The 42,596-nt window shown below is 67.8% G+C and carries 33 protein-coding genes (1 of these 33 only partly in view); 9 read left to right on the top strand and 24 right to left on the bottom strand.

What is annotated here, in order from left to right; translation table 11 throughout:
• Positions 1–212: 212 nt before the first annotated feature.
• Both DB354_RS03625 and DB354_RS03620 read left to right on the top strand, forming a co-directional pair.
• A complete protein-coding gene (locus DB354_RS03625; protein WP_158277349.1) occupies positions 213–1,319 on the top strand; it encodes a sensor histidine kinase in 1,107 nt (368 codons plus the stop codon).
• Positions 1,316–1,969 carry a response regulator transcription factor gene (locus DB354_RS03620; protein WP_107834053.1) on the top strand — a complete coding sequence of 218 codons (654 nt, stop codon included), beginning with the start codon at positions 1,316–1,318 and terminating at the stop codon, positions 1,967–1,969. The genes DB354_RS03625 and DB354_RS03620 overlap by 4 nt, the downstream gene beginning before the upstream one ends.
• A gap of 285 nt (positions 1,970–2,254) precedes the next feature.
• Here DB354_RS03620 and DB354_RS03615 read toward each other — a convergent pair whose 3' ends face one another.
• The 3 genes from DB354_RS03615 to DB354_RS03605 form a co-directional block, all read right to left on the bottom strand.
• On the bottom strand, positions 2,255–2,857 hold the full coding sequence (locus DB354_RS03615; protein WP_107834052.1) for a non-canonical purine NTP pyrophosphatase: 603 nt from the start codon (positions 2,855–2,857) through the stop codon (positions 2,255–2,257).
• A 200-nt stretch (positions 2,858–3,057) separates the two neighbouring features.
• Positions 3,058–4,221, bottom strand: a complete 1,164-nt coding sequence (gene ribD / locus DB354_RS03610) for a bifunctional diaminohydroxyphosphoribosylaminopyrimidine deaminase/5-amino-6-(5-phosphoribosylamino)uracil reductase RibD (protein ID WP_107834051.1) — start codon at positions 4,219–4,221, stop codon at positions 3,058–3,060.
• Positions 4,222–4,330: 109 nt separating this feature from the next.
• Positions 4,331–4,966 carry an MBL fold metallo-hydrolase gene (locus tag DB354_RS03605; protein ID WP_107834079.1) on the bottom strand — a complete coding sequence of 212 codons (636 nt, stop codon included), beginning with the start codon at positions 4,964–4,966 and terminating at the stop codon, positions 4,331–4,333.
• Positions 4,967–5,277: 311 nt separating this feature from the next.
• Here DB354_RS03605 and leuB point away from each other — a divergent pair, with 311 nt between their 5' ends.
• Positions 5,278–6,378: a 3-isopropylmalate dehydrogenase gene (leuB, locus tag DB354_RS03600; protein ID WP_107834050.1), complete on the top strand. Its 1,101-nt coding sequence runs from the start codon at positions 5,278–5,280 to the stop codon at positions 6,376–6,378.
• A gap of 779 nt (positions 6,379–7,157) precedes the next feature.
• On the opposite strand, the gene DB354_RS03595 is transcribed toward leuB, so the two are convergent.
• A complete protein-coding gene (locus tag DB354_RS03595; protein WP_107834049.1) occupies positions 7,158–8,204 on the bottom strand; it encodes an ROK family protein in 1,047 nt (348 codons plus the stop codon).
• A 129-nt stretch (positions 8,205–8,333) separates the two neighbouring features.
• Positions 8,334–9,584 carry a serine hydrolase domain-containing protein gene (locus DB354_RS03590; protein ID WP_107834048.1) on the bottom strand — a complete coding sequence of 417 codons (1,251 nt, stop codon included), beginning with the start codon at positions 9,582–9,584 and terminating at the stop codon, positions 8,334–8,336.
• Positions 9,585–9,994: 410 nt separating this feature from the next.
• Between DB354_RS03590 and DB354_RS03585 the strand changes: the two genes are divergently transcribed.
• Complete coding sequence (locus DB354_RS03585; RefSeq protein ID WP_107834047.1) at positions 9,995–11,629, top strand: S8 family serine peptidase; 1,635 nt, start codon at positions 9,995–9,997, stop codon at positions 11,627–11,629.
• A gap of 24 nt (positions 11,630–11,653) precedes the next feature.
• On the opposite strand, the gene thiE is transcribed toward DB354_RS03585, so the two are convergent.
• The 11 genes from thiE to DB354_RS22190 form a co-directional block, all read right to left on the bottom strand.
• Positions 11,654–12,277: a thiamine phosphate synthase gene (gene thiE / locus DB354_RS03580; RefSeq protein ID WP_107834046.1), complete on the bottom strand. Its 624-nt coding sequence runs from the start codon at positions 12,275–12,277 to the stop codon at positions 11,654–11,656.
• Positions 12,274–13,068, bottom strand: a complete 795-nt coding sequence (gene thiM, locus DB354_RS03575; protein WP_107834045.1) for a hydroxyethylthiazole kinase — start codon at positions 13,066–13,068, stop codon at positions 12,274–12,276. Before thiM ends, thiE begins: the two co-directional genes overlap by 4 nt.
• 87 nt (positions 13,069–13,155) lie before the next feature.
• A complete protein-coding gene (locus DB354_RS03570; RefSeq protein WP_158277348.1) occupies positions 13,156–13,881 on the bottom strand; it encodes a response regulator in 726 nt (241 codons plus the stop codon).
• Between the two features lie 119 nt (positions 13,882–14,000).
• On the bottom strand, positions 14,001–15,080 hold the full coding sequence (locus DB354_RS03565) for a chemotaxis response regulator protein-glutamate methylesterase (RefSeq protein ID WP_107834043.1): 1,080 nt from the start codon (positions 15,078–15,080) through the stop codon (positions 14,001–14,003).
• A 53-nt stretch (positions 15,081–15,133) separates the two neighbouring features.
• Complete coding sequence (locus DB354_RS03560; RefSeq protein ID WP_107834042.1) at positions 15,134–16,000, bottom strand: CheR family methyltransferase; 867 nt, start codon at positions 15,998–16,000, stop codon at positions 15,134–15,136.
• A gap of 11 nt (positions 16,001–16,011) precedes the next feature.
• Positions 16,012–16,485: a chemotaxis protein CheW gene (locus DB354_RS03555; protein ID WP_107834041.1), complete on the bottom strand. Its 474-nt coding sequence runs from the start codon at positions 16,483–16,485 to the stop codon at positions 16,012–16,014.
• Positions 16,486–16,590: 105 nt separating this feature from the next.
• Positions 16,591–18,312 carry a methyl-accepting chemotaxis protein gene (locus tag DB354_RS03550; RefSeq protein ID WP_107834040.1) on the bottom strand — a complete coding sequence of 574 codons (1,722 nt, stop codon included), beginning with the start codon at positions 18,310–18,312 and terminating at the stop codon, positions 16,591–16,593.
• A 44-nt stretch (positions 18,313–18,356) separates the two neighbouring features.
• Positions 18,357–20,384 carry a chemotaxis protein CheA gene (locus DB354_RS03545; RefSeq protein WP_107834039.1) on the bottom strand — a complete coding sequence of 676 codons (2,028 nt, stop codon included), beginning with the start codon at positions 20,382–20,384 and terminating at the stop codon, positions 18,357–18,359.
• A 5-nt stretch (positions 20,385–20,389) separates the two neighbouring features.
• Complete coding sequence (locus tag DB354_RS03540; protein ID WP_107834038.1) at positions 20,390–20,755, bottom strand: response regulator; 366 nt, start codon at positions 20,753–20,755, stop codon at positions 20,390–20,392.
• Positions 20,752–21,081, bottom strand: a complete 330-nt coding sequence (locus DB354_RS22195; RefSeq protein WP_158277347.1) for an STAS domain-containing protein — start codon at positions 21,079–21,081, stop codon at positions 20,752–20,754. Before DB354_RS22195 ends, DB354_RS03540 begins: the two co-directional genes overlap by 4 nt.
• A gap of 4 nt (positions 21,082–21,085) precedes the next feature.
• A complete protein-coding gene (locus tag DB354_RS22190) occupies positions 21,086–23,146 on the bottom strand; it encodes a hypothetical protein (protein WP_158277346.1) in 2,061 nt (686 codons plus the stop codon).
• Between the two features lie 318 nt (positions 23,147–23,464).
• On the opposite strand from DB354_RS22190, the gene DB354_RS21900 reads away from it, so the two are divergent.
• The 5 genes from DB354_RS21900 to DB354_RS03515 all read left to right on the top strand — a co-directional run bounded on the left by DB354_RS21900 (position 23,465) and on the right by DB354_RS03515 (position 29,553).
• Positions 23,465–23,656 carry a hypothetical protein gene (locus DB354_RS21900; RefSeq protein WP_146180093.1) on the top strand — a complete coding sequence of 64 codons (192 nt, stop codon included), beginning with the start codon at positions 23,465–23,467 and terminating at the stop codon, positions 23,654–23,656.
• 9 nt (positions 23,657–23,665) lie between these two features.
• A complete protein-coding gene (locus DB354_RS03530) occupies positions 23,666–24,445 on the top strand; it encodes a sugar phosphate isomerase/epimerase family protein (RefSeq protein WP_233256544.1) in 780 nt (259 codons plus the stop codon).
• A 122-nt stretch (positions 24,446–24,567) separates the two neighbouring features.
• Positions 24,568–26,562 carry a malto-oligosyltrehalose trehalohydrolase gene (treZ, locus tag DB354_RS03525; RefSeq protein WP_107834077.1) on the top strand — a complete coding sequence of 665 codons (1,995 nt, stop codon included), beginning with the start codon at positions 24,568–24,570 and terminating at the stop codon, positions 26,560–26,562.
• 10 nt (positions 26,563–26,572) lie between these two features.
• Entirely contained in the window at positions 26,573–28,591 is a 2,019-nt protein-coding gene (locus DB354_RS03520) for an amylo-alpha-1,6-glucosidase (protein WP_199226787.1), read from the top strand.
• Positions 28,588–29,553 (top strand): NAD(P)/FAD-dependent oxidoreductase, encoded by a 966-nt coding sequence (locus DB354_RS03515; RefSeq protein ID WP_158277345.1) that lies wholly within the window; start codon positions 28,588–28,590, stop codon positions 29,551–29,553. Before DB354_RS03520 ends, DB354_RS03515 begins: the two co-directional genes overlap by 4 nt.
• A 222-nt stretch (positions 29,554–29,775) precedes the next feature.
• Here DB354_RS03515 and DB354_RS03510 read toward each other — a convergent pair whose 3' ends face one another.
• The 8 genes from DB354_RS03510 to DB354_RS03475 all read right to left on the bottom strand — a co-directional run.
• On the bottom strand, positions 29,776–31,584 hold the full coding sequence (locus DB354_RS03510; RefSeq protein WP_199226784.1) for a glycoside hydrolase family 15 protein: 1,809 nt from the start codon (positions 31,582–31,584) through the stop codon (positions 29,776–29,778).
• A gap of 115 nt (positions 31,585–31,699) precedes the next feature.
• On the bottom strand, positions 31,700–33,595 hold the full coding sequence (gene treZ, locus DB354_RS03505) for a malto-oligosyltrehalose trehalohydrolase (protein ID WP_107834034.1): 1,896 nt from the start codon (positions 33,593–33,595) through the stop codon (positions 31,700–31,702).
• Positions 33,596–33,752: 157 nt separating this feature from the next.
• Positions 33,753–35,936 carry a glycogen debranching protein GlgX gene (gene glgX / locus DB354_RS03500; protein WP_343205544.1) on the bottom strand — a complete coding sequence of 728 codons (2,184 nt, stop codon included), beginning with the start codon at positions 35,934–35,936 and terminating at the stop codon, positions 33,753–33,755.
• Between the two features lie 699 nt (positions 35,937–36,635).
• Entirely contained in the window at positions 36,636–37,622 is a 987-nt protein-coding gene (locus tag DB354_RS03495; RefSeq protein WP_107834032.1) for a transposase, read from the bottom strand.
• Between the two features lie 487 nt (positions 37,623–38,109).
• Positions 38,110–39,321: a bile acid:sodium symporter family protein gene (locus tag DB354_RS03490; RefSeq protein ID WP_343205543.1), complete on the bottom strand. Its 1,212-nt coding sequence runs from the start codon at positions 39,319–39,321 to the stop codon at positions 38,110–38,112.
• A 207-nt stretch (positions 39,322–39,528) separates the two neighbouring features.
• Positions 39,529–40,191: an aspartate/glutamate racemase family protein gene (locus DB354_RS03485; RefSeq protein WP_107834031.1), complete on the bottom strand. Its 663-nt coding sequence runs from the start codon at positions 40,189–40,191 to the stop codon at positions 39,529–39,531.
• A gap of 67 nt (positions 40,192–40,258) precedes the next feature.
• Positions 40,259–41,566, bottom strand: coding sequence for a four-carbon acid sugar kinase family protein (locus tag DB354_RS03480; protein ID WP_107834030.1), 1,308 nt, complete (start codon positions 41,564–41,566; stop codon positions 40,259–40,261).
• A 26-nt stretch (positions 41,567–41,592) separates the two neighbouring features.
• On the bottom strand, positions 41,593–42,596 hold the 3' portion of the coding sequence (locus DB354_RS03475; RefSeq protein ID WP_107834029.1) for a ribulose-bisphosphate carboxylase large subunit family protein. 265 nt of this gene lie beyond the right edge of the window; only the last 1,004 of its 1,269 coding nucleotides appear in the window; its start codon lies off the right edge, out of view; the stop codon is at positions 41,593–41,595.

Below are 42,596 nucleotides of genomic sequence, written 5' to 3'. Positions count from 1 at the left end.
CAATGCAGTAGAAGACCGACCCCAATTTGCCACCTAAACGAAGTTCCTACTGCATGGCTCCGGGTAAGAGAAAGAGTCGCCGCACCCCTTCGGCCCGCCCGGCCCCGCCCCGTGGCTATTCCACTCTCACTTTCACTCTCACTCTCACTCTCACTTTCACTTTCACCTCCGCCGTTGCGACGGCGGAGGTGAAGCCCCACGCTCGCCACCCGATGAACCCGCTGCCGCGATTCCTTGGCCTGGCCCTCTTTGTGGTCCTCGCCATCCTCGCCGCCCTTCTCGCCGCGCCGCTCTGGCAGCGTAACGCCCCCGATGCCCCTCCGGCGTCCGCTTCGGCCAGCGTCAGCGCCGCCGTCGCCGACGCCCCGTCGACCGACGCACCGGCCACTGCCGCTCCCGCGCTCCCGGTCTCGCCCCGTTCCACGCCCCGCGTGGTCCATTTTTCCCAACGGCTCCCGCTCGTCTTCGCCCTCATCGGGCTCGTCCTCGCCCTCGCCCTGGTTGTCAGTCTCTCCCTGCGCGCCGGCAGCGCCGCCGACACCCGAGCCCCCTTCGCCGCCACGCGCCAGGAGATCGGCACCCTCACCCGGCTCGCCCAGGACTCCGCCGCCCGCGGCGAAGAACTCTCGCGCGAACGCGACGTCCGGCGCCGCGCCGAAGAGGACGCTCAGCTCAAGCAGGCCCTGCTCGCCCAGTCCGTGGAGGAAAAGATCCGTCTCGGACGCGACCTGCACGACGGCATCATCCAAGCCCTGTACGCCGCCGGCCTGACGCTGGAGTCGATGCGTCCGCTCCTCCGCGCCGATCCCGCCCAGGCCGAACGCCGGCTCGACGAGGTCCGCGCCAGCCTCAACGCCGCGATCCGCGACGTACGCGCCTACATCACGGGACTCGCGCCCGAGAACCTCCGCCGCGCCAGCTTCAGCCGCGGGGTCACCGCCTTGTTCGAACAACTCCGCGCCGGCCGGCCCACCGGCATCGAGATCAAGGCCGACGACGAGGCCGCCGCTGAACTCTCGCTCGAGCAGAACCTCGAAGCGCTCCAGATCGCCCGTGAAGCCATCAGCAACGCCCTGCGCCACGGCGCCGCCACCCAAATCACCGTGCGCCTCCACCGGGGCGACGGCGAAGTCTGCCTGCTGGTGCAGGACAATGGCCGCGGCTTCGACGTCGCCCAGGAACGCGCCGGCGGCTTCGGTCTCGCCAACATGCGCGCGCGCGCCGAACGTCTGGGCGCAACCTTGCGCCTCACCAGCCGTCCAGGCGAGGGCACGCGCGTCGTCGCCAACTTCCCAATACCGCAGCCTCCGGTCGTATGAGCTCTCCCGCCCCGATCCGCGTTCTCATCGTCGACGACAGCGAAGTGGTCCGCGTCGGCCTGCGCGCGCTCCTCGCCACGGAAGCCGACCTCCAGATCGTCGGCGAGGCCGCCACGGTGGGCGCGGCCGTCACCGCCTGCGTCCAGCTCCTGCCCCAGGTCGTGCTGCTCGACATCCGCCTGCCCGACGGCTCCGGGCTCGATGCCTGCCGGCAGATCCTCCGGCGGGCGCCCGACACCCGCGTGCTGATTCTTACGTCCGTGATCGACGACCGGCTCGTGGAGGACGCGATTCGCGCCGGCGCGCACGGTTACCTGCTCAAGGAAATCGACGCCCGCCGCCTGGTTCTCGCGATCCGTGATGTCGCGCTCGGCAAGTCCATCCTCGACCCCGCCGTCACCGCGCGTGTCATGGAACTCGCCCGCACCGGCGGCGCCAGCCCGCGCGAGCGGCTCGCCGATTTATCGCCCCAGGAGAAGCGGGTCCTCGCGCTCCTCGCCGAAGGCAACACCAACAAGGAGATCGGCGTGAAGCTCGGGCTCAGTGACAAGACGGTGAAGAACTACCTGAGCACCGTGTTCGAAAAACTGCAGGTTTCCCGCCGCGCCGAAGCCGCCGCGCTGTATGCGGGCCAGAAGCCAGAGGCCTGAGGCCGGAGGTCGGAAGCCGGAAGCCAGAAGCCGGAGGCCGGAGGGCGGAAATCAGACGTCAGAAGTCGGATGTCAGAGGTCAGTGTCGACAAACGGAGGCCAGAAGCCGGAGGCCGGAAATCAGAGGTCAGACATCAGATGTCAGAGGCCGGAATGGATGCCTGAGGCCTGAAGTCGGAAGCCGGAGGGCGGTGCCGCGGCGAGCCGCTGGCAGAAGATCCGATCGATCGGTCGGATCAGACTGATCAGTCGGACCTCCCCGATGTGCCCGATCGCCCCGATCGTTCACGTCGCCCAGGGGCGGGCGGCCACAAACTTCGCCCAGGCGCGGGCGCGATGGCTGATCACGTTCTTCACGGTTTCGCCGAGCTCTGCGAAGCTCTGCTCGTGGCCGTCGGGGACGAAAAGCGGGTCATAGCCAAACCCCTGCCCTCCGCGCGGCGCGACCAGCAGCCGACCTTCGCAGCGGCCTTCGCACATCAACTCGCGACCGTCCGGCCCGGCGAGCAGGAGCACGCACGTGAAATGCGCCCGGCGCCGCTCGGGCGGCACGTCGCGCATCACCGTCACCAGCTTCGCCAGATTCGCCGCGCTGTCGCCCTGTGGCCCCGCGTAATACGCCGACTCCACGCCCGGCCCGCCGTCGAGCGCATCGACGCACAGCCCGCTGTCGTCCGCAAGCGTCCACGCGTCCGCCGGCAGCTTGGCCCGCAGCGCCAGCGCCTTCTTGCGCGCGTTGCCGACAAACGTCCCGGCATCCTCCACCACGGGCGGCATGCCGCCGACGTCCCGCGCCGACACGATCCGCACCGGCGCGTGCGCCGCGTCCGCGAGCAATTGCAGCTCCGCAACCTTGTGGGCGTTACCGGAGGCGAAGTGGATCAGCATGATGGAGGGAATGAGGGATTGAGGGAGTAAGGGAGTAAGGGGTTGAGGGCGGTCTCCGGTTTTCGTAGCCGCCCCGTCGCTCGTTCTCGTTCTCGTCGCTTGTTCCCGTTCTCGCGCCGCGCGCCGGCGGCGCTTTCGAGAGAAAGAGGAAGAGTACGAGTAAGAGAAAGATCCAAACCGGCCCCCACTCTCACCCTCACTTAGCGGATGCTAAAGACTGTCTCGTCGATGATGAGCTTCTCGGGGTACTGCACTCGCCCGCGCATCAGCAGGTCGCCGTCGAAGTGTTCGTGCTGCACGTCGACCATCCGCACCGCGTGCTCGGGCTTCTCGGGCCGCAGGCCGCTGAAGATGCTCTTCGCCTTGTCGTCCGCGAACAGCATCGGCGCGTGATACACGAACAGGTAGTCGAGCTGCCGGGCGCGCACGAGTTCGCTGATCAGCTGCCCGCCACCTTCGAAGAGCACGCCGGGGATGCGCTCCTCGGCACACTTCTTCCGGAAGTCGGCGAACGGCACGCGCTGCGTCGGCGAATCAAACGTCCACACCGTGATCCCCATGTCGCGCAGCTTGCGCACGTAGCCGAGGCCGCCGTGCGGTGTCGTGACGACGATCGTGTTGGCGTGGAACTCGTCGGTGAAGGCGGTCGGCAGGTTCTTGTCGAGGACCGTGCGCAGCAGCCCGTCGAACACGAAGCGCTTCGGACACCACTCTGGCTCACCGGGCCGCCGGGCGGTCAGCCGCGGATCATCCTTGAGGAGCGTCATGGCGCCGACGGCGATGCCTGGGAACAACCGGCGCCAGCGGTGGACGTCGGCGCGCGAAGCCTCGTTGGTGATCCACTTTGATTCGCCGGTGCGGCAGGCAATCTTGCCGTCGAGCGTGGTCCCGGCCTTGGCGGCGAGAAGCGGCCCGTCCTGGGTGATCCAGTGGTTGAAGATCAGGTTGAGGTCGGTGCACTCGCGCTCGAGCACGCCCGTGATGACCTCAATGCCCGCCGCGCGCAGCACGTCGAACCCGCGGCCGGCGTGCGCCGGATTGGGATCCTTGGCGCCGACCACCACCTGCTTGATGCCCGAGGCGATGATCGCATCGGTGCAGGCGCCGGTCCGGCCGTGCGTGCTGCACGGCTCGAGCGTCACGTACATCGTGGCCCCGGGCCGCGGCTGCTTGCCGCGGGCGAGCAACGCGAGGCGCTCGGCATGCGGCCCGCCGTCGGGGGCGGTGGCGCCTTCGGCGACGACCTGACCGTCCTCGACGATCACGGCGCCCACCATCGGGTTGGGATGCGTGTTGCCCCAGACACTGCGCGCCATCGCCAGGGCCCGGCGCATGAATCCCTCGTGTTGTTCAGGTGTGGTCATGCCAAACGTTGGAGACGGCTCTTCTTGAAACAGTGAACGCCCGCGAGGGCGAAACGAAAGTGGTGGGCGGCGCCGCCGCCTCGAGCGCGACGGCGAACGCACCGCGCGCTCAGCCGCGCACGTAAGGGTTGTGCTGCTTCTCGTCGCCGACCGTCGTCTTCGGCCCGTGGCCGGGGAAGACGACGGTGTTGTCGGGCAGCGTGTAGATCTGCTCGCGGATCGATTTCTCGAGCTGCTCGAAACTCCCGCCCGGCAGGTCGCTACGGCCGACGCTGCCGTTGAAGAGCGCATCGCCGACGATCGCGCAGCCGAGCGCGGGGAAATGGAAAAGCACGTTGCCGGGACAATGACCGGGCACGTGGCGGACCTCGACCTGGTGGCCGAGGGCATCGAAGCGATCGCCCTGCTTCACCCACAGGTCGACGTGCATGGGCTCCAGATTCAGCGTCTCGCCCATGAACCGTTCCATGACCGAAGGATCCTCGATCATGATCTGATCATCGCGGTGCGCGCGGACCTTCGCGCCCGTCTGCCGCACCACCTCGGCGCCGCCCTGCGTGTGATCCCAATGTCCATGCGTGAGCCAGAGCTCGACCAGCCGGCACTTTTTCTCCTGCAGCAAGGGCTCGATCTCGGCCCAAATGTCTCCCGGCGCGTCGACGAGAACCGCCTCACCGCGCTCCGGCGCCATGAGAAGGTAGGCATTGGTTTGAATGGGCCCCGCGGGCAGGACGTGAAGATTCACGCCGCCCAATCCACCGCTTTTGCGGCCTCGCGCAACTCGGGAAATGGGACGGAGTGAAAGTGAGAGCGAAAGTGAGGGTGTGAGGGGGCAGGCCGCTGCCCCGGTCTTTCTCTTACTCTTCCTCTTTCTCTTTCTCTTCCTCTCGCCCGGTCGGCGCGGCCGGGCAGCCGACTCTGAGAGAAAGAGGAAGAGTAAGAGGAAGAGAAAGATTTGGTGGCCGCCCCGCGAGGAGGCGGCCGGAGAACCTCTGTCATGCCCCCCACTTCGCGCTTTCCCTCGGCGCGGACGGCCGCTACCTCCTCTTTCCCTCTATGCCGACACTCAAGTTCGCCGTCCTTGCGGGAGATTACATCGGGCCGGAAGTCATGAACGAGGCGCTGCGCGTCCTCGAACACGTTGCCCGCCAGGAGAACCTCACCCTCGCCTACACCAAGGCCGATGTGGGCGGCGCCGGCATCGACAACCACGGCAAGGCGCTGCCGGACTCCACGCTCAAGGTCTGCAGCGAGTCCGACGCCATCCTCTTCGGCTCCGTCGGCGGTCCCAAGTGGGAGAAGCTCCCGCCCAAGGAGCAGCCCGAGCGCGCCGCGCTCCTGCCGCTGCGCAAGCACTTCACGCTTTTCGCCAACATCCGCCCGGGCCTGTTGTACCGCGAACTCACCGACGCCTCGCCGCTCAAGACCGAGCGCATTCCCGACGGCATCGACATCGTCTGCATCCGCGAGCTCACCGGCGGCCTCTACTTCGGCCAGCCGAAGCAGACCACGACGCTGCCCGACGGTGACGTGCAGGCGGTCGACACGATGATCTATCGCAAGAGCGAGATCGAACGCATCGTCGCCACCGCCATCACCACCGCGCGTTCGCGCAAGCGGAAGCTCTGCTCGATCGACAAGGCCAACGTGCTCGAAACCTCCGTGCTCTGGCGCAAAACCGTGACCGAGTACGTCGCGAAACACGCGCCCGATCTCGAACTCAGCCACATGTACGTGGACAACGCGGCCATGCAGCTCGCGCGCAACCCGAACCAATTCGACGTGTTCGTCACCGAAAACATGTTCGGCGACATTCTCTCCGACGAAATGGCCGTGATCTGCGGTTCGCTCGGCATGCTTTCTTCCGCGTCGCTCGGCGCCGGCCGCAATTCCCTCGGTCTGCCGTTCGGGCTCTACGAACCCGCGGGCGGCACTGCTCCTGATATTGCGGGCAAGGGCATCGCAAATCCGTGCGCGCAGATTCTGTCGGTCGCGTTGATGCTGCGCTTCAGTTTCGGCCTTGAAAAGGTCGCGACGCGCATCGAGACCGCCGTCAAATCCGCTGTCACCTCCGGCACGCGGACCGGTGACATCGCGTTCGGAAAGCCGTCGGTCTCCACACGCGAAATGACGGACGCCATCATCGCGCGGCTGTAAGATCCCTTCACGCTCGGCCGCGATTTCTTTCTGAATCTCAATCAGCGGCCGCGCAAAATTCCGTCAGAAGTATCCGGACATTATGCGCGAGTATCCGGACATTATTCCGGAGTATCTGGACATTATTCGCTAAGCGCTTGCCAATTAACGAATAATAATTGCAGCCATCGTCCCCTCGTATCGCCGGTTTTCGTGGTCACGAAAACCGAAAGCATCGGACCACTGAACAAGAAAGGGGGCGCGAAGTGCGCGAGTTCGCGGCACGGTCGGGGCACAACGAGGGCGCAATCGGGGCGGATTCGGGGCGCGAATCAGGGCGCCACGTGCCCACCCGCGCAAGGGAAGGCCAAAGATCGGGCGTAAATCCGCATCGGATTCTTTTGCGCCTTTTGCGCATATTTGCGGCCCAAACCAAATCCGTCTCTGTCACCTGCACAGTCTGTTGTTTGACCTCAGATGACTCGGATCAATGCGGGGTATTACAAAGATCCGGAGGGTCAAACTCCTGATCGAATCCTCTGCGCCCTCCGCGCCCTCCTGTTCACCGCTGCCTTGTTTTGGTGCCTCTTCGCGCCTCCTCGTGGCCAACCCTGGCTTGTTCGAACTCTGTCCTATCCTGTCTCCATCCGAGTTATCTGAGTCCAAAAACCTCCGTCTCCCATGCGGCCGGCCTCAAAATCCGCGGCTCCTTTTGCGCCTCTTGCGCCGTTTGCGGCCCAAGTCCCAACCTCCACCTCCGTTAGGCGGCGCGTTTCTCCGCGCCGCCTTCGCGGAATCGCTCAGCGATTCTGCGCCGAATAAAGCGCCACAAGCGCGGCCCCGATCGCCTGGGAAAGATCGCCCAACGTCGCGGGCACAATCTGCAGGCGTTCGCGCTGCACCTTGAAGAGATACGGCTCGGCCGCCGCGCGCACCGCCGCAAGGAAACGCGTGCGGAACTCTTCCGTCGTCGCGCCCGGATCCATCAACCCGCCGCCGATCACCACGATCTCCGCGTCGAGCGCGATCGTAAGGTTGGCGATGTGCAGGCCGAGGGCCCGCGCCTGGAAATTGAAGATGTCGACCGCCAGCGGATCACCTTTCTGCGCCCGCGTGCGCAACGACAACACCTTCTCCTTGATCGGCGCTTTCGAGGTCGCGACCTCGTGGCCGGGATACTTCGGCAGGAACTCCGCGAGCAACTGCGGCAAGCCCGAGATCGTGGTGTACGCCTCGACGCAGCCCCAGTCGCGGCCGCAGCCGCACGAGAACGGACGAATCCCGCCGAGCAGGTGCAACGGCGCCGGCATGTGCCCCGCCTCCATGCCCGCCAGTGTGTCGCCTTCAAGCGGCAGGCCATCCGGCCCGATGTACGCCGCGCCCAGGCCCGAGCCCGGCGCCAGCATCAGCACGGTCGCCTTGCGATTGCCGCGCACGCGTGCCGCCTCGCCCACGCCGCCGTAGTTGCCGTCGTTGCCCACCACGAGCGGGATCGGACGCCCCGCCTTGGCCGAGAGCGCCGCGCCATAGTCGGCGGCGAAGTCCCAACCGGCGAACGACGCCGGCAGGTTCGCCGTGCGATCGAGCACGCCATAACGCAGGTACGGCCCGGGAATCGCGAGGCCCACGCCCTGCACCTGCGCCCAGGTCAGTTTATTGTCGGACAGGAATCCTTCCACGCCCTCCACCCAGCCGGCCACGACGGCCGTCGTGCCGAGCTGCGAGTTGGTGGAACTCTGGCGCAGCTGCAGCGAGATCGGGGTGCCATCGGACCAGACACCGCCGGTCTTCGAGGTCGTAGCGCCGGAGTCAGTACCGATGTAAACGTTGGGGGGCGTCGTGCTCATTTGGGTGGTTCAGTCGGGGCGAAAATCCACGCGCCGGCAAGTCCTGTTCCGGCCGGCGCGTGTAACAGCGTAACAGCCGCGCTGCGTCCGTGACGGACGGCGCGAACGCGGCTGCCGGGAGACCGGGAGCTATTTCAACAGTGCCTGGTAGGTCAGGGCCTTCACCTGCTGGTTCAGCCGCGAGCCACCGGTCGGACGGAGCTGGGTCATCATGAACGCGACCATCCGCTCCTTCGGGTCGACGACGTACTGCGGAAAGTACGCGCTGCCCCACCCGTACGAGCCGACCGTGCCGACTTCGCCGTAGTAGCCGACGTCCTTCATCACCCAGAACCCGAGTCCGAAGGCGCCGGTGTCGTTGGGATACTTCGTGCCGGTGTGGTTCTCGGACATCAGCGCGACCGTCTTGGGACTGAGGATACGCACGCCGTCGAGGGTGCCGCCGTTGAGGAGCATCTGGAGCAGCCGGCCGTAGTCCGTCGCCGTCGAGACCAGGCCCGCACCACCCGAAAAGAGCTTCCGCGGCCCACGGACGAAGTGGCCCCCGTCGGTGAGCACCAGCTTGCCGTCCTCGACGCCGTACACCTTGGCCAGCCGGCTTTCCTTCTCCACCGGCAGGTAAAAACAGGTGTCCACCATCTTCAGCGGGGCGAAAACGCGCTCCGCGAAAAACCGGTCCAGCGGCATGCCGGACGCCACCTCGACCAGCCGGCCGAGGACGTCCGTCGAATACCCGTACTGCCACGCCTCGCCGGGTTGGGCGTGCAACGGCAGCGTCGCCAGCCGGTCGACCGCCTCACCAATCGTCTCGTCGTGATCGATCAGGTACCAGCCGTGCAACCGCGCCGCCTTGTAGTCATCGACCGCGAGCCCGTCGCCGTAGGTCAGCCCGGCGGTGTGCGTCAGCAGGTCGCGGATCTGGATCGGCCGCTTCGCCGGCACGGTCGTGTACTTCGTGCCCGCTGGCGAACCCGCGGGCGCCGGCACCGCCACGCGGGACTCCTTGAACGCCGGCAGGTACTTCGAGACCGGGTCGCTCAGCAGGAATTTACCCTCCTCGTAGAGGATCATCACCGCGACCGAGGTCACCGCCTTGCTCATGGACGCGATGCGGAAAATCGTGTCGGTCGTCATCGGCTGCTTCGCCTCGATGTCGCGCATGCCGAACGCCTTCAGCTCCACGGTTTGGCCGTCCCGCGCGATGTACATCACGCCGCCCGCGAGTTTCTGCTGGTCGACGTTTTCCTGGATCACCGCGTCCAGCCGCTGGAGTCGGCCCGGATCGAAGCCCAATTCGGCCGGCGTGGCCGCGCGCAGGGCCGCCGCGGCGGCCAGCGTGAATGCACCAAGGGTAACGCGAAGCAGCGAGGGTGAACTCATGCCGGAGAACAATCACGCCGTCCCGCCCGGGTCACGCGCGAAGTTTGCCCCGTTTCCCCCCAGTCTTTCTCTTACTCTTCCTCTTTCTCTTACTCTCGAAGAACTCAGGGATTGAGGGATTGAGGGATTGAGGGATTGAGGGATTGAGGGATTGAGGGATTGAGGGATTGAGGGATTGAGGCCTGCCCGATCCGCGGCTCCCCCTTTTCACTCTCACTCTCACTCTCACTTTCACTCCGTAGGGCGTTCTCGGGCCGGTCGCCGGCGGCGCCCGGCCTCGCCGCGAGAGTAAGAGAAAGAGGAAGAGTAAGAGAAAGACCCAGGAGGGGCCACCCGCCCCCTAGACTTTCCATGCAACCCCGGCCACATTTCCGGCACTTTCGCCCCCCGGCCGCGTCCTTCCCGTGCTCATGAAAAAGACCACCACCGCCGCCCTCGCCGCCTGCGGGCTGCTGTGCGTCCTGCTGACGGGGTGGTTCTGGCGCCGCCAGGCGGTCGCGCCCCACCCGGCCCGACTCTCCAGTCCGGCCCCTGCCGCCGCGACCGCGGCCTCCACTGCCGTGCCGACCGTGACGTCGCGAACCGACCCCGCGGTGCGCGACCTGCTCGCCCGGCTTCAGCGGCTGCTCGGTCGCCGCGACATCCGCCACAACGAGGCGGTGCTCACCTTCAAGGACGACGCGGCTTATGCCCGCTTTCTCGCCCGCGCCGCCCAGGCTGGCCTGACCATCGTTGGGCGGCTCGACGCCCTCCGCTCGGTACGCGTGCGCTACACCGATCTCGCCGCCCTGCAGCTGGACGCCGCCCAGCACCCGTCCGATTACGCCGACCTTTCCGGCAACTACCTCTTTGGCGTGCCGCCCATCCCCGCCAAGGAGGCGCGCGACGCCGTGAATCAGGTGCCCTTCCGCAACTCCGCCCTCGCCTTCCTCGGCGCCACGGGCGACCGCTCCCAATGGGGCCGCGGTGTCACCATCGCCGTCCTCGACACCGGCGTCGCCCTCGCCGACGCCACCTTCGGCACCGGGCGCGTGCAGACGCTCGACGTCGGGCTCGGCGTGTTCCCCGGCACCGCCAGCGATGACGGTCACGGCACTTCGGTCGCCTCGCTCGCCGCCGGGCTCGCCGCCGATGCGCCGGGCGTCGCGCCCGCCGCCCGCGTGCTCAGCATCCGCGTCACGGATACTTCCGGCACGAGCGACATCTACACGCTCTCACAGGCGATCGTCGCCGCGACCGACGCCGGGGCGCGCGTCATCAACATCAGCCTGGGCGGCTACGCCACCAATGCCCTGCTCGATGCCGCCATCACCTACGCCGCCAACAACGGCGCCGTCATCGTCGCCGCCGCCGGCAACGACCAGGCCGCCCAACTTGCCTGGCCTGCCGCCGACCCGCGCGTGATCTCGGTCGCAGCCGTCGACCTCGCCGAACAGCAGGTGACGTTCTCCAACTCGGGCGCGCAGCTCCAGTTGAGCGCGCCCGGTTATGCCGTCCAGACCGCCTGGCTCGACAACAGCCGCGTGTACGTTTCCGGCACCTCCGCCAGCGCCCCGCTCGTCGCCGGCGCGATCGCCGCGGTCATGTCGCAGAACTCGGCGCTCACCGCGGCGCAGGCCGCCCAGATTCTCACCCAGACGGCCAACGACGTCGGCGCCCCGGGAACCGATCCGAACTACGGCCACGGCATCCTGAACCTGGCGTGGGCGATGAACGCGACCAACCGCGCCTACACCGACACCGCGGTCTCGAGCCACTACTACGATGCCGCCACCGGGCAGATGGATTTCGTGCTGCAGAACCGCGGCGGCGCCCCGGTCTCCAGCTTGTCCCTCGCGGTGACGAGCGGCGCGTACACAACGTACTACGACGTCACGAGTCTCGACGCGGGTGAGACCAAGCTCGTCACCGTCCCGGTCGACGCCGCCGCGCTCAAGGCGTCGGGCCAGATCCGCTTTTCCACCACGCTCATCAACCCGATCGGCACCGTCGACCAGGTGCCGACAAACAACACCCGGGCAAGCGTGCTGACCGCGACGAAGTAGCCGCGGTCAACCGACCGAAACGGATTAGCGCGCCGCGCCCTTCGCCGCGCGCAACGCGCGGGCCACCGCCGCGGGATCCGCCGCCTGGGAGAAAGCCGACACCACCGCGACACCCGCGGCGCCGGCGGCGAACACGGCGGCGGCATTGGCAAGATTGATCCCGCCGATCGCCACGACCGGCAGCCGGGCCTGCGCCTTCACTGCGCGCAGCCCGTCGAGCCCCAGCGGCGGCGCGGCGTCGGGCTTGGTCGGCGTCGCGTACACCGGGCCCACGCCGAGATAATCCACCTCGGCGCCCACGACCTGAAGTTGCGCAAGCTCCGTGATCGAGAGCCCAAGTAGCCGCCCGGGCCCAAGCAGCCGGCGCACGACGTCCGTCGGCATATCCGACTGCCCCACGTGCACCCCCTCGGCGTTCACCGCCAGCGCGAGGTCGACGGCGTCGTTGATGACCAATGGCACCCCGCGCACTCGGAGCATTTCATGCAGCGCGCGAGCGGCCTCGAACTGCTCCCGACGCGTGCCGCCCGTCGCGCGGTACTGCACCACCGAGACGCCGCCCGCGAGCGCCGTCTCGACACCGGCAAGCAGCCCGGCCGGGTAACGCTCCGGCGCGTCGGTGACGAGATAGACGCCGTAATCGATCATGAAAGCCGCGCCTCCCGGCGAATGATGGTGCCATCGATCTCATCGAGCGCATCCAGCAGCGCCACCGCGAACGACCCTGGGCGCGCGGCCACGCGCTGCGCGCGCTCGCCGGCGATGCCCATGATCACGGCCGAGGTCATCGCCGCCGCGAGGGGCGACTCCGCCACCGCCGCGCAGGCCGCGGCGACCGCGCCCTGTGCGCACCCGACGCCAGTCACGCGGGTAAGGAGCACGTGGCCATTGTGACATGCGACGCGCGTGCGGCCGTCGGTGCCATAATCCACCGGGCCGGTCGCGAGCACCGCCCCGCCAGTCCGGCGCGCCAGGTCCTCGGCGGCGGCCAGCGCCGCCTCGGTCGAGTCACCGCTGTCAACGCCGCGCCCCTTGCCGGCGCTGCCGGAGAGCGCGATCACCTCCGAGGCGTTGCCGCGAATGAGGGTCGGACGATGCGCGAGCAACTCGCGGGCGAAGGCGGTGCGCACGGCCAGCGGCCCGACCGCCACGGGATCGAGGACCCAAGGGCGCTTGCCCGCGACCGCCGCGGCGACCGCCGCGCGCATCGCGCGCATCTGCGGCTCGTCGAGCGTGCCGACGTTCACCAGGAGCGCATCGGCCATCACGGCAAACTGCGCCGCCTCCTCCGCGTGCTCCACCATCGCGGGCGCCGCGCCCAGCGCGAGCAGCACGTTGGCGGTGAAATTTTTCACGACGCCGTTCGTGAGGCAGTGCACCAGCGGCCGGCGGCGCCGCAGTTGGTCGAGGGTGGTGACGACGGTATCGATCGGGTTCATGGGAAAAGGAGTTGGACGCTAGGCTGCCTCATCCGCCCATCTCAACCCAAACCACGGTCCTACGGCCGCACCGGCCCTCCAGCCCGCTCAGGCGGTCCGGCGATCACTTTCCTCGCCGTCCTCAGCGTCGACCAGCGACTCGAGCCGCCGGCGCAGGTCCGAGAGTTCCTTCGATTTGAAGTCGCGCTTGGTGCGTTCCAACACCGTCACCGCCTCGCGCACCGCCTGCTCCAGCTCGTGCGTGCGCATCCCGGCCGCGCCGCCCGGCGAACGCGCCAGCACTTCCGCCACCTCGCGCACATCCGCAAAGGCCATGGCGAGCCGGCCAAGCGAGACCTCCAGGTAGTTCGCGACGATGCCGGATTGGCTCGCATCGTGTGCCTGCCGGATCTGCTCGTCGACCCGCGCGAGGTCCGTGGTCCAGCTCCGCAGATGTTCCAGGCTGCGCGCTACGACCCGTCGCGTCTCGTAAAGGCCGATATTGCGCTGCACCGCGTCGAGGAGCTGGTCGGCGCGCACCGGTTTGCGCAGGTATGCCGCCACGCCGGCATTGACCGACTGGATGGCGCTTTCCGCCGAGGCAAAGCCCGTCAGGAGGATCACCGGCAGGCCGGGATGCCGGGTATGGAGCTCCCGGACCAGTTCCAGGTCCTCATTGCCCGGCATGTTGATGTCCGAAATCACCAGCGACACGTGCTCGGTCGCCAGCCGGGCCAGCGCGGCCGCCCCGTCCGCCACGACCACCGCCTCGAAACCCGCGCTGCGCAGGAGCGCCGCGGTGCTGAGGCGAAACACCTCCTCGTCGTCGGCCACGAGCACACGCAAGGCGGAAGCGGGGGTGGCGGAAGCGGAGGACGTTGAATTCACAAGCAGGCGGATGGAGCGGCGCGTACGAGAGGGAGCGTTGGAAACTGTGAATCCCGTGCTCATTTTCAACGCCGAATGCCCGCGCATGCCCGAAGCACCCGCGGGGCAATTGCTTCCAGCGCGACCACGTCGTCCACGCCGCCCAGCTTGATTGCCTCATTCGGCATGCCAAAGACCACGCAACTTTGCTCGTCCTGGGCGATGTTGAAGGCGCCGGCCTGCTTCATCTCGAGCATGCCCTTGGCGCCATCATCCCCCATCCCGGTCATGAGCACGCCGACCGCATTCGCGCCTGCATAGCGGGCTACGGACCGAAAGAGCACATCGACCGACGGCCGGTGGCGGGAAACCAGCGGCCCGTCGCGCACCTCCACGTAATAGCGCGCACCGCTACGTTTCAGCAGCAGGTGATGATTGCCGGGAGCAATGAGAACCTCTCCCGGGAGCACCGCGGCGCCGTTGACCGCCTCGGCGACCGAAACCTTGCACAAGCCGTCGAGCCGGGCGGCGAAGCTGGCCGTGAACTTCTCCGGCATGTGCTGCACGATCACGACGCCGGGGGCGTTCGCCGGCAGCGCCTCGAGGAACACGCGCAAGGCTTCCGTCCCGCCGGTGGAAGCGCCGACGGCAATGATTTTTTCGGTCGTCTCGAGCATCGCGCCAGCTCCGGCGGGGCTGAGCACGGCGTCGGCCGTGAGCTTCGGCGTCGCCCGCAGCGCCGGACCGGCGAAACGGCGCACGCCGGCGCGTGCCGCCGAGCGGACGACATCGCAGATCCGGATCGAGGACTCCTCGAGGAACTGCTTCGTCCCGAGCTTCGGCTTCGAGATGATATCGACCGCGCCGCGCTCCAGCGCCGCCAGCGCCGTGCGCGAGCCGTCGTCGGTGAGGCTGGAGCAGATCACGACGGGGATCGGGTGCTGCCGCATGATCTGCTCGAGGAAGGTGATGCCGTCCATCCGGGGCATCTCCACGTCGAGCGTCATGACATCCGGCACCTGCTCGGCGATCCGCTGGACCGCGACGAACGGATCCGACGCGGTGGCGATGACCTCAATGCCGGGGTCGGACTCCAGGATCGCCTTGAGCGTCTGGCGGACCGACGCGGAGTCGTCGACGACCAGGACACGAATCTTGCGCGGCATGTTATGGGGGAACAAAGGGTTCTCGGGCGGAAGCGCAGGCCCGCGGGCGCACGCTAGCGTTTGCGGTACACGGCCGAGCCGACGGTGCGCAACGGCACATCCAGGCTGACGACCGACTCGGAGTGCCCGACGAAGAAGTAGCCGCCGGGCCGCAGGTACTCGCAGAGGAGGTTCACCACGCGCTCCTGCGTGGGCTTGTCGAAATAGATCATCACGTTCCGGAAGAAGATCGCGTCGAAGACCTCCCGGACCGCATAGCGCGCCGCCATGAAGTTGAGCGGTTCGAACCGCACCCGGGTCCGAAGCTCGGGCACGATCCGCACCTGCCGCTGGCCGGGATCGCGGCTGCGCAGGAGGTACTTGTTGCGCAGTTCCAGCGGCACCGACTCGACGTCGGCGGCGTCGTAGATCGCCGCGCGCGCCGTCTCGAGCACGCGCCGGCAGACGTCGGTCCCGAGCACCTCGAAATCGAAGCCATGCCCACGATGGGCGCCAATCTCGCCCAGCACCATCGCCAGCGTGTACGCCTCCATGCCCGTCGATGCCCCGGCCGACCACACCTTGCAGGTCCACGGCCGGCCCGCGTCCGGATCGAGCGCGGGCAGCGCCACGGTGCGCAGGAAGTCGAAGTGCTGCGGCTCGCGAAAGAAGTCGGTCTTGTTCGTGGTGACGGCGTCGATGAACTCCAGCCGCTCGACGTGCGCCTCGCCGGCCGTGAGCACGAGGTGGAGGTAATCCTCGAGCGAGGCGCAGCCCGCCAGACGGACCCGCCGCTGCAACCGGCTCTGCAGGAGCGGAATCTTGGCATCCGACATGCGGATACCCAGTTCGCGGGTGATGAACTCGGACACCCGCCGAAAACGCTCCGGCGAGATCGCAAGATCGGTGCCCCGTTCCCCGGTGACGGTCGCGGACGTCATGCGGTCGGTGGTTAGGTGGCGGCGGCAACGGCGGTCAGCTCGTCCGCCGAGAACACCGCATCGATGTCGAGGATGATGATGAACTGCTCGCCGCGCCGGCCCATCCCCCGGATGAACTCGCTGCGCCAGCGCATCGCGATGGTCGGCGGCGGGGTGGTCTGGCTCGGATCGAGCTCGATCACCTCGTGGACGCTGTCGGCGATGCCGCCGATCACACACGACTCACCGTCGAGCGTGAGTTCGAGGACGATGATGCGGGTGTGCAGGGTGTCGACCGCGGGTGGCAGGCCGAATTTCGTGCGGAGGTCCACGACGGGGATGGCGTTGCCGCGGACGTTGACGACGCCGCGCATGTAGGCCGGCGCCGTCGGGACCTTGGTGATGGGGGCGAGTTCGAGGACCTCACGTACCTGGGCGACGCCGACGGCGAACATCTCGTCGCCAAGGCGATAGGTCAGAAATTGGGCGGGTTGAGTCGTGCTCATGAAGGATTGAGATTGGGGCGGAGGCGGCGGCGGGACGGAGGGTGGTCCCGCCGCACGGGTTTGGGGAGGGAGACACCGGGCGGAGACGAGGGCCGGAATCGGAGCTCAGTAGCGCTGGAATTCACGGTCGCGGCTGTCGCCCTTGGCGGGCTTCTCCGAGAGGGAGATCACCGCGCCTTGCTCGGAGGCGTGGCCGTTGCCGTTCTCGCCCTGGCCGTTGCTGCCCGAGCTGCGCGCCGCGGGCGGCGTGCCGCGTTTGGCGGGCGCCGATGCCGGGGTGCGCTTCACCCCGCCGGGGGTCGCGGCGCGACGATCGGCCGGACCACCCGTGTGGTTCACCTTGAAGAACGCGATCGTGGTCTGGAGCTGCTGCGCCTGCGTCGAAAGCTCCTCGGCGGTGGCGGCCATCTCCTCGGACGCGGACGAGTTCTGCTGGATGACCTGGTCGAGCTGCTGGATCGCCTTGTTCACCTGCGCGGCGCCGGTGTTCTGCTCGGCGCTGGCGGCGGCGATCTCCTGGACGAGTTCGGCGGTCTTGCGAATGTCGGGCACGAGCTTGGTCAGCATGTCACCGGCCTGTTCGGCGACCTGCACGCCCGACGCGGTGATGCGGCTGATCTCGGCCGCGGCGGTCTGGCTGCGCTCGGCCAGCTTGCGCACCTCGCTCGCCACGACGGCGAACCCCTTGCCGTGCTCACCAGCGCGGGCGGCCTCCACCGCCGCGTTGAGCGCGAGGAGGTCGGTCTTGCGGGCGATCTCCTCGATGATGCTGATCTTGTCAGCCACCTCGCGCATGGCGTTGACCGTGCGGGTGACGGACTCGCCGCCGGTCTTGGCGTCCTCGGCGGCCTTGCTCGCGATCTTGTCGGTCTGCCGCGCGTTGTCGGCGTTGCGCTCGATGCTCGCGGCCATCTCCTCCATCGACGAAGTGCTCTCCTCGGCCGAGGCGGCCTGCTCGGACGCGCCCTGGGACAGTTGCTGGGCGGTGGCGCTCATCTGCTCGCTGCCCGCGGCAACGTTGCCGGTTGCCGTGGTCACGTCACCGATGATCTCCCGCAGGCTTTCGATCATCCGATTCATCGCGGCGCAGATCTGCCCGATTTCGTCGCGCGAGGTGACATCGATCGTGGCCGTCAAGTCTCCGCCGGCGACCCGTTCCACGGCGCTCACCGCGACCGCGATCGGCCGGGTGATGCTGCGCGTGATCACGAGCGCGATACCGATGCCGACTCCCAGGGCCACGATCAGCCCGACGATCAGTCCTACCTTCGCGGCAGCGATGGCCGACTCGATATCCGCACCCGCCTCGTCGCTCCGGGTCTTGTTGAAGGCAAGTGCGTCCTCCACGGCGGCGGTGTACTTCAGGTATACCGGCTGAAGCTTGTTGCGGCAGGCGGCAAACGCTTCGTCGTTCTTGCGGGCCCGGCTAAACGCCAGCACCTCCTCGACGATGGGCCGATAGGCCGCCCGCGCTCGGTTGATCTCGTCAATCTTGCGGCGGTTCTCCTCGGTGACGATCGTCTTGTCGTAGTCGGCGAGGATCTTGGTATTCCTCTCCGACTGGCCGCGCAGCTCGGTTTCGACCGCGTCTATCTCGGCCTCCGTGGCGGCGATGATGTGCCGGTAGATAGTCGCCTGCTGTTCGCGTAGGTTCTCCGAGACCATACTGATGGTGTACAACCCGGGCATGGCCCGGCGCACCACGGCGTCGGAACGCTCCGCGATCTGCTGGAGCCGGATGACACAGAACGCGGCGAGGAGCGCCGTTATGACGATCACCGCGCTGAATCCCGCGATGATGCGTTTGCCGATGGATAGGTTCTTCATGAGTGAGGTGGTTTGAGGGGTTGTCTGGGGAGGTGGGAAAGGGGTCAGGGCGCGGCGTAGATCGGCCGGCTGACCTCGGCGCCGTTGCGCTGCTGCGCGCACGCGACCAGCCCGGCCAAGTCGAGGATGAGCGCGACGCGCCCGTCGCCCATGATCGTGCCGCCGGAGACGACCGAGATCTTGCGGAACATCCTACCGAGCGACTGGATGACCGTCTGGTGGCTGCCGAGCACACGATCGACCACGAGGCCGACGCGGTCGCGGCCAAAGCGGACGATCACGATCTTCTCGATCGCTGGCTCCTCGCCGGGGAGGCCGAACAGTTCACGAAGGTGCAGGTACGGGATCAGTTCGCCGCGGACGGAGACCAGGTTGCGGCCGTTGTTGCGCGCGCGGTCCTCGCGGCGCAGCTCCACGTTTTCGCTGACGACCGACATCGGGATGATGAACGGATCGTCGGCCACCGTGACCAGCAGCCCCTCGATGATCGCAAGCGTCAGCGGCAACGAGAGCGCAATGGTCGTCCCCTCGCCTTTCGTGCTGGAGAGTTGGATCCCGCCGCGGAGGGCGTCGATCTGCTTGCGCACCACGTCCATGCCCACGCCGCGTCCGGAAACGGCCGTAACCTTGTTCGCGGTCGAGAAGCCCGGCAGGAAGATGAGGTTAAAGATTTCCGCCTCGGAGAGGTTTGCATCGGCGCCGATCAGACCTTTTTCGACGGCCTTGGCGCGGATCAGCGCGGGATCGAGGCCCCGGCCATCGTCCTGCACCGTCACCACCACGTGCGAGCCCTCATGCCGGGCGGTCAGCCGGACGGTGCCGCGCCGCGGACGCCCCAGCGCCTCACGCTCGCCCGGCGTGCCGATGCCGTGGTCGATGCTGTTCCGAATCAGGTGGACCAGCGGGTCTGCGAGCTGATCGAGCACGGTCTTGTCCAGCTCGGTCTCGGCGCCCTCGGTCACCAGGTCGACCTCTTTGCCGAGGTCATGCGAAAGATCATACACCAGTCGCTTGAACCGGCTGAAGGTGGAGCCGATCGGCATCATGCGGATACCCAGCACGGCATCACGCATCTCCGCGATCAGCCGCTCCATCGCCTCCACCGGGCCGGCCAGGTCTGCCTGGTTGAGCCGCGAAGCCACCTGGGAGAGCCGGGACTCGTTCATGACGAGTTCGCCGACGAGGCTGACCAGGTGATCGAGTTTCGCCGACGGCACGCGGACGACGGCGTCGCGGGCGGCCCTGGCGGCGCTGCCCCGCGAATCGTCGGGTGTCACTCCATTGGCGGTCGCAGACGCAGCCGCGTCATCCACCGGCACGGGCGCGGTGGTGGCGGGCGCGGCGACGGGCGCCGCCATCGTTTCGGTGACATCGGTGATGCGGAGCTCGGCGCCATCCTCCGCGAACACGAAGACGTCGCGCACGGCGTTGAGCCCCCGATCGGTCACCAGGTGGATATCCCAGGCGAGGTGGCATTTCGTGGCACTGAGTTCCTCGAGGCCCGGAACCGCGCCGGTGTCGGCGGTGATCTCGCACCGGCCAAGCGTCTGCAATTCCGCGAGCAACGCCGCGGGATCCAGCCCGCTCATCGCGATGCCCGGTTCGGGCCGGAAATGAATGTCGAACGTCTGCGTCGCGCCGTGTTCGGGCGCGGGGGCGACGCCCGTTTGCGCCACCGGCGCAGCCGGGGTGCCGGCGAGCAGCGCGGTGAACTCGCGCGCGAGTGCCTCGCCCGCTTCGTCGGGGCTGCTCGCCTCCCCCGCACCCGCCTCCAGCAGGCGTTGGATATGGTCACGGGCGGCGAGGATCAGACGCACGAGCTCCGGCGAGACGCCAATCGTTCCCTGCCGCAGCTGATCCAGCGCGGTCTCGACGTGATGGGTGAAGCTTGCCACCGCCTCGAAACCAAACATCGCGCCGGAGCCCTTGATCGTGTGGAACGCGCGAAAGAGCCGGTTGATCGCCTCGCGATCGTCGGGGCGATTCGCGATCTCGAGCACGGTTTCCTCGACCTGCGCGAGCAGATCGGCCGCCTCGATGAGAAAGGTTTGGGTGGGATCGGAGGCGTCCATGGGAATCAGCGCAGCACTTTGGCCACGACGGCCACCAGTTGCTCAGGGGTGAAGGGTTTCACGATCCAGCCGGTCGCACCGGCCTCACGACCGGCCTGCTTCTTGGCCGCCTCGCTCTCGGTCGTGAGCATGATGATCGGGATGAAGCGGAACCGCGGGTCCTGGCGGAGCTGGCGGATGAGTTCGATGCCATCGAGTCGCGGCATATTGAGATCGGCCACCACCATGTCGGCCGGCGTCACCGCCAATTTGTCGAGCGCATCGCGGCCATCACAGGCCTCTACGACCGCATAACCGGCGCGCTTCAGGGTCAGCGCCACCATTTGCCGAACGCTCGCCGAGTCATCAACCGTGAGAATCGTGCGGCTCATGACTGCCCCTCCGAGAAGAGGATCCGCTCGCACGCGACCGCCGCCGCCGCGCGCCGCACGGCCGGGGACGGTTCCGCGAGCCGGAGCAGGCGCCCGCGCGCCCACGCGCTGCGCATGGCGGCGCAAAGCACCTGCACGCCGAGGGTGTCGCACTGGGTCACGGCGCCGAGATCGATCACCAGCGCGGGATGCCGCTGGAGTTCGATCCGACACGCCGCGCCAAAGGCCTCGACGGTGTAGATGGTCAACGCCGCTCCCGCGGCCAGCCGCGGTGTCGGGACGTCGCCGGAAGATGGGACGGCAGTGGGGGCCTGAATCGCGCTCATGGGATCAAAAGAGTTCCACGTTGTCGCCGAGCGCCGCGGACGCAGGGACCGCTGCGGCCGCGGAGGTCGCGGCGGCCGGGATGGTTGTGGGGGCCGGATCCGGACTTGGCACCGGACGCGTTCCGCCCGCCACGGCCATGCCTGACCCGAGCGCCCGGGCATCGATTGCCCGCCCTTCCAACGCGGCCTCATGCGCCACGCGTTCGGACTCCATCGTATAGTGCTGCGCCAGGGCGGCGAACTCCTCGCGCACGTTGGCGTCCGCCGCCGCGTCTGGGGCACCTTGCCGGCACCACTCCCCGAGTTGTTCCAGCCCGGCCTGCAGCGTGCGCAACGGGGCCTGATCAACCCGGCCGAGGGCGGCCCGCTCGAGGAGTTGGGCGGCGCCGGCCCGCGTGCGCTCCAACAGCGCGGGAAACTGGTCGAGGGCATCGACCACGTCGGCACGCTGCGCCTGCAGCGCCCGTTCCTCCCGACCGGCCGCCGCCGTGATCCGGTCATGTGCCGCCAGACTCTGCTCCTCCAGCCGGCCGGCCTGCCCAATGATCCGTGCGAGACGGTCACCCATCCCGGCAAGATCGCGGCCGAGCCCCTCCGCGAGCGAACTGGTCTCGTCAGACAGGCTGTAGATGTGCCGGGCCAGCACCTCGAGACCATCGCAACGCGCCACCTGCGCGGCCTGCACCTGGGCGTTCAGCGCGATGAGCCGGATGCTCCAGGTCAGCTCGCGGATGGTGTCACCCAAGTCCGCCGTCACGCCCCCGAACGAACGCACCGCCAGGGCGGTGACTTTCGACTGCTCCGCCAGGCCCGCGAGCGGCACGCGCAACTCGGCGAGCATCCGCAGCAGTGCGTCAATGGTCGCGCCCACGTGCCGCCCGATCGCGGCACAGTCGTCCCGGCCGAGGCCCTCGGCCTGCACCTCGCCCAACCCGGCGAGCACCGCCCGCAGGCCCGAGTCGATCCCGGCGATCGCCGTCCTGAGATCCTGCTCGACGGCGGCGAGTTGGGTCGCCTGCAGCAGCGCCATCCGACCGATGAAGGCGGTGGCCGAAGGCGTCTCCGCGCGGGCCCGCGGCGGCAGGTCCGCCAGCGCCGCCAGCACGTGCTCGAGCTTCTGGCGCGTGATGTCCTGATACTGCAGGCCCACGATGATGGCGTTGGTTTCCTGATCGATGCGGCGGACGAGCGCGGTGGCGCGTTCCTCGCGCTGGCGCAGCCGGCTGATGTCGTTTTCGAGGGCGCCGATCGAGGTCCGCATCGCCGCGCTTTGCTCGAGGACTGCGCGCTGCTGGCTGGCCTGTTGCGCATCGATCTGGCCGATCGCGGCGCCAATGGCGTCCCGCGTGTCGCCGAGCGCGGAAAACTGGTGCGTGAACGTTTCGCGCACCCGCCGGTCGAGCTGCGCGATCTCCACGGTGAGCGCCGCAAACGCGGCCTGCATTTCCGGTGGCAGCGTGGCCGCCTCGATGCGGAACAACGTGTCGACGATGCGCAGCGGCGCGATCGCGCGCTCCAGCCGTCCCGCGTGCTGCCGCAACTGCGTGATCTCCAGATACTGCTGCCGCAGGTTGTCCGCCAGGGCGTCACTTTCCTGCTGGAAGGTCTCCAGGGCCGCCAGCGCCTCGCCGACCGTGGCGATGGCCGCGCGCACCGGATTGGCCTCCTCGGGCGCCGCGGTAAAGGCGTTGAGCCGCCCGGCGATGGCCGCCAGTTCGGCGCTCAGACGGGCCTGCTCCTGCAGCCCGGCGCCGGTTTCGACAAAGGCGTGTTCGACCGCTGCCAATTGCCCCTGCAGGTCTCGTTCCCCGGCCGCCAGCGCCGCGACGCGCTCCGGCAGCGCCTGCCCGTTCGGCCGCAACACCCAGCCGCGCCTGCCTTCTCGCCGCAGTCGCCCCAGCGCATGCCGCACGCCCGCCTGCCATGCCCGCACCCGCGCCGCGACCCACCGGCGGACGCCGACTTGGCCTGGACGCCGGCCCGGCGCGCGCCCCTCGACGGTTTCCGCCGGGGCGGGAGCCGGATTCGAGGTCGCTGGAGGAAATGGGAACTTGAGGGTATTCAACGGGAATAAAAAAAAGGCACGGTCAGTCGACGCTCCGGGAGCGTTGGGACTTACCGTGCCTTTCGCGGGACAGGCCTGAGTATCCTGCCCTGAAATGCTATCCACCACCTGATGGGGGACCTGGTGAACGTATCGGATTGGCGGATTCGCCCTTAAGCGACCCCCACCCTTAACAGCATTGCTAATAGCAGGTGCTGGTAACTCTCCGACCAGCAACGTGCCGACCGACGCCACCTGCCCGGGTCCGCCGGGAACGGTCCCGGCCGGGCTCGGTCTGGGGCGTGACCAAACCTCCACGCATCGCCGCTGCTGCACAGCGTGCTGGCGGTTTTCAACTGGATGTGCCCGGACCGCGCCCTCGCGATCCCCGACTGGGTGCGCCAGCAGTTCGCCCTGCCCGTGCCCGACCTGCACGCCCCCCGAGGGCTCGAGGAGGAGCGCGTCCGGCTCTTCGACTCCCGGCCGTGGTTCGCCCCGCACCAGCCCGAGGACCAACCCCTTGAACGCTAAAGGAGTGCCATGCTTATCGGTGCCATGAACAACCCGGGGGAGGCGTTGGAACGCGAGATCGCATGGATGGCGGAGCTGCACCTCGACTTCATCGATCTCACGCTGGAGCCCCCGGCGGCCGCCACCTGGAAACTGCGGTCGGTCGACGTCGCCGCCCGCTTGCGCGACGCGAACCTCGGGGTCATCGGCCACACCGCCTTCTACCTGCCCATTGCGTCCTCGTTCCCCAGCCTGCGGCAGGCCGCCATCGATGAACTCAAGCGTGCGGCCGAGTTCTTCGCTCAGCTCGGCGCCCGTTGGATGAACATCCACCCCGACGGCCACGCGCCCTTCATCGAGGAAGGGACGATCGTCCGGCGAAACATCGAATCCCTTGCCGAGGTTGCCGCGTTCACCGAGCCGCTCGGCCTCGGGATCATGCTCGAGAACGTGCCGGGGCGGTTCAACTCGGTCACCCAACTCGCGCCGATCTTCGCCGGCGTGCCCGGGCTGGGGCTCCATCTCGACATCGGCCACAGCAACCTCTCGGTCGTGCAGAACACCGCGCCGGAACTCATCCACTACTTTGCCGGCCGCCTGGCCCATGTGCATCTCCACGACAACCGCGGTGGCCACGCGGACCTCCATCTCGCACTCGGCATGGGCGACATCGACCTGGCCGCGCTGGTGCGCGTGCTGCGCGGGAGCGGTTACGACAACACCATCACGCTCGAGGTCTTCGCGCGCGACCGGCACTTCCTGGAATACAGCCGCGATCGATTGCGCGATCTCTGGGGCGCGGCCGCCTAGCCGTCGCGTCATGCCGCGTTCGACGTTGCATCCACCCGTGGTGACGCTCCGTTGCCCTCCGACCTCACCCGCCGGTCTGCGCCCCATGGCCGTCGCGTGGGCGGCCCACTAGAATGCCGCCGATGAACTCCACGGGAGCGCAGGCTCGTGACGGAGAACCGCCCCGCCCCGCTTCGCCTCGGCGCGAAGCCGCGGCGTCGGCCACCGCACGCCCGTCGGCGGCGCCTTCGCGTCGGCTCCCTATCGGCGCGGAGCCGCTGCCGGGCGGCGGCGTGCATTTCCGCGTGTGGGCGCCGGCGGTCATCTCGGTCGCGGTGGAACGCCTGGACGATGCCGGCGGCATCAGCGGCATCACCGCGCTCCAACCCGAGGCAGGCGGTTACTTTTCGGGCATCGTGGCCGACGCGCAGCCCGGCACGCGCTATCGGTTCCGACTCCCGCAGGGCAGCTTTCCCGACCCCGCCTCACGTTTCCAACCGGACGGGCCGCATGGTCCATCGGAGGTCGTCGATCCCGACTTCCCGTGGAGCGACGACGAATGGCGCGGCCGGCCCGCCGCCGAGTTGGTGCTGTATGAGCTGCATCTTGGGACATTCACGACCGCGGGTACCTGGAGCGCAACGATGGCCGAGCTCCCGGAGCTGGCGCGACTCGGCATCACCGCCCTGGAGATCATGCCGATCGCGGAGTTTCCGGGCACGTTCGGCTGGGGTTACGACGGCGTGGACCTGTTTGCCCCCACCCGGCTCTACGGGCGGCCGGAGGACGCGAGACGGTTCGTCGCGCGCGCGCACGAGCTCGGGCTCATGGTCATCCTCGACGTCGTCTACAATCACTTCGGCCCCGACGGCTGCTACCTGCGGGAGTTTGCGCCGCAGTACTTCAGCACGAAGTACCAATGCGAATGGGGCGACCCGCTGAACTTCGAGGGCGACCACGCCAAGCCGGTCCGCGAGTTCTTCCTGGCCAACGCCCGCTACTGGATTGACGAGTTCCACTTCGACGGGCTGCGGCTCGATGCCACGCAGCAGATTTTCGACGCCTCGCCGGTCTCGATCCTGGCGGAGATTCCGGCGGCCGTCCGCGCCGCGGCGCCGCACCGGCAGACGTTCGTCGTCGGCGAAAACGAACCCCAGCACGCGCGGCTCGCGCGGCCGCCCGCCCGTCAGGGCTTCGGCTTCGACGCGGTGTGGAACGACGATTTTCACCACAGCGCGATCGCCGCGGCCGTCGGCAAGCGTGAGGCGTACTACCTTGATTACCGCGGCGCGCCCCAGGAATTCGTCTCCGCCGCCAAGTATGGCTTCCTGTTCCAGGGCCAGTGGAACCAATGGCAGCAGAAGCGGCGCGGCACCCCGGCGCTCGATCTCGCGCCCGCGCGCTTCGTGACGTTCCTGCAGAACCACGACCAGATCGCGAACTCCCTGCGCGGGCTCCGGCTGCACCAACTCACCAGCCCCGCGATTCACCGCGCCCTGACCGCGCTGCTCCTGCTCTCGCCATCGATTCCCATGCTCTTCCAGGGCCAGGAATTCGGCGCCTCCACGCCGTTCCTCTATTTCGCGGAGCACCATCCCGCACTCGCCTCCCTCGTCGCTGGCGGCCGCCGCAGGTTTCTCGAACAGTTCCGCACCATCGCCGCCGCCGACGCCGCCGGCTCCCTCGCCGAGCCGCACGCGCCCGAAACCTTCCGCCGTTCGCAGCTCAACCTGCAGGAGCGCGAAACCCACCGGCCCACGTACCTCCTCCACCAAGACCTGCTCCGCCTGCGGCGTGAGGACCCGGTGGTGCGCGATCCGCGCGGCCTCGACGGGGCCGTGCTCGGCGCCCGCGCCTTCCTGCTCCGCTACTTCGCCGCCGACGGCCGCGACCGGCTCCTGCTGGTCAACCTCGGAGGCGACCTCACGCTCCGCGCCGCGCCCGAACCGCTGTTGGCCCCGGTGGACAACCTCGGCTGGGAGGTCGCGTGGTCGAGCGAGAATCCAGCCTATGGTGGTCTCGGCACGCCTGCCCTCGAAACCACCGCCGGTTGGATCATTCCCGGCCCCGGCGTCTACCTCTTGTCCCCGCATCCGAACTGTGAACCCGCCCGCGCCAAACTTAGTGAGGAGGATTGATTTCGCCGCGGTGTCGCACGCCGAGCAGGCGGAGCTTCTCACGCGGCAGTGGCTCGTGACGAACGCGCTGGGCGGGTATGCCTCCGGCACGTTGTCGGGCGCCGTAAGCTGGCGTTACCACGGGCTGCTGATCGCCGCGCTGCCCGCGCCGTTTGGCCGCACGCTGATGCTCAACCACCTCGAGGAGTGTCTGCGCTTTCCCGACGGCCACGTCGTCCAGTTCGGTGGCGGCGAACCAAGCGAAGCCGGCGCCGCACCGCCCCCGAACCGGCTGGTCGAGTTTCGCCTTGAAGACCAGATGCCGGTCTGGAGCTACCTCGTCGAAGGCGTGCACGTCGAAAAACGCCTCCTGATGCCGAATCGCCAGAATACGGTTCACCTCACGTACCGCATCCAGGCGCCGGCCGACGGCTTCTGGCTCGAGCTCCGCCCGTCGGTGCACTTTCGCGCGTTCGAGGACAGCGTCAGCAAGGCCCACAGCGAGCACTACGAGGTCCGCACCCGCGGCCACCGCTACGAGATCGACTCGCACGAGGGCTACCCGCCGCTGCGGCTCGCGATCGACGCGGAGGAGTTTCGTTTCATCCAGGACGGTGGCACCCGGCGGGAGATCATCTACGCGCGCGACGCCGAGCGAGGGTTTGAATCGCGGGGGGTGCTCTGGTCGCCGGGGTACTTCTCCATCGCGGTCCGGGCCGCGCCGCTGACGCTCATCGCCTCCACCGAGGATTGGCACACCCTCATGGCGCTCGACGCCGAGGCCGCGTTCACGACCGAGCGTGACCGACTGCAGCGCCTCATCCGACAGGCCGATCCCCGCGCCCGCGCCGGCATTGGCGCCGAGTTGGTGCTCGCCGCCGATCAGTTCATCGTCGTGCCCGCGGGACGCGTGCGTGACACCGCGCGCGCGCGCGCCGCCGGCGACGAGTTGCGCAGCGTGATCGCCGGCTACCACTGGTTCACCGACTGGGGCCGCGACACCATGATCAGCCTCGAAGGGCTCACGCTCGTTACCGGACGGCACCAGGAGGCCGCCTGGATCCTGCGCGCGTTCGCCGCCTACGTGCGCGACGGTCTCATCCCGAACCTCTTCCCCGAGGGGCGAAATGACGGGCTCTACCACACTGCCGATGCCACGCTCTGGTTTTTCCATGCCATCGACCGCTACACGCGCGTCACCGGCGAGCGGAACACGCTCCAATCGCTCCTCCCGCTGCTGCGCCAGATCGTTGACCACCATTTCCGCGGCACGCGCTACGGCATCCGCGTCGACCCGACCGACGGCCTCCTCATCCAGGGCGCGGAAGGATATCAGCTGACGTGGATGGACGCCAAAGTCGGAGACTGGGTCGTGACGCCCCGTCGCGGGAAGGCGGTTGAAATCAATGCACTCTGGTACAACGCGCTGCGCCTGCTTCAGGGCTGGCTCCACGCAGAGGACGAGCCGGCCGCCGCCGAACTCCGCGCGCAGGCGGATCGGGCCCGGCAATCCTTCAACCAGCGTTTCTGGAATCCGGCGACCGAGTGTCTCTTCGACGTGATCGACGGAGAGCACGGTGACGATCCGGCGATCCGGCCCAACCAGCTGCTCTCGATCTCCCTGCCCAACGCCGTGCTCGACCGCAGCCGCTGGCCGGCAGTGCTGGCGATGGCGGAGCGCGAGCTGGTGACGCCGGTTGGCCTGCGTTCGCTCAGCCCGAAGCACAAGGACTACAGGCCGAAGTACTCGGGCGACCTTCGCTCGCGGGACGCCGCGTACCACCAGGGGACGGTCTGGGCCTGGCTGATCGGGCCGTTCATCGATGCGTGGCTCAAGCTGCACCCCGACGATGCGGCGGGTGCGCGGCGCTTCCTCGAAGGCTTCGCACCGCACCTAGCCGAGGCGTGCGTCGGCTCCGTCAGCGAGATCTTCGACGCGGAGCCCCCGTTCGACGCACGGGGCTGCATCGCACAGGCATGGAGCGTGGCGGAAGTCCTGCGTACGTTTGTCCTGACGGCGCCCACTGGGGGCAGCCCCCCCCGGCCATGACCGCCCACTCCGCCACGATCGACGTCTGCATCGTGGGCGCCGGACCTGCCGGACTGAACGCCGCGCTGGTCCTCGGCCGCTGCGGACGCAGCGTCGTGGTTTACGATTCCGGGCAGCCAAGGAACGCCGCTTCGCAAGGGCTGCGCTGTTTCCTGAGCCGGGACGGCATCAATCCCCACGAACTGCGCGCGATCGGGCGGCTCGAGGTTGGCGCGTATCCGTCGGTCACGTTCATCGATGCGCAGGTCGTCGCCGCGAAGCGCAGCCCGTATGGCTTCGAGCTGGTCACCTCCGACGGCCAGTCCCGCGCCTGCCGCATCCTCCTGCTCGCCACCGGACGCGTCGACGTCCTGCCCGACCGTCCGGGCTTTCGCGAACTCTACGGCCGCGGCGTGCACCATTGCCCGTACTGCGACGGCTGGGAGCACCGCGGGCAGCGGATCGTCGCGTACGGCGAGTATCCCGCCGTAGCCGACCTGGCACTCGCGTTGCTGACCTGGACACCCCGCGTGACCGTCGTCGTGCCCGAACCCGGGCAGGCATCGGCCGACGATCGGCGGCGGCTCGGCGAGCAGCGCATCGAGGTGGCGCCGGCAGACATCGCGAGCGTCGAGGGCACGCCGGAAGGCGGCGTCACCGGAGCGCAACTAGCCAATGGCGAGCGCATCGCGTGCGACGCCGTGTTCTTCACGTCGGCCCTGCCGCAACGCTCGGCGCTCGCCGAGAATCTTGGCTGCGAGATGGACGACGGCGGCTCGGTCGTCTGCCGGGCGCATGCCGCAACGGGAGTGCCGGGCTTGTACGTGGCGGGCAACGTGCGGGGCGGCGTTCACCTGGCGATCATGGCCGCGGCCGAGGGCGCGGAGGCCGCGATCGCGATCAATGAGGAGCTGGCGGACAACGGACTGAACCCGACGGAGGCGGTACGACCGCGACAGCCCACGTCCGGCGGCGACGCGTAGGACAAGCACTTCGCCCGCGAGCCGCCGACGGCACGCGCGTATCCCGGCAGTATCTGGACACTATCCCGGCAAGCTTCCGGAGTATCTGGACATTATCGCGCTAGTTCCCCGTGCGAGGGCGTTTATAATTGCAGCCCTCGTCCGCTTCGTCTCCTCGTCTCGCGGCCCCAACGACGGCGTGAATGACGGGTGGCAACGCGGGGGCTTCGCGCGATACCTCGGCTACAGCGGCGGCGCGGTCGTCGACCCGCGAATCTCGGCCGGTCCGAGCACGTCGGGCGCGAGGTTCTGCGCGGTGTTGATCAGCGCGACGTGCGAGAACGCCTGGGGGAAGTTGCCCACGAGCCGCCCGTGTCGCGGGTCGAACTCTTCGGCGAGCAGTCCGAGGCCGTTGCGCAGATCGAGCAACCGGTGGAAGAGCTTTCGCGCCTGCTGCGTCTCGCCCATCAGGTGCAGGCAATCCACGAGCCAGAAGGTGCACGGCAGGAACGCGCCCTCCCCGGGAGGCAGTCCGTCGACCGCCCCCGATTCGGTCGGGTGATAACGGTACACGAACCCGTCGAAGGTGAGCTCGCGCTGGATGGCGCGGATCGTCCCCGCGACGCGCGGATCCGTCGCCGGCAGGAAGCCGACCAGCGGGATCATGAGGAGGCTGGCGTCGATCTGCTCGGAGTCGTAGTGCTGGGTGAAGCAGCCGCGCTGCGCGTTGTAGCCGTGCGCGCACACGTCGTCGAAGATCGCTTGGCGCAGTGCCCGCCAGCGTTCGACATCACCCTCGAGGTTGAACTCCTCGACGGCCTTCACGGCGCGATCAGCGGCGACCCAGGCCATGACCTTGGAGTGGGTGAAGTGCCGGCGCGGGCCACGAATTTCCCAGATGCCTTCGTCCGGCTCGGTCCAGTGCCGCTCGACGAACTCGAGCACGTGCCGCTGGAGGCGCCAGGAGTTCGCGCCTGTGCGTAGCCCGACCTGCCGCGCGAGGTGCATCGCGTCCATGAGCTCCCCATACACGTCGAGCTGGAACTGTTCCGAGGCGGCATTGCCGATGCGCACCGGCCGGGAGCCCTCGTAGCCCTTGAGATGCTTCAGCTCGATCTCGGGCAGGCCGCGTTCGCCGGCGGCGCCGTACATGATCTGGAGCTGGGAGGGATCACCGGCGACGGCCCGCAGCAGCCACAAGCTCCAGTCCTTGGCCTCCTCGGTGTAGCCGGCCTCCATGAGCGAAAAGAGCGTGAACGTGGCGTCGCGGATCCAGCAGAAGCGGTAATCCCAGTTGCGCACGCCGCCGAGTTGCTCGGGCAGCGAGGTGGTGGCGGCGGCCATGATGCCTCCGGTGGGGGCAAACGTCAGGGCCTTTAGCGTCAGCAGCGAACGCATGACCGCCTCGCGCCACTCACCGCGGTAGCTGCAGCGCGCGCACCACTCGCGCCAGTACAGGTCGGTGTGGTTCAGCGCGCGCAGGGGATCGATGCTCTCCGGCGGCATCTCGTGGGACGGGTGCCAGGTGAGCGTGAAGCAGGCGCGTTCGCCCTCGGTGACGGTGAAGTCGGCCATCGTCGACAGGTTCTCGCCGTGAGTCGGCACCGCGGTGCGCAGGTTCAGCGCATCGGGGCCGGCCACGGCATTCAGGCCCTCGGCGTCCTTCCACATCCACGGCACGGTGCGGCCATAGTCGAACCGCAGGATCAGCCGCATCTGCATGTCGACGCTGCCGCGCACGCCTTCGACCACGCGGATCACCTCGCGGTATTTGGCGTGCGGCGGCATGAAGTCGATCACGCGGGCGACGCCGGTCGGCGTCTCGAACTCGGTTTCAAGAATCAACGTGTCTGGCCAATAGCGCTGGCGGCCCGGCTCCTTATGGTCGCGCGGCGCGATCCGCCAGCAGCCATTGCTCTCATCCCCGAGCAACGCCGCCATGCAGGCGTTGGAGTCGAAGCGCGGCAGGCACAGCCAGTCGATCGAGCCATCGCACCCGACCAGCGCGGCCGTGCGCATGTTGCCGATGAATCCGTAGTCTTCGATCTTCATGCCAATTCTTCCTCCGGGCCCGCGCCCCGAGTCGGCCCGCGGACGCCGCGGGATGGTCGCGAGGCGGAGCGGCGGTTGCCGGGCGTCCGCAAAACGGGCTCGAGACCGGAAACCATCACGTCTCCCGCAGGAGCATCGCCCCGGGGCTCCCCAGCACGAGTTCACCATTCTCCCCGCCGGTCGCTTCCTGCGCGCCGGCGCCGCCAAAGCGCGTTTCGTTGCTCGCGAGCACCAGCCGCCAGCGCCGGCCCGCGCGCGGACGCGCAAAGGCGTCGTCCACGATACGGGCGTCGGGCGTCGTCAGCGCAAACAGCAGGAGCCAGTCCTGTTCCGGATCGCCCCACCGGATCGCAAGCACGTCGCCGAGTTGCTCGACGCGCCACAGGTCGCGGTCGGCGGACTGGAACACCAGATGCTCGGCGCGCAGGCGGAGGCACGCCCGGTAAAGGCGCAGCGTCTCGCGGTGCCCCGGCGCCTTCCGCTCGCCCCAATCCAGCTTGGCGCCCCGGAAGGTCGCCTCGGCCTGCGGATCCGGCATTCGGGCGAGGACGTCGTCGGGGTAGACGGCCTTGCGCTCGCGAAACTCCTTGAGCCGACCGGCGCGGATCGTCGCGCCGATCTCTCCCGGTTGATCGGTGAAGTACGGGAACGGCGCACGCGCGGCCCATTCCTGGCCCATGAAGAGCATCGGGGTATACGGCCCGAGGCAGAGCAGCATCGACACCGCGCGATAGGCTTCGGGCGAAATCACCTGGTGGAGCCGCTCGCCGAGGGGGCGGTTGCCGACCTGGTCGTGGTTGGAGATGCAGAACACGAACCGCTCCGGCGGCACGTGCGCGGCGGGCGTGCCGCGCGGCGCGTTCCACTGGCGGTAATGCTGTCCCGAGTACAGCCAGCCGTCCCGCAGCGTGGTCGCCCATTCCTCCGGTGTGCCGCTGTAGCTGCCGAAGTGCGCCTCCTGCTGGCGGGTCAGCGCGACCCGGATCGTGTGGTGAAAATCGTCGGACCACACCGCGTCGAGCCCCCAGCCTCCGTCGGTGCGGGGCGTGATCGCGGCCGCGTCGTTGCGCTCATCCTCACCGATCACGAAACCGCCGCGCACGTGCACCGCGGCCGCGATCTCCGCGACGATATGCGACGGCGAGTGGTCGTGGATCGCGTGCAGGGCGTCGAGCCGGAGCCCGTCGATGCGAAATTCGTCGAGCCACTGGCAGGCGTTCTGGAGGAAGAAGCGGCGCACCGGCTCGGCGTCGGGGCCGTCGAAGTTCAGCGACTGGCCCCAGTCGTTGGCGCGCTCGTGGTGCATGTAGCCGCGGCCAAGGCGCGGCAGCACGTTGCCCACCGGGCCGAGGTGGTTGTACACGACGTCGAGGATCACCGCGAGGCCGCGGGCGTGCGCGGCATCGACGAAGGCGCGCAACTCGTCCGGGTGCCCGTAGGTGTGCGACGGGGCGAACAGCAGGACGCCGTCGTAGCCCCAGTTGCGGGTGCCGGCGAACTCGGCGACCGGCATGAGTTCGATCGCGTTCACGCCCAGCTCCGCCAGGGCGTCGAGCCGGTCGATGGCGGCGGCGAAGGTGCCCTCGGCGGTAAAGGTGCCGACGTGCAACTCGTAGATGACGCGGCCGCGGAAGGCGGGTGGACGCCAGCCGCGCGTGATCCAGTTGTAAACGCGGGGATCAATCACTTCGGAGGGGGCTTCGACGCCGAGCGGCTGGAAGCGCGACGCTGGATCAGGCACCCGTTGGTTGCCGATAACGAACCAGTACCGGTCGCCGGCCCGGCCCTCGGGATCGACGCCGGAGAAGGTGCCATCGCCCTCGGGCGCGAGCGCGAGTTGCCGGGAGGGCTCCGGGCCGTCGCCGATGGCGACGGAGACTTGCTCGTGGTCGGGCGCCCAGACGCGGTAAACGACACCGGCCTCGGTCACATGGGCGCCCACCGGGAGAAATTCGTCGCCGGAGCCATCGGTCACGGGCTTGAGGGACAGCAGCAGTTCGGTGGTGGACATGGTACGGATTCGGTCAGGCGCGGGCGACGGGCGGCGCCGCACCGGGTGTGGCGGGCGCGGCAGGCGTGAATGACAGACTTTGCCCGCCGCGGTTCGGCCGAACTCCAAAACGAGGCGACGCGTGGGGGCCAGGGGGCCCCGGCCCCGGGAGGCGGCGTCAGGCCGCCGGCGGAGCGGCGCGGCGGAAGCGGGCGGCGTCGCGCGCCTCGGTGTGCGTGCCCTCGTCCATCTTGAACAGCACGAGCGAACGTGCCGCCATGCGGTGCTTCATGCCGCCGACGCGGCGGACCCCGTGCTCGAGGAAACCGGTCTCTTCGGCGGTATCGAGGATGAGCCGCCAGTGCGTCTTGGGGCCGCCGACGGCAACGACATCGACGGGCTCATGGTGGGCGTTGAAGAAGAGCAGGAACGTGTCGTCGGTGATCGGCTGTCCTTCGTCGGTGTGCTGGTCGAGGGCGTCGCCGCTGAGCATGAGGCCGAGGACCTTGGCGAAATCGGCGGACCAGTCCTCGTCAGTCATCTCGGTACCGTCGGCGCGGATCCAGGTGAGGTCCTTGATCCCGTTGCCGCGCAAGTCTCGCCCTTGGAAGAAGGAGGAGCGGTGGAAGACGGGATGTCGGAGGCGGAAGTTGATGAGGCGGCGAACGAAGGCGGTTTGACGCTCGGCCTCGGCGTCGCGCGTCCAGGCGAGCCAGCTGGTGTCGTTGTCCTGGCAGTAGGCGTTGTTGTTGCCGCGCTGGGTGGCGGCGTATTCGTCCCCCCCACGGAGCATGGGCACGCCTTGGGAAAGGAAGAGCGTGGAAAGGAAGTTGCGCATCATGCGGCGCCGCAATTGGCGTACGTCCTTGGGAGCGTCGATGCCCTCGTGGCCACAGTTCCAGGAGTGGTTATTGTTGTCGCCGTCCTGGTTTCCCTCCCCGTTTGCCTCGTTGTGCTTGTCGTTGAAGGAGACGAGATCGTGCAGGGAGAAGCCGTCGTGGGAGGTGACGAAGTTTACGGAGGCGGTGGGGGTTTTGCCGCTGCTTTGGTAGAGGTCTGAGCTGCCGCAGAGCCGGAACGCGAGATCGCGCATGTGGCCGGAATCGCCCTTCCAATAGCCGCGGACGGTATCGCGGTAGCGGCCATTCCACTCGGCCCAGAGCACGGGAAAGTTGCCGACCTGGTAGCCGCCCTCGCCGACGTCCCAGGGCTCGGCGATGAGCTTCACTTGGGAGACGACGGGGTCCTGGTGGATGACATCGAAGAAGGCGGAGAGCTGGCTGACCTCGTGGAGTTCGCGGGCGAGGGCTGGGGCGAGGTCGAAGCGGAAGCCGTCGACGTGCATCTCGGTCACCCAGTAGCGCAGCGAGTCCATGATAAGCTGGAGGACGCGGGGGTTGGGGACGTTCAGGGTGTTGCCGGTGCCGGTGTAGTCCATGTAGTAGCGCGGATCGGCGGCGACGAGTCGGTAGTAGCTGGCGTTGTCGATGCCCCGGAAGCTGAGCGTGGGCCCGAGTTGGTTGCCCTCGGCGGTGTGGTTGTAGACGACGTCTAGGATGACCTCGAGGCCGGCGGCGTGGAGGGCGCGGACCATGGCCTTGAACTCGCGAACTTGATCGCCGAAGTCGCCGGCGCGAGCGTAGGCCGCCTCGGGGGCGAAGAAGCCGATGCTGTTGTAGCCCCAATAGTCGGTGAGCCCCTTGTCGAGGAGGTGCTTGGAGTCGACGTGCTGGTGGACGGGCAGGAGTTCGACGGCGGTGACGCCGAGTTCCTTGAGGTAGCGGATCGCCTCGGGGGTGCCGAGACCGGCGTAGGTTCCGCGGAGGGGTTCAGGGATGGCTTCCCAGAGTTTGGAGAAGCCTTTGACGTGCACCTCGTAAATGACGGTTGCGTGGAGCGGACGATTGGGCCGCTCGTCGTCGCCCCAGTCGAAGCTCGGGTCGATCACGACGGCCTTCGGGGTGAGCGCGGCGTTGTCGCGGGCGTCGAAGGAGAGGTCGGTATTGGGGGCGCCGATGGTGTAGCCGAACATCTCGTTGGACCAATGTACGGTGCCGGCGATGGCCTTGGCGTAGGGGTCGAGGAGGACCTTGTGCGGGTTGAAGCGGTGACCGGAGGCGGGCTCGTAGGGGCCCTCGACGCGAAAGCCGTAAAGTTGACCGGGGCGGGCATCGGGGAGGAACCCGTACCAGACGTGATCGTTACGCTCGCGCAGCCGGACGCGCGCAACCTCGACCTCGCCCAGGCGGTCGAAAAGGCAGAGTTCGACGCCGGTGGCGTTGGCGGAGAAAAGGGCAAAGTTCACGCCATTGCCGGTCCACGTGGCGCCCAACGGGTAGCAGCGTCCGCGCCAGAGCCGCAGCGGACCGGAGGGAACGCTGACGGGGGCCGTTTCGCCCCGAGGTATCGCGCGCCCGGGCACCGCCAAAGTCGGTCTCCTCCCGGTTTCGGGCGGACGACGGTGCGAAGAATGACGGAACCACGCGGCGAAGCTTTCACGCAAAGGCATGCGCCAGCGTACCAACCGCCCCCGAGCCCCCGCCATGGGGCCCGTCCCCCTTTCTGCCCCCGATTTTTCCCGCCCTTCCGCCCCAATCCCCTCCCGATCCCTTCTCAGGGGACAGGCCCCCGGCCCCCTCCTCGCAGCCTCGAGGGACAGTCCTCTCTCGCTCATCAAAAGAGCTCAGGGGGACAGACCCTTCCGATTCTTCCTGCCAGCCTTCATGGCGTAGGAATGTGGGGACAGTCCTTATTTCGGGGACTCGTAGCGACTGTGTTCAGGGGACAGGCTTCGTGCGATCGCCACTAAGCGTTTGGGATGAACCTTTACGCACCGTCTGACTCGTTAACGAGGTCGGGGCGGCACCAAGAATCCAGAATTCAGGCCAAAGGCACAAATCCGGCGCGCCATACCTCATCGCCTACAGACCGGGGGAATAGCACATGGCGACATTGTCGCAGGTCGTCGCGAACATGCCGTGGCGCCGCGCACGGCGCGCTCGGCGCGAATTGGAACACCGCTACGACCCACAGAAATCAGCGGAAGTCCCCCATTCCCCCCTTAACAGAAGATTGGGCCCCGTGAGCCGCGCAGGCCGGCGATGTCGCCCCAATCGGTCACCGCGGGGAGGGAACGCGGCGCCATGCGCTTTCCCATACCGGTACGTTGGCGGTAGGCAGCCAGGTGCGACTCAACGAAAGCTCTGCTTCCCAGTACCGTGCCGTCGCTGAAGTAACGAATTCGACAACGTAACACCACCGCCAGCGGTAGGCGTCCGCCATTCGCGAGCACCTCCCTCACCCGCTCTGCTGAAATCGATGCTTTTCCCGGCCGCTCCGTTCCGCCGGTCGCAAACAGCAGTCGCCGGTACGCGCTGTGCGTCTCCTCCCACGTGTCGCCGCCTACGAGAAAACGTATGCCCTCCTGCGCCTTCTTCCCTCCCGCCACCGCCTCGGCGTACCCACAGAACCGATAATCCTTCGGATCCTCCACGATCCCGGCACGCACCGGGTTCAGATCCACGTACAGTCCCAATATCTGCAGCAAGTGCGGTTTGTCCTCGACCAGGACGCTCTTGAAGCGTCCACACCACACTGGGCCAAAACGCTCGTGCTGCCGGTTGTACCGCATCGCGAAGCGCTCCTTGATCAGCTTCATGAACGACGAGATGTCATTCATCTGCCGCTGTATCGCAGCCCGCCACGCCACCGCCTTCGGCCCGTTCTCCGGCATCTGCGCCTTGATCTCCGCCAACTTCGCCACCTGCAGCTTCGTAGGCTGGGGATACAGACATGCGTGACGGCGGAGCAGCTCCGCATCCGACAACGGCTCCCAGTGCGGGACGAACACCACCACGTGGTAATGGTTGTCCATGATCGCATACGCGATGATCCGAATCCCCGTAAACTCCGCCATCCGCCACACCAATTGCCGCAGGTACTCCTGCCCATCCTCCTCCAGCCTGAGTTCCCCGTTCACCGACCGACTCATCAGGTGATAGATCGCTCCCTGCTGCCGCGCCGAGACTTTGATCCGGTTTCGAGCCATGACGCCACTATGCTTTTTTATTTCTCTTCGACAATCTTTTATTACCACTATCAGCATTTCAATATCCCACGAAATACATCTACTTCGCAGCGACTACCTCATATCGGCTACTCCCGTCGCAGAGACATCGCCTACAATATCGCCATAAACCGCGACCGACGCCCCCCATCCAAGAGTATTTCTGGTCCCCTAGTTCTTCTTTCCAGCTTCTCACCACCAGCGCCATAGGGTCTGACCTTGGCAAGCACCGCTACCTCCAGCAATGAAGGCCTGTCCCCTGTTTCGGCATAGGCCAGATAGGTCTGGCCCCTGTTTTGGCCCCGTGGTAAAGAGGGTCTGTCCCCAGTTAGCTGCTAGTAACTGCTAGGGTGCCCGGTTTTGGGCCTGTCTCCTGATTGGTTCCTAGGGTGCCCGATTTTGGGCCTGTCCCCTGATTGATTGAGGCCTGTCCCTCTTGGTGGCTCCAGGCGGTTTCCTCACGCGGGCGCTAGGCTTTGCGGCGGCGCCAGTAGTTGGCGAGGATTGAGCCGGAGATGTTCATCCAGGGACTGAAGATCGCGGCGGCGAGACCCACGGTCGCGAGCTTGCCCATCGACCCCGCGAGGCCGGATGCCATGCCGCCGTTCTGCAGCCCCACTTCGAAGGCGACCGACCGCGCCGAGTTCTTGTCGAGGCCCGCGCCGCGGCTCAGCCAGTAGCCGAAAAAGTAGCCCGCCGCGTTGTGCAACGCCGCCGCAACGAACAGCAGCGCCCCGATCTGCAGCAGGTTGTCCCGGCCCGCCGCAGTCGTCACCGCCGTGAAATACACAATTCCCGCCATCGACCCGAGCGGCATCTTGCGCCCAATCGCCGGCCAGCGCCGCACGGCGACGTGATAGAGGAGCCCCACGAGCACCGCCGCCAGGAAGAATCCCAACGTCCCGATAACCAGCCGCGCCGACTCGCCCACCTGCCCCGCCACCCAGCCCCACCCACCCAACGCCAGCATCGCGAGCCAAAGCGCCGCCGCCACCGCGATCACATGCACCCACCGCCGTCCGGTCGCCGAGGCCGTTTTCAGGTAGTCGTGCAGCAACGCCGCCCCGATCGGCACAATCACGATCTTGATGATCTCCATCATCATGTTGACGAACTTCACCTCCACGAGCGTCCCCGCGAAGAGCTTCATCAACAGCGGGGTCATGAACGGCGCCACCAGCGTCGTGATCGCCGTCACCGTCACCGAAAGCACGAGGTTCGCACCCGCGAGATAGGCCATCACGTTCGACGCCAGCCCGCTCGAGCAGGAGCCGATCAGGATGATGCCGGCCGCAATCTCCGGCGGAAACGCGAAGACCTTCGTCAACGCCACGCCTACCAGCGGCATGATCGAGAAATGGCACACAATGCCCACGAGCACGCCGCGCGGGGTCTTCGCCACGCCCTTGAAATCCGCAAGGCTCATCTGCGTGCCCATTCCGAACATCACCAACTGCACCACGAGCAGGATAACCCACTTGTTCCGCAGATCGAAACTTCCCCAGTGCAGGAACGCCGACGGGAAACACATGCTGGCCGTCACGGCCGCAACGATCCACCCGGTAAACTGAAAGCCGCGCGTCGCCGGCATCGCCCCGAGCCCAAGCGCGAGCGCCACACTCGCAACCACGGCACCGCCCTGCCATAGCCCGACGCGACAGGAGATCACGCCCGCCGCCACCGCGACAAGCGCCCAAGGCACGACGTAAAGGCACGCCTTGCGCCAACGAATGATGTCCGGCGCGGTCGCCGGGTTTTGCGGGGTTATTTCAGCAGTCACGGGGTAAAGTCCAGGCGCGCGCCAAACGTTGCCCCCCGGGCCACTCCGGGGCTCCGCCGGTCGGAGTTGCGCGCGCCCCTTCCGATCGGAGAAACCTTTCCTTAGTCCTCAGGCGATGTGTGCGGCCAGAAAGTCGATCGCGATGCCCGGGCTCGCCAGAATCGGCACCCGGCGATCCGACTCCGCCAGCGTCTCCACCACGCGGGCCATCGACGCTTGCGCCAGGAGAATCACATCCACCTGCCGCGACAACTGCCGCAGCGCGTCCGCCACCATCGCATCATGCTTTGCCGCATCGCCACTCATCAGCGCCTCGAAAGCCCCCTCGCACAGTCGCGACTGCAGCTCGATTTCCCGCCCTGCCAGGGCCGCGCGCCGGCGCACGAGGTCCGACGTCGGATTCAGCGTCGTCGGCAGCGTCGCAATCACCCCGATACGCCGCCCCGTCCGCACGGCCTGATCACTCATAGGCTGGTCGACGCGCAGGACCGGCACACCACAGAACGCGGCAGAGGCCTCGACCGCCGGCCCGATCGATGAGCAGGTCACCAGGATCTGATCCGCCCCCCCCGCCTCCGCGGACGTGATGTACGCGCCGACCCGACGGGCAATATCGGCCGTCAGCGCACCGCGCGCGCCGATCGCGCGCACCAGGCTGTCGTCAACGATGTTGAACGTGGCCACGCCAGGCAGCTTCGCCCTGCAAAGTTGCGCGAAGACCGGAACGAGCGTCGCCGAAGTATGAATGAGACCGAGGGTTTTGAGGGGCATGACAGTAACAGAAGAAGGACTACAGGGCGGTGAGACCGATTCGAGCGACGCAAGGGATGGGCCGCGTTCACAGCGCGCCACGCGCGACCGCGCCGAAATAGTCCTCCGCGCCGACTTGGCCGCCCTTGAAATTCACCTCGAGCCCGTCGATCGGGGCAGCGGCCGCATGGGCCCGGCACAGCGGGGCGCCGGGGGCGAGCGGCGCAATCATCTCCACCGCCTCGATGCCCAACGTCCGCGCCGTGTAGCTCGAGGTGTCGCCACCGGCGATCAACAGGCGCTTGCCGCGCGTCGCGCCGAGCACCGCCTTCGCCACGCGACCGAGCATCGCGCCGACGCACTCCGGCCGCACCGGCGCCGCCACGATCCGATCGGGCCGCGTATGCACGACGATATGACGGCCCTCCCGCCGATGCGCCGTCGCCGTCGCGATCGCCGCCGTCACTTCAGCCTCGTCCGCATCCGGTGCGAGCCCGACCTCTGCAAAACCATGGTTCGCCGCCCAGGCAATCTGGCGCACCGAAACGGGTGAGCAACTGCCGGACACCACCAACAACGAGGATACGGCGCCGACCTCCGCCCACGTCGAGCGCGGCGTCACGCGCCCCGTCTGCTGAGCGTATCCACCGAGCGCCATCTCGATCGCGGACGAGCCAACGGAGAATAGCGGGCGATCGCCTTCGCCCAGGGGGCCCAGCAGCGCGCCGATATGCTCGAGATGAGCCGGCTCCATCACATCGAACAGGACAATCTCGGCCCCTTCGCTGACCAGCCGGGCCAGTTCAGCGTCACGGCGCGCCGGCTCCAGCTCCTGCGCGAGAACATCGAAGAGGCCCACGGGCAAACCGGTCTGCCGCGCCAGATGCAGCCGCAGATCGCTTTCGTCGGCCGGCGTAACTGGATGGCGGCGCATCGCCGGGTGCCGATCGAGCCGATGGACCGCCCCCGCACTCCCAATGCCGAAGCGCGCGAACAGGTTTCCGAACACGCAATAACGTCCCAGCGCTGGCGCCCCCACAACCAGCGGCACGAACGGCCCGCCAAAGGCGGCGCGCCCCAGCTCGATCGCCCGGCCAATGCTTCCCACGTGGGGCGCCGAATCAAAGGTCGAGCACACCTTGTAGTGCACGTGCGCGGCGCCCAGCGCACGCAACGCCGCGAAAGCCGGCTGAAGCTCCGCCGCCATCGCGCCCGGCGCCAGCGCCCGGGTGCAACCGGCCACACCCACCGCGTCGAGCTGGCCAAAGCGCCGCAACTGCTCCGCCGTCGGCACCCCGGTGAACAGGACGGTGCGAAATCCCGCGCGCGTCAGCCACTCCAAGGCATCCGTCGAGCCCGTGAAGTCGTCGCCGTAATACGCCAGATAGGAATTCATGCGCGCCTCGTTGGCTCGCCAGCCGTTCAGCCCACCCGGCCTCCACCGAACTTCGCCACAGAGGGCTGGAGTTCGGGATACCGGCTCACCGCCTCCGCCGCAGTCAGGCCCTCGGCGGCCGCCGCCCACCACGTCTGCAGCGAACGCACGCCCGCCCCGGCCCCGCTGGGGTGCGCCATGATGCCGCCGCCCGCCATGTAGAGCAGGTCAAGCGTCTGCGTCCGTCGGAACGTCTCGGGCGCCTGCCCGCCCCACTGGCCCGACGACACAACGGGCAGCACGGGCCGGAGCTTGCCATTCACACCACCCGCCATCGGCGCGAGACACGCGGCGATCGAACGCACCACGGAGTCATCCGGTTCCCAAAACTTGTTGGCGATGCCGTTGACGTGGAGCTGATCGACGCCCGCCAGCCGCCACAGCTTCTGGTACGCGCGAAAGTCCATCCCGAGCAGCGGGTGCCGGTTCAACATGCCCCAGCCGTTGCGGTGCCCGTGGATGGCCAACTGCCCCTGGTCGCAGATCTGCTTCGCGCCGGTCAGCCCCACGCTGTTGAGGCTCAGCATCACGGCCGTGCCGCCCGCCGCCACCACCTTGTCGTAGTGCCGTCGCATGGCTTCGACTTCGTCCGTGATGTTGAACGCGTACATCACCTTCTTCCCGGTGCGCTCCGCGTGCGCATTGATCACGCGCATGATCGCATCCACCCGGGCGTCGAACGGCGAATGCGGCGGGTCCGCCATCAGCTCGTCGTCCTTGATGAAGTCGATGCCCGCCTCGACCAGCGTGGCAACCAAGCCGGCCGTCTGGGCCGGCGTCATGCCGATGCTCGGCTTGATGATGGTGCCGATCAGCGGACGGCCCATGACCTTGGTCAGCTCGCGGCATCCGTCCACGCCGTATTGGGGCCCACGATACCTGGCGGTGAACCCCGGCGGCAGCTCCAGATCAACCAGCCGCAGGCCGGAGAACTGCGCGAGCTCGTACAGATTGCCCTGCACGGTCGAGACGAGCGTCGGCAGGTTCGCGC

The organism is Opitutus sp. ER46, from assembly GCF_003054705.1.
GTDB lineage: Bacteria > Verrucomicrobiota > Verrucomicrobiia > Opitutales > Opitutaceae > ER46.
Note: the sequence above shows the minus strand (reverse complement) of the source record. Positions and strands in the feature narration are given on the sequence as shown.

Bases quoted from the DNA above. Each gene is read 5' to 3' on its own strand.
- DB354_RS03565 (WP_107834043.1), bottom strand. From the start codon at position 15,080: ATGCCGCGCAAGATTCGTGTCCTGGTCGTCGACGACTCCGCGTCGGTC.
- DB354_RS03495 (WP_107834032.1), bottom strand. From the start codon at position 37,622: ATGGCTCGAAACCGGATCAAAGTCTCGGCGCGGCAGCAGGGAGCGATC.
- DB354_RS03530 (WP_233256544.1), top strand. From the start codon at position 23,666: ATGCTTATCGGTGCCATGAACAACCCGGGGGAGGCGTTGGAACGCGAG.
- DB354_RS03480 (WP_107834030.1), bottom strand. From the start codon at position 41,566: ATGAATTCCTATCTGGCGTATTACGGCGACGACTTCACGGGCTCGACG.
- DB354_RS03555 (WP_107834041.1), bottom strand. From the start codon at position 16,485: ATGAGCACGACTCAACCCGCCCAATTTCTGACCTATCGCCTTGGCGAC.
- thiE (WP_107834046.1), bottom strand. From the start codon at position 12,277: ATGATCGATTACGGCGTCTATCTCGTCACCGACGCGCCGGAGCGTTAC.
- DB354_RS03540 (WP_107834038.1), bottom strand. From the start codon at position 20,755: ATGAGCCGCACGATTCTCACGGTTGATGACTCGGCGAGCGTTCGGCAA.
- leuB (WP_107834050.1), top strand. From the start codon at position 5,278: ATGCCGACACTCAAGTTCGCCGTCCTTGCGGGAGATTACATCGGGCCG.
- DB354_RS03550 (WP_107834040.1), bottom strand. From the start codon at position 18,312: ATGAAGAACCTATCCATCGGCAAACGCATCATCGCGGGATTCAGCGCG.
- DB354_RS03510 (WP_199226784.1), bottom strand. From the start codon at position 31,584: ATGAAGATCGAAGACTACGGATTCATCGGCAACATGCGCACGGCCGCG.
- DB354_RS03585 (WP_107834047.1), top strand. From the start codon at position 9,995: ATGAAAAAGACCACCACCGCCGCCCTCGCCGCCTGCGGGCTGCTGTGC.
- DB354_RS03560 (WP_107834042.1), bottom strand. From the start codon at position 16,000: ATGACGTCCGCGACCGTCACCGGGGAACGGGGCACCGATCTTGCGATC.
- DB354_RS22195 (WP_158277347.1), bottom strand. From the start codon at position 21,081: ATGAGCGCGATTCAGGCCCCCACTGCCGTCCCATCTTCCGGCGACGTC.
- DB354_RS03590 (WP_107834048.1), bottom strand. From the start codon at position 9,584: ATGAGTTCACCCTCGCTGCTTCGCGTTACCCTTGGTGCATTCACGCTG.
- treZ (WP_107834034.1), bottom strand. From the start codon at position 33,595: ATGTCCACCACCGAACTGCTGCTGTCCCTCAAGCCCGTGACCGATGGC.
- DB354_RS03485 (WP_107834031.1), bottom strand. From the start codon at position 40,191: ATGCCCCTCAAAACCCTCGGTCTCATTCATACTTCGGCGACGCTCGTT.
- DB354_RS03515 (WP_158277345.1), top strand. From the start codon at position 28,588: ATGACCGCCCACTCCGCCACGATCGACGTCTGCATCGTGGGCGCCGGA.
- DB354_RS03625 (WP_158277349.1), top strand. From the start codon at position 213: ATGAACCCGCTGCCGCGATTCCTTGGCCTGGCCCTCTTTGTGGTCCTC.
- ribD (WP_107834051.1), bottom strand. From the start codon at position 4,221: ATGACCACACCTGAACAACACGAGGGATTCATGCGCCGGGCCCTGGCG.
- DB354_RS03620 (WP_107834053.1), top strand. From the start codon at position 1,316: ATGAGCTCTCCCGCCCCGATCCGCGTTCTCATCGTCGACGACAGCGAA.
- thiM (WP_107834045.1), bottom strand. From the start codon at position 13,068: ATGAACCCGATCGATACCGTCGTCACCACCCTCGACCAACTGCGGCGC.
- DB354_RS03545 (WP_107834039.1), bottom strand. From the start codon at position 20,384: ATGGACGCCTCCGATCCCACCCAAACCTTTCTCATCGAGGCGGCCGAT.
- treZ (WP_107834077.1), top strand. From the start codon at position 24,568: ATGAACTCCACGGGAGCGCAGGCTCGTGACGGAGAACCGCCCCGCCCC.
- DB354_RS03595 (WP_107834049.1), bottom strand. From the start codon at position 8,204: ATGAGCACGACGCCCCCCAACGTTTACATCGGTACTGACTCCGGCGCT.
- DB354_RS03615 (WP_107834052.1), bottom strand. From the start codon at position 2,857: ATGCTGATCCACTTCGCCTCCGGTAACGCCCACAAGGTTGCGGAGCTG.